At 66.2% G+C, this 57671-nt stretch carries 19 protein-coding genes, 1 tRNA gene and 1 pseudogene (2 of these 21 cut by a window edge); 3 read left to right on the plus strand and 18 right to left on the minus strand.

The window, feature by feature from the left end:
* Positions 1-17762: the 5' portion of a non-ribosomal peptide synthetase gene (locus CH281_RS11300; RefSeq protein WP_094694157.1), read on the minus strand. Its footprint begins 3994 nt before the window's first position; the window shows 17762 of its 21756 coding nt (coding positions 1-17762); its start codon is at positions 17760-17762; its stop codon lies beyond the left edge, outside the window.
* Positions 17763-17815: 53 nt separating this feature from the next.
* Positions 17816-28720 carry a non-ribosomal peptide synthetase gene (locus tag CH281_RS26800; protein WP_179274172.1) on the minus strand — a complete coding sequence of 3635 codons (10905 nt, stop codon included), beginning with the start codon at positions 28718-28720 and terminating at the stop codon, positions 17816-17818.
* Here CH281_RS26800 and CH281_RS26805 point away from each other — a divergent pair.
* Positions 28673-28779 (plus strand) — tRNA-OTHER (locus tag CH281_RS26805). The two genes, CH281_RS26800 and CH281_RS26805, sit on opposite strands and share 48 nt — an antisense overlap.
* A gap of 355 nt (positions 28780-29134) precedes the next feature.
* On the opposite strand, the pseudogene CH281_RS27515 reads toward CH281_RS26805, so the two are convergent.
* The 3 genes and pseudogenes from CH281_RS27515 to CH281_RS11315 all read right to left on the minus strand — a co-directional run.
* Positions 29135-38602, minus strand: a pseudogene (locus CH281_RS27515) (amino acid adenylation domain-containing protein); the annotation flags it as partial.
* Positions 38603-38979: 377 nt separating this feature from the next.
* The gene (locus tag CH281_RS11310; protein ID WP_027496298.1) at positions 38980-39405 is read right to left on the minus strand and encodes a PPOX class F420-dependent oxidoreductase; all 426 of its coding nucleotides are present in this window, start codon (positions 39403-39405) and stop codon (positions 38980-38982) included.
* A gap of 80 nt (positions 39406-39485) precedes the next feature.
* Positions 39486-40943 (minus strand): amidohydrolase, encoded by a 1458-nt coding sequence (locus CH281_RS11315; RefSeq protein WP_094694161.1) that lies wholly within the window; start codon positions 40941-40943, stop codon positions 39486-39488.
* 55 nt (positions 40944-40998) lie between these two features.
* Here CH281_RS11315 and CH281_RS11320 point away from each other — a divergent pair, with 55 nt between their 5' ends.
* On the plus strand, positions 40999-41454 hold the full coding sequence (locus tag CH281_RS11320) for an acyl-CoA thioesterase (RefSeq protein ID WP_256983468.1): 456 nt from the start codon (positions 40999-41001) through the stop codon (positions 41452-41454).
* On the opposite strand, the gene CH281_RS11325 is transcribed toward CH281_RS11320, so the two are convergent.
* From CH281_RS11325 to mftE, 13 genes are all read right to left on the minus strand, one after another.
* Complete coding sequence (locus CH281_RS11325; protein ID WP_094694163.1) at positions 41430-43394, minus strand: acetoacetate--CoA ligase; 1965 nt, start codon at positions 43392-43394, stop codon at positions 41430-41432. The two genes, CH281_RS11320 and CH281_RS11325, sit on opposite strands and share 25 nt — an antisense overlap.
* A gap of 31 nt (positions 43395-43425) precedes the next feature.
* Complete coding sequence (locus CH281_RS11330) at positions 43426-45042, minus strand: AMP-binding protein (RefSeq protein WP_179274178.1); 1617 nt, start codon at positions 45040-45042, stop codon at positions 43426-43428.
* 52 nt (positions 45043-45094) lie between these two features.
* Positions 45095-45901: an ethanolamine ammonia-lyase subunit EutC gene (eutC, locus tag CH281_RS11335; RefSeq protein ID WP_045841996.1), complete on the minus strand. Its 807-nt coding sequence runs from the start codon at positions 45899-45901 to the stop codon at positions 45095-45097.
* A complete protein-coding gene (locus CH281_RS11340; protein ID WP_032373902.1) occupies positions 45898-47310 on the minus strand; it encodes an ethanolamine ammonia-lyase subunit EutB in 1413 nt (470 codons plus the stop codon). Before CH281_RS11340 ends, eutC begins: the two co-directional genes overlap by 4 nt.
* The gene (gene eat / locus CH281_RS11345; protein ID WP_032373903.1) at positions 47307-48761 is read right to left on the minus strand and encodes an ethanolamine permease; all 1455 of its coding nucleotides are present in this window, start codon (positions 48759-48761) and stop codon (positions 47307-47309) included. The genes CH281_RS11340 and eat overlap by 4 nt, the downstream gene beginning before the upstream one ends.
* Before the next feature lie 121 nt (positions 48762-48882).
* On the minus strand, positions 48883-49866 hold the full coding sequence (locus CH281_RS11350) for a cation diffusion facilitator family transporter (protein ID WP_027496286.1): 984 nt from the start codon (positions 49864-49866) through the stop codon (positions 48883-48885).
* Between the two features lie 113 nt (positions 49867-49979).
* On the minus strand, positions 49980-50519 hold the full coding sequence (locus tag CH281_RS11355) for a DUF779 domain-containing protein (protein ID WP_027496285.1): 540 nt from the start codon (positions 50517-50519) through the stop codon (positions 49980-49982).
* Positions 50519-52042 (minus strand): acetaldehyde dehydrogenase ExaC, encoded by a 1524-nt coding sequence (gene exaC / locus CH281_RS11360; RefSeq protein WP_027496284.1) that lies wholly within the window; start codon positions 52040-52042, stop codon positions 50519-50521. Before exaC ends, CH281_RS11355 begins: the two co-directional genes overlap by 1 nt.
* Positions 52043-52163: 121 nt before the next feature.
* Positions 52164-53459 (minus strand): transcriptional regulator, encoded by a 1296-nt coding sequence (locus CH281_RS11365; RefSeq protein ID WP_027496283.1) that lies wholly within the window; start codon positions 53457-53459, stop codon positions 52164-52166.
* Between the two features lie 109 nt (positions 53460-53568).
* On the minus strand, positions 53569-53706 hold the full coding sequence (locus CH281_RS26870; RefSeq protein WP_167326762.1) for a hypothetical protein: 138 nt from the start codon (positions 53704-53706) through the stop codon (positions 53569-53571).
* 57 nt (positions 53707-53763) lie between these two features.
* Complete coding sequence (gene mftG / locus CH281_RS11375) at positions 53764-55311, minus strand: mycofactocin dehydrogenase MftG (RefSeq protein WP_230595237.1); 1548 nt, start codon at positions 55309-55311, stop codon at positions 53764-53766.
* 3 nt (positions 55312-55314) lie between these two features.
* Positions 55315-56712, minus strand: coding sequence for a mycofactocin biosynthesis glycosyltransferase MftF (mftF, locus tag CH281_RS11380; protein ID WP_032373905.1), 1398 nt, complete (start codon positions 56710-56712; stop codon positions 55315-55317).
* Positions 56713-56838: 126 nt separating this feature from the next.
* Complete coding sequence (mftE, locus tag CH281_RS11385; RefSeq protein WP_032371070.1) at positions 56839-57525, minus strand: mycofactocin biosynthesis peptidyl-dipeptidase MftE; 687 nt, start codon at positions 57523-57525, stop codon at positions 56839-56841.
* Between the two features lie 70 nt (positions 57526-57595).
* Here mftE and CH281_RS11390 point away from each other — a divergent pair, with 70 nt between their 5' ends.
* Positions 57596-57671: the beginning of a GntR family transcriptional regulator gene (locus CH281_RS11390; RefSeq protein ID WP_032371147.1), read on the plus strand. Its footprint extends 650 nt past the window's final position; the window shows 76 of its 726 coding nt (coding positions 1-76); the start codon lies at positions 57596-57598; the stop codon falls past the right edge of the window.

The following is a 57671-nucleotide window of genomic DNA, read 5'->3' on the forward strand; positions in this document are numbered from 1 at the left end:
GTGCCCTCGTACAGCACGGCCGTGGCGTCCGGGTTCGCCGCAACCCGAGCCCTGAACGGCGCGGTCAGCATGATGCCTGCGTCGACCTCGTGTGCGGTGTCGTTCCAGGTGTCGATCACGCGGGTTCGTTCTTCCGAGCCGAGCAGATCGATATCGCCGACCGCCGCCGTGGTGTCGGAGACGAAGGTCTCGAGAACACCGACCAGCCGGGACAGGATGGATTCCACGTACGCAGCGTCGAACAGATCGCTGATGTACTTGAGCGTGAACGAGATTCGATCCTCGGCCACGACCAACAACGTCAGTGGGTAGTGAGTGTTGTCGTTCGAGCTCACCGACTCGACGGTCATTCCGTCGATCGCTGCCGCCTGCTGCGTCAGCTCGGCTTCGTCCACCGGGTAGGACTCGAAGATGGTGAGGGTGTCGAACAGATTCCCCATTCCGATCGCCCGTTGGATGTCGACGAGTCCCATGTGATGGTGGTCGAGCAGGTCTGCTTGTTCTCCCTGAATCCGGACCAGGTAGTTCTCGACAGTGTCGGCCGGATCGAATCGAACGCGCACCGGGATGGTGTTGATGAACAGGCCGATCATCGACTCGACGCCTGGAAGAGCAGCGGGACGGCCGGAGACCGTGGCACCGAACACGACATCGGTGCGGCCGGTGATGTGTGCGATCAGCAGGCCGTAGGCCGCCTGCACCAGCGTGTTGACGGTGACGCCGAGCCTGCCACCGAGCGCCACGAGCGACGCGGTGGTCTCGGGATCGACGAATCGCTCCGTCTCTGCCGAGCGTGCGGAGATCTCTCGTCCGACACTCGGCGGTGCGACGAACGTCGGCTCCTCGACTCCGGCCAGCGCGGTGGTCCACGCACCGAGAGACACGGCCGGGTCCTGTCGGTTCAGCCATGCCAGGTAGGAGCGATACGAGCGAACCCTCGGCATCGACGAGGTGGAAGCACGAGCGGCGTACAGGTACAACAGTTCCTTCATCACCAACGGCAGAGACCACCCGTCGAGGAGCACGTGATGGTTGGTCATCGCGAGCTTGTAGGTGGTCGGGGTGATTCGCACGAGGACGAAACGCAGCAGTGGTGCAGTGGAGACGTCGAAATGCCGTCGTTGCTCGGCCGCCAGGGCATCGGCGACTGCTGTGCCACGTTCCGGCTCGTCGAGGTGCGACAGGTCCATCGTGGTCCAGGGCAACACGACGTCCTGATGGACGATCTGCACCGTCTCACCGTCGGCGGTCGCGGTGAACGAGGTACGCAGATTGTCGTACCGATCCAGCAGCGTCTGGGCAGCGTGATGCAACCGTTCGGCGTCCACCTCGCCGGCCAGGTCGAGTACGACCTGCATGGTGTAGACGTCGATCGACGCATCGGCGAACAACGCGTGGAACAGCAGTCCTTGCTGCAACGGTGACAGCGACCAGATGTCGGTCAGCTGTGAGTAACGCGCCTCGAACGACGCGATGTCGGCCTGCGACAGCGCCACCAGAGGCACGTCCGACGGGGTCAGGCCACCCGAGCCTGGTGCCTCGGCGTACGTGGCCAGCGCCGTCAACGCCTCGGACCACAGCCCGGCGAGACGCTCGACCGTGTCCGCGGACACGGCTCCGGTCGGGAACGCGAAGCCGGCGCTCAGGACCCCGCCCTCGTCGGTGTCGAGCACGATGGCGTTGATGTCGACGGTCTTGTTCGCGGCCATGTCGGCATCACCGGGCGCGGAGAGCTCACCGTCGGCGGCCGGCAACCAGCCGAGCGACTTCATCTCGTCCGGGACCTCGCCGGCGTCCACCCGGCCCAGGTAGTTGAAGCTGATCTGTCCGGTGCCGAGTTCGGCCAGTTCCGCAGCGGTCTCCGAGTTCAGGTAGCGGAGCAGTCCCCAGCCCATGCCTCGATCGGGCAGCGCCAGCATCTGCTCCTTGACTGCCTTGACTGCATCGCCGAGCTGCGACCCTCCCGCGAACGCAGCATCGACGTCGATTCCGGTCAGGTCGAGGCGCACGGGGAACAGGCTGGTCAGCCAGCCGACAGTACGTCCCAGATCAGCTCCGGGAACCACCGCTTCCTCGCGGCCGTGGCCTTCGAGCTGCACCAGTGTTGCCGGTGCAGTGATGCCGCGCTCGGACCGCAGTCTCGTGACGGCCAGAGCGAGCCCGGCCAGCAACCCGTCGCCCACTCCGCCGCGGAAGATCTCCGGAACGGTGGTCAGCAAGGTGCGCGTGACGTCGGGTGTCAGTTCGATGTTCACCCGTTCGAGCGTCGCCACGACATCGACCGCAGGATCGAAGGGGCGGTTGCCCAGCACGGGGTCCTCGGTGTCGGCGATCGAACGCCACAGCGGCAACTCGGCCAGCCGCGCCTCGCTCGCTGCCGCGTCGACCAGTGCATGGGTCCAACGCCGCATCGAGGTCCCGACCTCGGGGAGGCTCGGGGTCACTCCCCCGGACACCTGAGCCCAGGCCGAGACGAAGTCGGGGACCAGGATTCGCCACGACACTCCGTCGATCACGAGGTGGTGCGCCGCCACGGTCAGCGTGCCCGGCACCTCGGGTCCTCGGTCGATCCAGACGAGGGCGAGCATGCGGCCGGCCGTGGGGTCGAGCGTTCCCACCGCATCGTCGAATACTGTTGCAGCCGAATCGGTATCGGCGCGGGTGAGCAACGCCTCCACATCGACGGCTCCGGTGCCCGCAACCTCGAGGCCCCAGCCGCGGTCGTCGTGCACCAGGGTCGACCGCAGCACGTCGTGTCGATCGACCACTGCGGTCACCGTGGCGAGAATCCCGGCTCGGTCGATACCGAGCGGCAGCTCCAGTGTGACGGCCTGATGGAAGCGTGACCACCCGCCGCCGCGCTCGATCATCGCTACACCGAACGGGGGTAGCGGCAGCCAACCGACACCGCCGCCGTCGAGTTCCTCGAGCACGACCGCGTCATTGCCCTCACCGACGATCACGGCGACCTCGGCGAGACCGGCAACGGTCTTGCGCTCGAACACATCTCGCGGCCCGAACTGAATTCCCCTGGCCTTGGCGCGAGAAACGAGCTGAATCGAGACGATGCTGTCGCCGCCGAGCGCGAAGAACGAATCGTCGACCCCGACGGCGTCGAGGCCGAGGACGTCTGCGAAGACCTCGGCGATGATGCGTTCGGTGTCGGTTGTCGCGGTGCGGAATTCGGCATCGCTGCCGAATTCCGGTTCGGGTAGTGCTCTGCGGTCCAGCTTGCCGTTCGGCCCGAGTGGCAGGGCATCGAGCACGATGAGCCCGGCCGGAACCATGTATTCCGGAACCAGGGTCGCAACCGAGGCGGTGACCGCTGTGGTGTCGATCGTCTCCCCGGCGACAGGAACGACGTAGCCGACCAGGAGTTCACCTGCCGACGGCGTCCGGCGCACGAGAACGACGGCTTGGTCGACCGACGGATCTGCAGTCAACGCAGCTTCGATTTCGCCGAGCTCGATCCGCAGGCCTCGGAGTTTGACCTGGAAGTCGGTGCGGCCGAGGTACTCGAGTTCACCGTCGCGCCTCCAGCGCACCAGGTCTCCGGTGCGATACATCCGCGAGCCGGCACTGCCGTGCGGGTCGGCGACGAACCTGTCGGCAGTCAGGTCCGGGCGGCCGAGGTATCCGCGGGCCAGTTGACGCCCGGCGAGATACAGCTCCCCGGGCACCCCGACGGGAACGGGGTGCAGTCGCGCGTCGAGCACGGTCACCCTCGTGTTCCACACCGGTGCGCCGATGGGAACCGACACGGTGTCCGACGGCAGGACATGGTGATAGGTGACGTCGACAGCGGCCTCGGTCGGGCCGTACAGGTTGTGCAGCTCGGTTGCGGGCAGAGCAGTGCGCAGGGCCGAGGCAACCGATGCAGGCAATGCCTCACCGGAGGCGAACACCGCACGCAGGCCGGTGCAGTTCGACACGCCGTCCGCGGCGGCGAACACGGCCAGCAACGACGGCACGAAGTGCGCGACCGTGACGCCGCGTTCGGCAACGGTGCGCACCAGATATGCCGGATCTCGATGGCCGTCGGGCACCGCGATGACGAGTTCGGCACCGATCTGCAACGGCCAGAACAGCTCCCACACCGACACGTCGAACGTGACCGGCGTCTTCTGCAACACCTTGTCCTGCTCGGTCAGACGGTATTCGGCCTGCATCCACAGCAGACGGTTGACGATGGCCTCGTGGCTGACCGCAACGCCTTTGGGGCGACCGGTGGAGCCGGAGGTGAAGATGACGTACGCGGTGTCCGCCGGTCGCAACGGTGCGGTTCGCTCGGCATCGGTCACCGGTGCCGTGGACAGACCTGTCGTGTCGACGGTGTCGACCAGGATTCTGGCGGCGTCGGTCACGAGATCTGTACCGTCGCGCTCGGTCGTGAGCAGCACCACCGGTGCCGCCGTGTCCAGGATGTAGCCGATTCGTTCGGCCGGTAGATCCGGGTCGACCGGAACGTAGGCACCACCGGCGGCGAGCACGGCGTAGATACCCGTCAGCATGTCGATGGAGCGGCGCATGGCCGTCGCCACCACGGTTTCCGGGCCGACTCCCTCGGCGATGAGCAGACGCGCGAGCGCGTTGACCCGTTCGGAGAATTCGCGGTACGTCACCCGATCGTCGAGGAAGCTCGCGGCGGTGTTGTCCGGGGACTCGACAACTCGGGTCTCGAACAGCGACACCAGAGTTGCGCCGGGATCCACCTCCTGCGCGGTGGCGTTCCAATCCTCGAGGACGCGGGTACGTTCGCCCTCCTCGAGGATGTCGATGTCGCCGACGACCCCGTCCGGTGTGTCGGTCAGCGCGTGCAGTACCCGGACGAGCCGTCGCCCGAGGGAGGCCATGCTGGATTCTTCGAATAGATCTGTGGCGTAGTCGAACTGCACGTCGATTCCGGCGGGAGCATCGCGGTCGTCCGTGTTCTCCCAGAGCGTCACCTGCAGGTCGAATTTCGCGAACGCGCTACCCAGATCGATGCCCTCGACACTCAACCCCGGCAGGGCCAACGTCTGGCGGTTCAGGTTCTGGAACGTCAGCATGACCTGGAAGATCGGGTGGCGAGCCTGTGAGCGGTCCGGGGCCAGCTCGTCGACGAGCCGCTCGAACGGCACGTCGGCGTGCCCGAAGGCTCCCAGGTCGACCTCGCGAACTGCGGCGAGTTGCTCGCGCAACGTTGCCGCGGGGTGCACCGCGGTACGCAGGGCGAGCGTGTTGACGAACATGCCGACGAGCTCGTCCAGATCGGCGTCACCGCGGCCGGCGACCGGGGTCCCGATCGTCACGTCGTCGGTACCCGCCATCGCGCCGAGGAGCACCGCCAGCGCGGTGTGGACCACCATGAAGTTCGTGGCGTTGTTGGCGCGGGCAGCGCGAGCGATGTTCGACTGCAGAGCCTCGTCGATCGAGAAGTTGTATGCCGCACCGCGATACGACGCCACCGCCGGACGCGGCCGGTCGGTCGCGAGGTCGAGCTGTGCCGGGGCACCGGCCAGAGCCGTCGTCCAGTAGGCGAGCTGCTTCGCCAACGGCGAATCGGGGTCGTCCTCGGAACCGAGTACCTCGCGTTGCCACAACGCGTAGTCCGCGTACTGCACCGGAAGTGGTGCCCACTGCGGGTTCTCCCCCGCGGCACGGGCGGTGTAGGCCACCATGACGTCGCGCGTCAGGGGTCCCATCGAGAACCCGTCCGCGGCGATGTGGTGGGCGACGAAGGCCAGTACGTGCTCGGTCTCGCTGACCCGCAGGATCCGGATTCGGACCGGAACAGCTCGGGTCACGTCGAATCCCGCGGACACGAAGTCGCGCAGGGCCTGCTCGATCGAACTCTCGTCGACGTCGTCGACGACAACCGTCACGCCGGCCTCCGCGGTACCGAGCACCACCTGATGGCCTCGTCCGTCGACCTCCGGGTACACGGTGCGCAGAATCTCGTGCCGAGCCAGTACGTCATACACCGCGCTGGTGAGTGCATCGACATCGACACTGCCGGACAACCGAATTGCGACCGGGATGTTGTTCACGGCGGAGGTCGGATCGAATTGGCTCAGGAACCACATGCGCTGCTGGGCCATCGACAGCGGCACCGAGTCCGGTCGCGTCCGAGCCGTCAGTGCCCGGCGCGCACCGGTACCCACCTCGGACTCGATCGCACGTGCGAGCGACTGCACCGTCGGAGACTCGAAGATCGAGCGGACCGGCACCTGAGTATCGAGCGCCGCCCCCAGCCGGGAGACCACCTGGGTAGCGATGAGCGAGTTACCGCCGAGTGCGAAGAAGTCGTCGTCCAGACCCACGCGCTCGACAGCGAGCACCTCGGCGAAGATCGCCGCGACGGCCTCTTCCACCGGATTGGTCGGCGCGCGGAATTCGGCTGTCTCGAACTGCGGTTCGGGGAGCGCCTGTCGATCCAGCTTTCCGTTGACGCCTCGAGGAAGAGCCTCGAGCACGACGAAGGCCGCCGGGATCATGTACGACGGCAGACGTTCGGCGAGTGCAAGACGGATGCCGTCCTGATCCAGCGTCACCCCATCGGCGGGCACGAGATAGGCCACGAGCCGCGCGCCTGATCCCGTGTCCGCGAGAGCGATCACGGCGACGTCGCGAATCTCGTCGAGCGATCCGAGAGCGGCATCGATGTCGCCGAGCTCGATACGGAAACCGCGAATCTTCACCTGGAAGTCGGTGCGCCCGACGTACTCCAGTTCGCCGTCGGCGCGCCAGGATACGAGGTCACCGGTGCGGTACAGACGGCCGCCGGGGGTGAACGGGTCCGCGACGAATCGCTCGGCGCTCAGATCCGGCCGCGCGAAGTACCCGTCGGCCAGCTGCGCACCCGCGAGGTAGAGCTCACCTGCGACGCCGACCGGAACGGGAGCCAGACGCGAATCCAGCACGTAGACACGGGTGTTCCACTCCGGGCCACCGATCGGAACCGTGGTGCCGTCGACGGTCGTCACCCGATGCGAAGTCACCGAGACCGCGGCCTCGGTCGGTCCGTACAGGTTGTCCAGTCGCGCAGCCGAACTGCGCAGCGCGCGCTCGGCCGTGGCGACCGGCAGTGCTTCGCCGATCGCCAGGATCCGCGTCAGGGGTTCGGGCAGGGTGCCCGCCGACGCCGTGACCAGCGCGTCGAGCACGGACGGCACGGTGTGCAGTGTCGTCACCGATTCCCGGTTCATCAGATCGACGAGGTAGGCGGGATCGCGGTGGCCCTCGGCGTCGGCCACGACGATCGCACCACCGGAGACGGTGGCGACCCAGAACTCCCACACGGACAGATCGAAGGTGGCCGCGGTCTTGAGCAGTACTCGGTCGGTGCTGCCCAGTCCGTAATGGGCGCTCTGCCACAGCAGCTGATTGACGATGGCGGCATGACTCACCGCGACACCCTTGGGGCGGCCGGTGGATCCGGACGTGAAGATGACGTACGCGGTGTTCGCAGGCCGCAGCGGCGAGGTGCGCTCACTGTCGGTGACGGGCGCGTCCGAGACCTCTGCGTCGAGCACTCGCGGATCGGTGTCGACCAACAGCACCGGAACCGAGTCGACATCGACACCGTCCCGCGCAGTACTCAGGACCAGAGCGGGAGCAGCTACCTCCAGGATGTAGGCATTGCGGTCCGCCGGCTGATCCGGATCGATGGGCACGTACGCCCCGCCCGCCTTGGCGACGGCATACATCGCGACGAGCAGATCCACCGAGCGCCTGATCGCCAGGGCAACCGTCACCTGCGGGCCGACACCGGCACCGATCAGGACGCGGGCCAACCGGTTGATTCGACGATCGAACTCGCCGTACGACAGTGACTGCCCGGCATGGACCACCGCGACCGCGTCGGGCTGCGCCTGCACCTGTCGATCGAACAGCGATACCAGCGTCTGCGACGCATCGACATCGTGATCGGTGTCGTTCCACGTGTGGACGATCCGGGTGCGTTCCTCGGGCGAGAGCAGCTCGAGATCGCCGACGACGGCCGACGGGTCCGCGGCCACGGCGGCGAGGAGGCGAACGAACCGGTCGGCAAAACCTTCGATCGTGGCGCGATCGAAAAGATCGGTGGCATAACTGAATTCGGCCGACAGTTCCGCGGGCGAGCCGTCCGGGGCGTAGCGATCCGAGATCGACAGTTGCAGATCGGTTTTCGCAGTCACCGCATCCGCCTCGACGGCACTCACCGTCAGACCCGGCAGCTCGAACGTCGACTCGGCAAGGTTCTGGAAGGACAGGCCTACCTGGAACAACGGGTTGCGTGCCGTCGACCGCACCGGGTTCAGCACCTCCACGAGACGCTCGAACGGAACGTCGGAGTGCGCGAACGCGGCCAGGTCCCGCTCTCGGGCCTGAGCGAGCAACTGGCGGAAGGTCATCGACGATTCGACCGACGACCGGAAGACCAGGGTATTGACGAACATACCGATCATCGAGTCCAGAGCCCGCTCACCGCGGCCGGCGATGGGCGTTCCGACCGCGATGTCCTCGGAACCGGACAGGCGTGCGAGCAACACGGCGAATGCCGAGTGCACCACCATGAACAACGTTGCCTGCTCGGTACGTCCGAGTTCGGCGAGAGCAGCGTGCGTGCCGGCGTCGACGGTGAACCGCACGGCATCGCCACGGAAACTCTGCGCCGGCGGGCGCGGGCGATCGGTGGGCAGCACCAGCTGATCCGGCAGCTCGGCGAGCGTATCCTTCCAGAACGACACCTGCTGCGCTGCAACCGAATCATGATCCGACTCGGTACCGAGCACGGTTCGCTGCCACAGCGCGAAATCGACGTACTGCACCTCGAGTGGCTCCCAGTCCGGAGCCGTCCCTGCAGATCTCGCGGTGTATGCGGTCATGACGTCGACGGCCAGCGGGCCCATCGACGCACCGTCGGCCGACACGTGGTGAACGACGAAGGCCAGGACGTGCTCGTTCTCGTCGACGCGAAACACGCGCGCGTCGACCGGCACCTCGGCGGTGACGTCGAAGCCCCGCGCAAAGAACTCGGTCACGGCGGCAACGACGTTCGCACCGGCCACGTCTCGCACGGCGAGGTCCATCGGCACCTCGGACGCCGGCAACACCTGCTGGAACGGGCCCTGTGCAGAGTCCGGGTACCGGGTACGAAGAGACTCGTGGCGCTCGACGACATCGCGCACCGCCGACTGCAGCGCAGCGACGTCGAGCTCACCCGACAACCGCACGGCGAACGGAATGTTGTCCACCGACGACGTCGTGTCGAACTGGTTGAGGAACCAGTACCGCTGCTGCGCAGGCGAGAGCGGCGGGTGCTCGGGACGCGGACCCGCCACGAGTGCAGCTCGTCCCCCCGAACCGACAGCGCTCTCCACGTGCGCCACCAGTGCGGCCACGGTCGAGCTCTCGAACAGCGCCCGCACCGGGACCACCGTGTCCAGGGCCGCGCCGAGCCGCGAGACCACCTGGGTGGCGATCAACGAGTTACCGCCCAGGGCGAAGAAGTCGTCGTCCAGTCCCACTCGCTCGAGGTGCAGGACGTCGGCGAACACTCCGGCGACGATCTCTTCGACCGCGGTGGTGGGTGCGCGGAATTCCCGGGCCTCGAACACGGGCGCGGGAAGCGCGGCGCGATCCAACTTGCCCACCGGGGTCAGTGGAACGGTGTCGAGAACGATGATCGACGACGGGATCATGTAGGCGGGCAATGATTTTCCGACGAAGGCGGTCAGCTCCTCGACGTCGACGACGGAACCACGCGTCGGCAGCACGTAGGACACGAGGGTGGTGACACCCGAGGGCAGTTCGTGTCCGAGTGTGACGGCGAAGTCGACCTCGGGAACAGCGGTGAGCGCGGAGTCGATCTCGCCGAGCTCGATACGGAACCCGCGCACCTTCACCTGGAAGTCGGTGCGGCCGACGAACTGCAGCTGCAGGTCGTCCGTCCATCGCACGACGTCGCCGGTGCGGTACATCCGTGCGCCGTCGATGCCGTACGGGTTGGCCACGAAGCGCTCGGAGGACAGACTCGGCCTACCGAGATAGCCGCGAGCGAGCGCACCGCCCGACAGATACAGGTCACCCGCGACACCGGTCGGAACCGGTTCGAGCCTGGAATCGAGGATGAGCACGGACATGCCGTGAATCGGTCGACCGATGGTGATCGGCTCGCCGGGCGTCAACTCGGCGAAGCTGGAGATGATCGTGGTCTCGGTCGGTCCGTACCCGTTGAAGTACTTCCGGTCCCCTGCCCAGCGGGCGAGCAGTTCGGGAGTGGTCACGTCGCCGCCCACCGAGAGCACCTCGAGCGAATCGATCCCGTGGGGATCCATCGTGCCGAGCACCGCGGGCGTGATGATCGTGTGAGTGACCCTCTCCGCCTTCAACAATTCGGCCAGTTCGGTGCCGCCGAGAATCGATGCGGGTACCACTACCAACGTCGCGCCGACGGAGAACGCCGCCATCCACTCCAGAACCGACGGATCGAAGTTCGGCGAGCAGACGTGGAGGAACCGCGAGGCCGGTTTCAGGTGATAGAGATCGGTTGCTGCGTCGAGGACGCCCCCGAGTCCGGCGTGCGCGACGACGACGCCCTTCGGCTTGCCCGTCGAGCCCGAGGTGTAGATGACGTAGGCGGGGTTCTGGAACGTGACGGGTCGCAGGCGGTCGGCATCGGTGACCGGCTCGGCAGAGCGGGTGCGGACCTCGGCCACGAACTCGTCGTCGTCGACGCTCAGCCAGGTCAGGTCCTGCTGTCCGCCGGCGAGCCGATCCGAGTGTGCCCGGGTGGTCAGGCCCAGTAGGGCCTCGGAGTCCGAGACCATGTGGGCGACGCGATCGACCGGATACGTCGGGTCGACGGGTAGGTGCGCGGCCCCCGATTTCGCCACTGCCCAGACCGCGAGCACCATGAAGTAGGAGCGTTGGAACCCCAGAGCCACAACGGATTCGGGGCCGGCCCCGCGCTCGATGAGCACCCGGGCGAGCTGCGAGGACGTCGCATCGAGTTCGGCGTACGAGATCGAGCGGCCCTCGTAGCGAATCGCGGTCGCCGACGGGTCGAGTGCGGCTCCGGCAGCGAAGATCTCGGCCAGAGTGCCGCCGGCCAACACGTCGTCACCGTGGACGTGGGTGAGCCGGTCGTATTCGTCGTCGTAGAGGATGGACAGATCGCCCACCGGGGTGTTCGGTGTCGCCACGATCGCTTCGAGCAGCCAGCGGAAACGACGCGAGAACACCTCGATCGTGTTCTCGTCGAACAGGTCTCGCGCGTAGAGGAAACCGGCGGACAGACCGGTGCCGTCGGACTTCTCGTGCAGCGTCAGCGACAGGTCGAACTTGGCGGTGTCGACCTCGACGTCGACCGCCGAGACCGTCAGATCGGGTAGGTGGAATTCGCTCGGCGGCAGGTTCTCGAACGCGATCGCGACCTGGAACAGCGGGTGCCTGGCCGTCGTGCGCTCGGGTTCGAGCAGATCGACGAGCCGCTCGAAGGGGATGTCCGCGTGTGCGAATGCATCGAGGTCGACTTCCCGGACGTGGCCGAGGAGGTCGGTGAATCCCTTGCTTCGATCGACCGAGGTACGGAGCACCAGGGTGTTGACGAACATGCCGATCACGTCGTCCAGGACGGCCTCGCCGCGGCCTGCGACGGCGGTACCCACCGCAACGTCGTCCGAGGTGGACATGCGAGCCAGGAACAGCGCGAGAGCACCGTGGAGCACCATGAACAGGGTGGTTCCGGTCGACCGGGCCAGATCGTCGAGCGAGGCACGCAGATCCGCATCGATGTCGAACTGGAACCGCCCGCCCGAGTACGACTGCACCGCAGGACGCGGCCGGTCGTACGGCAGGGTCAGCTCACTGGGCAGGTCCGCCAGGGCCGAACGCCAGTAGTCCGCCTGTGCTGCCATCAGGCTGCTCGGATCCGCGTCGTCGCCGAGCACGGCGCGCTGCCACAGCGCGAAGTCGGCGTACTGCACCGCCAGCGGCGTCCACTGCGGAGCGTCGCCGGCCACACGAGCGAGGTAAGCCGTCATCACGTCGCGGGTCAGCGGTCCCATGGACCACCCGTCTGCGCTGATGTGATGAACCACGACGACCAGCACGTACTCGTCGTCGGTGACCTGGAACAGTTTCGCGCGCAGGGGAATCGACTGGGTGACGTCGAATCCTTCGGAGGCGAACGCGATCAGGTCGGCCACCGCACCGTCGGCGGACGGTGTGGTGGGTGTCAGGTCCGGTGCCACCGATTCGGCAGGCAGGATCACCTGATGCCCCGCTCCGTCCACACTCGGGTAGACGGTGCGGAGTGCTTCGTGCCGGTCGAGAACGTCGACGACCGCTGCGTTCAGGGCCGCAGTGTCGAGTGCTCCGGTGAGCCGGATCGCCACGGGGATGTTGTTGACCGCCGATTCGGGCTCGAATCGGTTGAGGAACCACATCCGCTGCTGGGCGAGAGAGAGAGGAATTCGTTCGGGGCGTTCCTGCGGCACCAGAGGCGCGGAGACTCCGTGGCCGACGTGGCTTTCCAACGCAGCAGCCAAGGCTGCCACCGTGCCTGCCTCGAACATCGTTCGGACGGGCACCGTCGTGCCCAGCTCGGCACCGAGCCGTGCGGCGACCTGAGTGGCGACGAGCGAATTGCCGCCGAGCGCGAAGAAGTCGTCGTCCACACCGACTCGGTCGAGTCCGAGGACCGCGCCGAACACGTTCGCGACGATCTCTTCGACCGGATCGGACGGTGCTCGGTAGGGCGTTGCCTCGAATTCCGGATCGGGCAGCGCTTTTCGATCGAGCTTGCCACTTCCGCCGAGAGGGAACTCGGCCAATTCCACGACGGTGGTCGGCACCATGTACTCGGCCAGACGTCCACGTAGCGCGGTGCGTACCCGGTCCAGATCGACCGGGCCTTCGGTGGGGACGACGTAGGCAACCAGTTGTTCTCGTCGCACGAGCACCACGGCCTGAGCGATCTCGGGAAGATCCAACAGAGCCGATTCGATTTCGCCGAGTTCGATACGGAGACCACGCAACTTCACCTGGAAGTCGGACCGGCCCACGTACTCCAACTCACCGACGGGCAGCCACCGCACCACGTCGCCGGTTCGGTACATCCGAGCACCGTCGACCGCGAACGGATCGGCAACGAAGCGATCCGCGGTCAGATCGGGTCGGCTCACGTATCCCCTGGCGAGCTGGACACCCGAGAGATAGAGCTCTCCCGACACCCCGACCGGAACCGGCCGCAACGACGAATCCAGAACGCGCACATCGGTGTTCCACACCGGTGAACCGATCGGCACCACGGCTGTGTCCGCGTCGGAGACCGCGTGATAGGTCACGTCGACAGCAGCTTCGGTCGGGCCGTACAGGTTGTGCACCGACACCTGTGGGAGTGCGCGGCGCAGCGACTGTGCAGTAGCAGGCGCAAGCGCCTCCCCCGAGGCGAACACCGTACGCAGCGACGCTCCCGCGTCGGGCCTACGCAGCGCCTCCGGTGTGAACACCGACATCATCGACGGCACGAAGTGCACTACCGAGACATGTTCGCGTGCAATGACATCGAGCAGGTACGACGGATCCCGATGACCCTCGGGAACCGCGACGACCACCGATGCGCCGACCTGGAAGGCCCAGAAGAACTCCCACACCGACACGTCGAACGTAGCCGGTGTCTTCTGCAACACCACGTCCTGCGGACCGAGGGGGTACTCGTGCTGCATCCACGACAACCGGTTGACGATCGCCGCGTGCGGTACGCCGACGCCCTTCGGCCGACCCGTCGACCCCGAGGTGAAGATGACGTATGCGAGGTTCTCTGCCCGCAGCGGTGCCGTCCGCTCCGCGTCGGTGACCGGCGCCGACGAGAATTCCGACACGTCCACGGTATCGATGTCGACCGTCTCCACGCCGGGGAACTCGACGTGATCTCGGGTGCTCGAGAGCACCCGTACCGGCGAGGCCGTGCTCACGATGTACTCGTTGCGCTCCGACGGCTGAGCCGGATCGATGGGTACGTACGCAGCACCGGCCTTGACGATCGCGTACATACCGACGAACAACTCGATACTGCGGCCGACTGCGAGACCGACCGTCGAATCGGTCCCGACACCCACCGACAACAGGTACCGCGCCAGGCGGTTCGCGCGCGCATCGAGCTCGGCGTACGTCAGCCGAACGTCCTCGAACACCAGGGCCTGCGCGTCGGGGGTCTGCTCGACGCGACCATCGAACTGCCCCACCAACGTTGTTCCGCTGGTGATCTCGTGCGCCGGTCCCGAACCGAACGTCAGCACCGACTCCCGCTCGACCGAGTCGAGCAGGTCGATTTCTCCGACGGCTGCAGCGGGCGCTGCGGTGATCGCACGAAGAACACGAACGAACCGCTCTCCGAATCGAGCCATCGTCGATTTGTCGAACAGGTCCGCGGCATAGGTCAGGGCGACGGTCAGGCCCGCGGGCTCGGAGCCGGCCGGTGCCGAATCCCACAGCGTCACCTGCAGATCGAACTTGGCCAGGTCTGCCTCGTAGTCGACCGCTGCGATGGTCAGGCCGGGGAGCTCGACCGAGGTTCGATCCAGGTTCTGGAACGTCAACATGACCTGGAACAGCGGGTGGCGTGCCTGCGAGCGCGCCGGGGCCAACACGTCCACCAGACGCTCGAAGGGCACGTCGGCGTGCGAGAACGCAGCGAGGTCCACCTCCCGGATCTCGCGCAGCAGATCGTCGAACGACGTCCGTGGATCGACTTCGGTGCGCAGCACCAGTGTGTTGACGAACATGCCGACGACGTCGTCGAGGGCCGCGTCTCCACGGCCGGCGACCGGCGTACCGATACTGATGTCGTCGGCGGCCGCGAGCTTGGCCAACAGCACGGCCAGCGCGGCGTGCACGACCATGAATGTCGTTGCGTTGTGGTCTCTTCCGAGCTTCTCCAGCGCGCGGACCAGTTCGGCGTCGATCTCGAACGTGTGCGTGCCGCCGTTGGTCGTGGCGACCGCCGGGCGGGGACGGTCGGTGGGTAGCTCCAACTGGTCGGGTGCGCCGCCGAGTCGGTGCCGCCAGTAGTTCTCCTGCGCCGAGATCAGAGATTCCGGATCGTCCTCGCTGCCGAGGACGGCCCTCTGCCACAGCGTGAAGTCGGCGTACTGCACCTCCAGCGGAGTCCACTGTGGTTGCTGCCCGTTGGTGCGCGCCACGTATGCGGCCACCACGTCTCGGGTCAGCGGGCCCATCGAGAATCCGTCGGCCGCGATGTGGTGCACCACGAACGCGAGCACGTGCTCGGTCTCGGCCGTCTCGAGAAGCACCGCCCGGAAGGGCAGCTGTACCGCCAGATCGAAGGGCCTGAGCGCGAACTCGAGCAGCACGGCGGGAACGTCGGCATCGGTTGCCGTCGCGCGCTCCAATTCCACTGCCACCGAATCGGATTCGAGTACTTGTTGGAAGCCGATGCCGTCGTGATCGGGGTAGACCGTCCGCAGCGACTCGTGCCGGTCCAACACGTCGATCAAGGCCGCCTGCAGGGCGGTGAAATCGAGTTCGCCGCTCAACGCGATGGCGACCGGGATGTTGTTGACAGCCGAGTCCGGCTCGAATCGGTTGAGGAACCACATCCGTTGCTGGGCCAGCGACAGTGGCACACGTTCGGGCCGCTGCTGCGCCACCAACGGAGGTCGCGCGTGCGTCGAGCCTGCGGCATCGACGGCCGCGGCGAGTTCGGCGACGGTCGGTGCGTCGAAGAACGACCGCACATCCACTGCTGTGCCCAGTTCCGCGTTGACTCGCGCGATCACGCGGGTCGCGTTGAGCGAGTTTCCGCCGAGGACGAAGAAGTCGTCGTCCACGCCGATACGGTCCATCCCGAGCACCGTCTCGAAAATTGCCACCATGGCCGTCTCGGTGTCGGTGCCCGGGGCTCGGTATTCGCGTACGAGCGAGGCGAAATCGGGCGCAGGCAAGGCTTTTCGGTCCAGCTTGCCGCTGGCGTTCAGCGGGAATTCGTCCAGCACGACGAACACCGACGGCACCATGTACTCGGGCATGCGCCGGCGCACCGCATCGGCCAGGCCGTCGTGATCGATATCGGGCTCGGTGCTCACGACATAGCCGACGAGCTGCTCGCCCAACTGCGCCTGCGAGTGGTCGGCGTGAACGAGTACTGCAGCCTGGGTCACCTGCGGCTCGGCGAGCAGCGCCTGCTCGATCTCGCCGAGTTCGATACGGAGGCCACGCAGTTTGACCTGGAAGTCGGTGCGGCCGATGTACTCGATCTGGCCGTCGGCGCGTCGGCGCACCAGGTCGCCGGTGCGGTACATCCGGTCCCCCGGCTCACCGAACGGGTCGGCGACGAATCGATCGGACGTCAGGTCCGTGCGTCCGAGGTATCCGCGAGCGAGCTGCACGCCCGCGAGATAGAGCTCTCCCTCGACTCCCCGGGGTGAGCGCCGCAGACCCTCGTCGAGCACGTAGAGGTCGGTGTCGTCGACGGCAGCGCCGATCGGTACCGAGCCGTCCTCCACCTGCTGGGTTCGGTAGTACGTGACGTCGACGGCTGCTTCGGTGGGACCGTACAGGTTGTGCAACTCGGCACCGGAGATCGCGTGGAACGCGTTGACGGTTCGCGCCGGCAGCGCCTCACCGGAGGCGAACACCATGCGAAGCGAATCGGCCTGTGCTGCGGTGGGTTCGGCAACGTAGACCGACAGCATCGACGGTACGAAGTGGGTCACCGTCACGCCGTGTTCAGCGATGACGCGGGCGAGATAGGCGGGGTCGCGGTGCCCGTCGGGCTCGGCGATCACCAGTGTCGCGCCGATCTGCAACGGCCAGAAGAACTCCCAGACCGACACGTCGAACGTGAACGGCGTCTTCTGCAAGACGACGTCGGCCGGGGTCATCGTGTATTCCCGCTGCCGCCAGGAAATATTGGCGACGATCGCGCGGTGGCCCACCGCCACGCCCTTCGGCCGCCCGGTCGAACCGGACGTGAAGATGACGTACGCGAGGTCGTCTTCGCCGAGGGTGCCGAGCCGGTCCGCATCGGTGATGCGCCCTGCAGTCACGCCGGAGACGTCGACGGCATCGACGAGCAGAGTCTGCGTGCCGTCCGGCAACTGCGGCAGGTCCTCCGATGTCGTGAGCACCAGAACCGGTCGCGCGGTATCGAGGACGTAGGCGAGTCGATCCACCGGGTGCTCGGGGTCCAACGGAACGTAGGCACCACCGGCTGCCGAGATGGCGTACATACCCACCAGCAGATCGAACGAGCGGCGGATCGACAGCCCCACCGTCGAATCCGGGCCGACTCCCCGCTGGATCAGAACCCGGGCGAGGCGTTCGACCGACTCTGCGAACTCGGAATAGGACCGACTCTCGCCGCCGAACACGAGCGCGGGTGCGTCCGGTGTGCGCTCGGCCTGATCGGCGAACAGGGTGTAGAGGGTGGTTGCCTCGGGTTCGGCCGGGCTCGACGCCGAGTCGTCGTCACCGAGAACCGTCGCGGCATCGGAGACCACCGACGAGACCACGGCGTCGAGACCACCGTCGGTGGCCTCGATAAGGCCGGGAACGGTGTTGGACAGCACGACCGGGACCAGCGCGTCCGGGCCGAGAACCCCACCCATGGCCGTGTCGAGGGTGGTGATCTCCTCGTCCAACCGGGCGTAGGTCAACTCCGTGCCGAGGTGCGCGAGCGCCACGCGGTCCGGTTCGACCGCAGCGACGCTCCGAACCAAGCGCGGAAGGTCCTCGACCGTCAATGCTGCCTCGCGTCGACGTCCAACCGCCATCTAACTTTTCCTCCTGATCGATCCACGTGCACAACCGGCGAGCTCGGCTTTCGTCACGACGACGCGATCACCGACTCCGCCCGTTGGATCAACGATGCCAGAGCGGTCGACAACCCCTCTGCACCGAGGGCGGGCAAGATGCCCGGAATCAGTGCGGACAGCGTGACCGTCACCAGAGCCTGCGGCTTCATCGCCGCGCCCATCGTCGCCGACATCTGCGTCAATTTGGCGTTCAGGGCCGCAAAATCGACACTCGTCGATTCGTGCTCGAGCGCCACCGCATCGGGCGCGGTCGCCGCTGCGTCGGCAATCAACTGCGGTAGGTCGTCGACCGTCTTCGGCTTGGCGCGCGGCGCGAACTCGGCCTTCTCCTCGTCCGTGAGGATGTCGATGGATCGCAGCACCACCTCGGGATCGGAGACGACCGTCCGCAGAATCTTCGACAGCCGCTCGGCGAACGTCGCTATCGTCGATTCGTCGAAGATCGACGTCGCGTAGGTGAACGTCGCCTCGATGTCCTGCAGCGCTCCGGTCTCGTCGAAGTTCTCGACGGCGGTCAGCTGAAGGTCGAACTTCGCCTGATCGTCGCCTGCCGGCAGCGCCTGCACCTGCAGGCCCGGCAACTCGAACGTGCCCGTCGCATGGTTCTGGAACGTCAACATCGCCTGGAACAGCGGTGTGTAGGCACTCGACCGAGCGCGGCCGAGCGCATCGACCAGCCGCTCGAACGGAACGTCCGCGTGGCCGAACGCCGCGAGGTCCTTGTCCTTCGCCTGACGTACCAGGTCCAGGAACGTGCCGTTCGGATCGATCTGCGTGCGCAGCACCAACGTGTTGACGAACATGCCCACCAGGTCGTCCAGTTGCTCCTCGCCGCGTCCTGCGGTCGGGGTGCCGATGCTGATGTCCGACGAGTTGCTCAACCGGCCCAGCAGAACCGCGAACGCGCTGTGCACCACCATGAACGTCGTCGCCGCATGCTCGCGGGCGATCTTCTCTATGGCCGACGCCACGTCGGAACCGAACGTGAAGCCGTACGACGCGCCTTCCATGGTCGGTCGAGGTGGCCGTGGGCGATCGAGCGGCAGTGCCAGTTGTTCCGGCGCTCCCGCCAGCTCGGCGGTCCAGTAGGCCAGCTGCTTCGCCAGCGGACTGTCCGGGTCGTCCTCGCGGCCGAGTACATCACGCTGCCACAGCGCGAAATCGGCGTACTGCACCGGCAGCGGTGCCCACGACGGCATCTCCCCCGCCACCCGAGCGGTGTAGGCGACCATGACATCGCGGATCAACGGCCCCATCGAGAACCCGTCGGCGGCGATGTGGTGAGCCACCACGGCGAGGACGTGTTCGTCGTCGCCGACCTGCAGCAGCGCAGCCCGGACCGGGACGGTCTTCGTCACGTCGAATCCCGCACCGAGGACGTCTGTCAGGCGGGACACCACGGCGTCCGGTGCCACCTGTTCGGGTTCGAGATCCACCCCGACGTCGGCGACGCCACCGATCTGCTGCACCGGGCCGTCGACCGAATCGGGGTAGGCCGTCCGCAGAATCTCGTGGCGACCGAGCACATCGTCGAACGCGCCGCGGAGCGAGGCAATGTCGAGGGCACCGGTCAACCGCACCGCAACGGGGATGTTGTACGCGGACGAGCCCGGGTCGATGCGGTTGATCGTCCACATCCGTTCCTGGGCGATCGACAGGGGTAGTCGATCGGGACGCTCGCGCACCGTCAGTTCCCGGCGGGCACCGCCGCCGACGAGCGGCGCGATGTGTGCAGCGAGGCCCGCCACCGTGGACGCCGCGAACACCGATCGCACGGGAATCTGCGCGTCGAGAGCCTGGCCGAGGCGCGAGACCAGTTGAGTTGCGATCAACGAGTTTCCGCCGAGGGCGAAGAAGTCGTCGTCCAGCCCCGCGCGGTCCAGCCCGAGCAGTTCGGCAACGGTCGTCGCGACGATCTCCTCGATCGGGGTGACCGGTGCGCGGAACTCGGTGGCCTCGAAGTGCGGCGCGGGCAGCGCCTTTCGGTCCAGCTTTCCGTTGGCATTGAGCGGTAGCGCTTCGAGCACCACGAATGCCGCAGGCACCATGTACGACGGAACGAGATGCGAGAGTTCGGATTCGACGTGCGCGACATCGACGACCTCCCCGGCCCGGCCGACGACGTAGGCCACCAACTGGTCACCCATGGACTCGCCGCTGTGCACCACGACGGCCGAATCTGCCACTGCCGGCTGCGACCGCAGGGCCGCTTCGATCTCACCGAGCTCGATGCGGAATCCGCGAATCTTCACCTGGAAGTCGGCCCGATCGATGTACTCGAGGTGCGCCGGGGCCGGCGTTCCGTCGACGACGGGCACACGCCAGCGCACCAGGTCGCCGGTGCGGTACATCCGAGAACCGTTCGCGTCGAACGGATTGGCGACGAATCGCTCCGACGTCAGGTCCGCGCGCCCGAAGTAGCCGCGCGCCAGCTGCGCGCCGGCCAGGTAGAGCTCGCCGCTGACACCCGCAGGCACCGGATGCAACCGCGAGTCCAACACGAACACCGTCGTGTTCGCCTCGGGAACACCGATCGGCACCGCGGTCGTATCGGCGTCCGTCACCGCGTGCGCGGTCACCGACACCGCTGCCTCGGTCGGCCCGTACAGGTTGTGCAGGTCGGTCGATCCGTTCCGCTTGCGGAACTCCTGTGCGACGGCAGCGGGCAGTGCCTCACCGATCGCCAGCACCCGCCGCAGGCTCGGCGATACCTCGCCCGCGGCGACGGTGCCGAGCATCGACAGCATCGACGGCACCAGGTGCAGTGTCGTCACCGACTGCGTGCGAATCAGTTCCAGCAGGTAGTCGGGGTCACGATGACCGTCGGCCTCGGCCACGACGAGCCGTCCGCCGGAGGTCAGCTGCGACCAGAACTCCCACACCGACAGGTCGAACGTCGCTGCGGTCTTGAGCAGCGCTGCGTCGGTCTCGTCGAGTGCGTACTCCGCACGCAGCCAGTTCAGCTGGTTGACGACGGCACCGTGCGAGACCGCAACGCCCTTCGGACGACCGGTCGATCCGGACGTGAAGATGACGTACGCGGTGTTGGCTGCGGTGAGCACCCCGGTGCGTTCGGACGCGCCAACCGGACCACCCGAGTAGGCATCGGCGTCGAACCGGGCCAGATCCACGATCGGGGCAGCATCGGTGATCTCGGCACCCACATCGCCGGAGATCAGAATGCACGCAGGAGCGGCTGTCTCGAGAACCAACGCGTTGCGCTCGGCCGGCTGGTCCGGATCGATCGGAACGTACGCCCCGCCTGCCGTCGAGATGGCGTACATGCCGACGAGGAGATCGACCGAGCGTCGAATGGCAAGGCCGACAGGCACTTCCGGCCCGACACCCATGCCGATCAGGTGCCGCGCGAGCTGCGAGACCCGCTCGGCGAACTCTCCGTACGTCACCACGCCGTCGTCGTGGACGAGTGCGACTGCAGCGCGGTCGCGTTCGGCGGCTGCACCGAACAGATCGGGCAGGGTCGTGTGTTCCACGACACCGAAATCGTGAACCGTGTCGTTCCAGTCCTCGACGATCGCAGATCGCTCGCCGTCCAGCAGCACGTCGAGATCGCCGATGGGTGTCGACGGCGACGCCACGACGGCGGCCAGCACGGCCTCGAAGCGGGCCACGAGTGAACGGGCGGTGCTCTCGTCGAACAGATCCGTCGCGTAGGTCAGCAGGGCATCGAAGCCACCTGCCGCGCCGTCGCCCTGCTGGGCATCGGACACGATCAGATGCAGATCGAACTGGGAGTTGCCGGTCTCGGTGTCGAGCGCCGAGATTTCCAACCCGTCGAGCTCGAACTCGCGGCGAGCGAAGTTCTGGAACGAGAAGCCGACCTGGAACAGCGGGTGCCGAGCCGTCGAGCGCGTGGGGTTGACCACGTCGACGAGCCGCTCGAACGGGATGTCCGAGTGGGCGAACGCCTGCAGATCGGTTTCACGCGCGGCGTCGAGGAGATCACCGAAGGTCGCCTCGCCCGGAACATCGAGTCGCAACACCAGGGTGTTGACGAACATGCCGACGAGGTTCTCGATCTCGGCCTCGCCGCGACCTGCGATGGGTGTACCCACGACGATGTCCGAGGACCCCGAGATCCGCGAAAGCAGCACTGCGAAGGCCGCATGCACGGCCATGAAGACGGTCGCGTTGTGCGCGCGGGCCAGTTCTGCGAGACGCGCGTGCGCGTCGACGTCGATTCGGAAATCGATGCGATTGCCGCGGAACGTCTGGCTCGCCGGACGCGGGCGATCGAGAGGTAGCTCGATCTGCTCGGGCAACTCCGACAGCGCGGCAGACCAGTATCGAATCTGTTGCGCTGCAATCGATTCGGCGTCGCCCTCGGAGCCGAGAACGTCGCGTTGCCAGAGCGCGTAGTCGGCGTACTGCACCGGCAGCGGAGCCCATGCGGGATCGGAATGCCGGGTACGGGCGGCATAGGCCGTCATGACGTCGGTCGACAACGGCATCATCGACAGACCGTCGGCGCTGATGTGATGGACCACCATCGCCAGCACGAACTCGGTGTCGGAGACTCGGAACAGCGAGGTCTTCAACGGAACCTCTGCGGTCACGTCGAACGTCGACGCCAGCAGCTCCAGCACCCGAGCGGTCACCGATTCCGCGTCGGTGTCGATCACGTCGAGAGTCGTCGGCACCTGGGACATCGGCACGACCACCTGATGCGGTCCCTCGGGCGAATCCGGGTACACCGATCGCAGTGTCTCGTGCCGCTCGATGACGTCCGAGACCGCGCTCTGCAACGCGCCGACGTTCAGATCGCCGCTCAGGCGCAGAGCGAACGGGATGTTGTACGCCGTCGAGTCCGAGTCGAACCGGTTGAGGAACCACATCCGCTGCTGCGCGAGCGACAGTGGAACTCGATCGGGACGAGGCCCTGGCACCAGCGCCGGCCGCGCGCCCGAGCCCTGCTCGACCCTCGCGGCGAGTGCCGCGACCGTCGGGGCCTCGAACAATGCCCGAACCGGGACCGTCGTGTCGGCGGAGGCACCGAGTCGGGACACCACCTGGGTGGCCACCAAAGAGTTGCCGCCGAGTTCGAAGAAGTCGTCGTCGAGACCGACCCGGTCGAGACCGAGGACGTCGGCGAAAACCTCGGCGACCATGGACTCGATCGGAGTCGTCGGTTGCCTGAACTCACGGGTTCGTGCGGCCGGTTCGGGCAAGGCTCGCCGGTCCAGCTTTCCGTTGGTGGTCAACGGAATTGCGTCGAGCACCACGAACGCCGACGGGACCATGTACTCGGGGAGCTGCTCGGCCACCGACGCACGGACGGCGTCGACGTCGATCGTGGAACCGGTTGCGGGCACCAGGTAAGCAACAAGGCGCGCGGCACCGGGAGCGTCCTCGCGCACGATCACCGCGGCTTGTCCGACGGCCGGAGCCGACAGAACCGACGATTCGACTTCGCCCAGTTCGATGCGGAAGCCGCGGATCTTGACCTGATCGTCTGCGCGACCGACGAATTCGAGCTCACCGGTGGGCGACCACCGGGCGACGTCGCCGGTGCGATAAAGCACGGAACCGTCGCCTGCGAAGGGATCTGCCACGAATCGTGTCGCCGTCAGGTCCGGCCGACCCAGGTATCCCCGCGCCACCTGACCGCCCGAGACGTACATCTCTCCCGGGACACCCGCCGGCACGAGGCCGAGTCGCGCATCCAACACGTACACGGACAACCCGGAGATCGCCCGACCCACCAGTGACCCCGATGCCTCCGCGGCAGCCTGCGCATCGAGAGCCCGATGCGAGACGTGGACGGTGGTTTCGGTGATGCCGTACATGTTGACCAACTGTGGGGAACGATCGCCGTGCCGATCGAACCAACCGCTCAATCGACGCAGCTCCAACGCTTCTCCGCCGAAGACGACGTAGCGCAGCGCGTACTCGGCAGCACCCGATGCCGTGCGGTCGGCCTGGTCGAACTGGTAGAAAGCAGACGGGGTCTGGTTGAGCACGGTCACGCGTTCGCGAATCAACAACTCGCGCAGCGCTTCCGGCGACCTCGACGTGAAGTAGTCGACCACGACGACGGTGCCACCCGTGGTGAGCGGGCCCCACAGTTCCCACACGGAGAAGTCGAACGCGAACGAGTGGAACAGAGTCCAGACGTCGGCGGGGCCGAAATCGAAGTGCCGCTGGGTGTTCGCCAGCAGGCGGACGACGTTGCGGTGCGGGACGACGACGCCCTTGGGGGTGCCGGTCGAACCCGAGGTGTAGATGACGTACGCAGCTTCTGCGGCCGTCACCGTCGGCAGAACGTCCGTCGCGAACCGGGACTCGTCCGCTGGGGTGTCCATGTCGACCCTGGGCAGTTCCGGCGGTAGCGCGACCTCGACGCCGGTCCAGGTCAGTACCGCGGCGGGACGCGAGTCGGCGAGCACGAACTCGATGCGATCGGCCGGGTACGACGGATCGATCGGTACGTATGCACCTCCGGCCTTGAGCACCGCGAGCAGCGCCACCACGAGATCGGCCGTGCGAGGCAGTACGACTGCGACCGCGGATTCGCGGCCGACACCCTGTGCGACAAGAACTCTCGCCAGTGCCGTCGACTCGGTGTCGATGTCTCCGTACGTGCGCGAGCGACCGTCGAAGACGACGGCGGCAGCGTCCGGGTTCTGCGCGACCCTGGCCGCGAACAGGGAGACGATGGAGTCGGCAGAATCCGCGACCGCCGGTGCGTCCTGGGCGAGGGCGAGAACGTGATCGCGCTCGGCCGTATCCATCACCGGGATGTCCCCGACGGGCTGCTCGGCATCGGTACCGACCGACTCCAGCACGCGGATCAGGCGCTCACCGAAGGCGCGCGCTGTGTCGTCGTCGTAGAGATCACGGGCGAACGTCACGTCGATGGCCGAGCTGCCGTCCGCCTGGTTCTCGGTGAACGTGAACTGGATGTCGAACTTCGCCGTCTCGACGTCGAGATCGACTCCGCGCACGGTCAGACCCGGGAGCTCGAGTTCGGTCTGCTCCATGTTCTGCACGGTCAGCATCACCTGGATCAGCGGATGCCGCGCGGCCGACCTCGGTGGGTCAAGTACCTCGACGAGTCGCTCGAACGGCACCTCCGCGTGCGCGAACGCCGACAGATCGGTGTTGCGCGTACGGGCGAGTAGATCGGTGAAGGCAGCACCGGGATCGATCTCGGTGCGCAGCACGAGGGTGTTGACGAACATACCGATGACGTCGTCGAGTGCCGCCTCACCGCGACCGGCGACCGGAGTACCGATGGCGATGTCGGTTTCGCCCGACAACCGGGAGAGCAACACCGCGAGAGCAGAGTGCAACACCATGAACAGTGAGCTCTGATTGGCGCGGGCTACCGCGCCGAGGCGCGCATGCGTCTGCGCATCGAGCGTCAGCCGAATGTTGCCGCCGCGGTAGGACGACCGATCGGGACGCACTCGGTCGCCGGGGAACGTGCTCTCGTCCGGCAGTCCCGACAGCGTTCGCGTCCAGTGTCGAATCTGGCCGGACACCGGTGAATCGGGATCGCTCTCGGAACCGAGCACGGTCTGCTGCCACAGGGTGTAGTCGGCGTAGCGAACCGCGAGCGGCGCCCAACCCGGTTCGCTGCCTGCACTCCGGGCCGCGTACGCAACCATGAGGTCGCGAGTCATCGGTCCGATCGAGAAACCGTCTGCGGCAATGTGATGTGTGGCCAAGGCCAGCACATGCCGGTTCGAGTCGAGCTCGAGCAGAATGGCGCGGAGTGGGGGTGCGGCCGTGACGTCGAAGCCCTGCACGAAGAACTCGGCCAGGGCGGCGGTGACGTCGTCGGCGGTGACCTTCGTCGGTGCCAGCTCCGGAGCTACCTGCGCTGCGGGGACGATGACCTGAGAGGCCACCCCGTCCACCTCGGGGTAGGCGGTGCGCAGCGATTCGTGCCGTTCGATCACGTCGGCCACGGCAGAGCGCAGCGCGACGACGTCGAGGTCACCGATCAGTTCGATGGCGACGGGCAGATTCTCCGTTGCCGAATCGACATCGAAACGGTTGAGGAACCACATCCGGCGCTGGGCGAGCGACAGCGGAACGAAGTCCGGCAACTCGGTGCGCACCAGAGGAGTCTTTCGTCCCGATCCCGAGAGTTCGTCCAGCTTCGCCGCCAGAGCCGCCACCGTCGACGCCTCGAAGATGGTCCGAACACTGACCGTGGTGTCCGTCGCGGCACCGATGCGCGACGCCACCCTGGTCGCCACGAGCGAGTTACCGCCGAGAGCGAAGAACTCGTCGTCGGCTCCGACGACATCGACGCCGAGCACGTCGCGGAACACCTGCGACACCACGATTTCCGACGTGGTCGTCGGAGCGCGGAAGGCACGCTGCTCGATATCCGGTGCCGGGAGCGCGCGCCGGTCGAGCTTGCCGTTGGCGGTCAGCGGAAGTGCGTCGAGCACGACGGTCGCAGCCGGAACCATGTACCCGGCGAGCGAGCGGGCGGCGAACGCCGTCAGGTCGGCCACGTCGACGGTCGCACCGGAGGCGGGGACCACATAGGCGACCAGTTGATCTCCGGCGACGGCCGTCTGCCGAACCAGCACCACGGCCGACTCCACCGACGGGTGCCGGCGCAGCACGGTCTCGATCTCCCCGAGTTCGATGCGCAAACCACGCAACTTGACCTGGAAGTCTGTGCGGCCCAAGTACTCCAGGCGCCCGGTGTGAGACGAGGACTCCCGCCAGCGCACCAGATCGCCGGTGCGGTACATGCGAGAACCCGGTTCGCCGAACGGATCCGGCAGGAATCGATCTGCCGTCAGATCCACTCGACCGAGGTAGCCGCGGGCCAGTTGGACTCCGGCGAGATAGAGCTCACCTGCGACTCCGGGAGCAACCGGGGACAGTCGGGAGTCGAGGACGTACGTTCTGGTGTTCCACACCGGAACACCGATGGGAACCAGGTCGACGTCCGCCTCGGACACCTCGTGATAGGTGACGTCGACAGCCGCTTCGGTGGGTCCGTAGAGGTTGTGCAGCGCCACGCCCGGCAGGACGCGTCGGACGCGTTCGCCGACCTCGGCGGGCAGCGCCTCACCGGAGGCGAAGAGAGTCCGCAGCGACGCGGCTGCGGACGACGACTCGGCGGCGACGACGGAGACGAAGACCTCGAGCAACGACGGCACGAAGTGTGCCGTCGTGACCGACTGCGCCTCGATGGTCTCGAGCAGGTACTGCGGGTCTCGGTGCCCGTCCGGCTTCGCGACGACCAGCGTCGCCCCGATCTGCAACGGCCAGAACAGTTCCCACACCGACACGTCGAACGTGACGGGGGTCTTCTGCAACACGACATCGTCGGCGACGAGCTCGTATTCCGACTGCATCCACAGCAGCCGGTTGACGATTGCCTCGTGTGTGACGGCCACGCCCTTCGGCTGCCCGGTCGACCCGGACGTGAAGATGACGTATGCGGTGTTCGTCGGTGCGAGTGCACCGATTCGGTCCGCGTCGGTGATCGGTGCATCGGAGACCCCGGACAGGTCGAGAACGTCGATGTCGATCACGTCGAGCCCGTCGGCATCCACCGAGTCTCGTGACGTGCTCAGTACGCACACCGGTGCCGCGGTGCGCAGAATGTGCGCGATTCGCTCGGCAGGCTGATCCGGGTCGATCGGTACGTAGGCACCGCCCGCCGCGACGATCGCGTGAATTCCGACGAGGAGCTCCACCGAACGACGGGCGGCGATCGCCACGGTGGTCTCGGGGCCGACACCACGATCGACGAGGTACCGGGCAAGACGAGCCACCCGTGCGTCGAACTCGCCGTAGGACACCGACTCGTCACCGAATACCAGCGCGGTTCCGTCGGATTCGACCGACCGCCCGAGGGAGGCCAGCGTCTGCGACCGGTCGACGTCGTGGTCGGTGTCGTTCCAGTCGTCGAGCACGCGCTTGTACTCGACGTCGTCGAGCAGTTCGATGTCGCCCACGACGGTCGAGAGGTTGTCGGCGACGGATTCGAGGACCTTGATCAGACGCTCACCCAGGGTGACCACAGTGGACTCGTCGAACAGGTCGGTGGCGTAGGTGACATCGAACGTCATACCCTGCGCCGCACCACTGGGTCCGAACGATTCGACGAACGTGAACTGCAGGTCGAACAGTGCAACCAGGGTCTCGAAGTCGACGCCCGAGACCGACAGTCCCGGTAGTTCGAGATCCTTCTGCCCCAGGTTCTGGAACGCGAGCACCACCTGCACGAGGGGATGACGTGCCGTGGAACGTACCGGGTTGAGGATCTCCACCAGACGCTCGAACGGAACGTCCACGTGTGCCAGCGCCGACAGGTCGGTCTCGCGAGCATCGGCGAGTACCTGGTCGAACCTGCGCGCGGTGTCGATCTCCGTTCGGAGCACGAGGGTGTTGACGAACATGCCGATCAGGTCGTCGAGCGCCGCCTCACCGCGGCCCGCGACCGGTGTGCCGATCGCGATGTCGGTCTCGCCGGACAGCCGCGACAGCAGTACCGCGAGGCTGGTGTGCACCAGCATGAACAGCGACGCGTTCTCACGTCGGGACGCCTCGATCAGAGCGCGATGCAGTTCTCCGTCGATCGAGAAACGCACCAGCGCACCGCTGTTCGATGCCACTGCCGGCCGGGGACGGTCGGAGGGCACATCGAGCTGATCGGGCAGACCGGCCAACGTCGTCGTCCAGTAGTCGATCTGCTGCGAGACCACGGATGTGGGGTCGTCCTCGGAGCCCAGCACCTCGCGCTGCCACAGGCTGTAGTCGGCGTAGTCGACCGGAAGCGGAGTCCAGTACGGCTCCTGGTTCATCGACCGCGCCGCATAGGCGTTCATGACGTCGCGAGTGAGCGGGCCGAGCGAGAAACCATCGGCGGCGATGTGGTGCACCACGAACACCAGCAGGTGCTCGGTGGGGCTCACCTCGAACAACCGGGTACGGAACGGGAGGTCCTTCGACAGGTCGAATCCTGTCGTCGCCAGCTCGCGCATGGCATCGGCCACCTGATGCGCGGAAATTTCGATCGGCGTCAATTCCGGTGTGGCCGACTGCGCGTCGACGATCACCTGATGAGCCGTGCCGTCGGTCTCCGGGAACACCGTCCGTAGAGACTCGTGCCTGGCGACGACGTCCGCGACCGCAATCTGCATGGCCCGGCGGTCGAGCAGACCGGACAACCGGACGGCGATCGGGATGTTGTTGGCCGCCGATTCGACGTCGAACTTGTTGAGGAACCACATCCGCTGTTGCGCCAGCGACAGCGGAATGTGCTGCGGACGCTGCTGCGGTACCAGCGGCGGCCTGCTGCCGGTGGCGACCAGGGTGCCCAGTCTGGCTGCGAGGTCGGCCACCGAGGACGCGTCGAACAGCTCGCGAACGGCGATCCGAGTGTCCAGCGCGACGCCGAGTCGGGACACGAGTTGCGTTGCGATGAGCGAGTTTCCGCCCAGCTCGAAGAAGTCGTCGTCGAGACCCACGCGCTCGACGCCCAGCACCTGGGCGTACACCTCGGCGACGGTGCGTTCGATGTCGTTGGTCGGTTCGCGGTACTTGGTGACCTCGAATGCGGGGTCGGGCAACGCCTTTCGGTCGAGCTTTCCGCTGGCGCCGAGCGGGAACTCGGGCAGCACTATCAGTGTCGACGGCACCATGTACTCCGCCAGACGACCGCGAAGCGCCGACAGAACGGCTCCGGTGTCGACCGATACCCCCGAAGGAACCACGTATCCGACGAGTTGGTCGCGGCGGACCACGACTACGGCTTGAGAGACCGACCGCTGGGCGAGCAGCGCCGTTTCGATCTCACCCAGTTCGATGCGCAGGCCGCGCAACTTGACCTGGAAGTCGGAACGTCCGACGTATTCGAGCTCGCCGTCGCGATTCCAGCGCACGACGTCGCCGGTGCGGTACAGCCGCGCGCCGCCATCGGCGAACGGGTGAGCGACGAACCTGTCCGCGGTCAGGTCGGGGCGTCCCACATAGCCGCGCGCGAGCTGGGTGCCGGCGAGATAGAGCTCACCTGCAACACCGACCGGGGTGGGATGCAGTCGCGAATCCAGCACGTAGACAGCAGTGTTCCAGACCGGAGCACCGATCGGCATGACGTCGGAGTCCGAATCCGTGACCGCGTGGTACGTCACGTCCACGGCCGCCTCGGTCGGTCCGTACAAGTTGTGCAGTTCCACCGAGGCGACCGCACGCCGCAGTGCGCGAGCGGTGGTGGGCGGTAGCGCCTCGCCGGAGGCGAACATCAGTCGGAGCGAGGCTCCCGCGCTGCGACGCCGCTCGACTTCGGGTACGAACACCGACATCATCGACGGCACGAAGTGCACCACCGAAACACGTTCGCGCGCAATGACATCGAGCAAGTAGATGGGATCCCGGTGACCGTCCGGAACGGCGATCACCACCGAGGCACCCACCTGAAGCGCCCAGAAGAACTCCCATACCGACACGTCGAACGTGGACGGCGTCTTCTGCAGCACCACGTCGCGTGGAGTCAGGGCGTATTCGCCCTGCATCCACAGCAGTCGGTTGACGATCGCGTCGTGCGACACCCCGACACCCTTGGGACGGCCCGTCGAACCCGACGTGAAGATGACGTACGCGAGGTTCCGCGAACGCAGTGGGGCGCGTCGGTCGTTGTCGCGCAACGGTTCCGACGACAGGCTCGAAGTATCGAGCGTGTCGATGTCGATCGTGTCGACGTCGGGGAATTCGACGTGATCGCGCACGGTGGACAACACCCGGATCGGTGCCGCGGTGGCCACGATGTAGTCGTTGCGATCCGCCGGTTGGGTCGGGTCGATCGGCACGTATCCGGCCCCGGCCTTGACGATCGCGTACATGCCGACGAACAGGTCGAGGCTGCGGGCGATAGCGAGGCCGACCAACGTGTCGGGCCCGACGCCCAGCGAGACCAGATGGCGCGCAAGACGGTTGACGCGTGCATCGAACTCGGCGTACGTCAGCCGCTCACCTTCGAAGACCAGCGCAGTTGCGTCCGGGGTCAGGGCGACCTGTCGGTCGAACAGGTCCACCAGAGTGATGTCGGCGGGGACCTCGTGTTCGGTGTCGTTCCATTCGTCCACCACGCGGTCGTGCTCGCCGTCGTCGAGCAGATCGATGTCTCCGACGGCCACCGACGAATCGGCCACCACGGCCGTGAGCATCCGTACGAACCGGTCGGCGAACCCGCGAACGGTGTCGGCATCGAAAAGGTCTGTCGCGTAGGTCAGTTCGGCGGCCATGCCCTGTCCGCGGCCGTCCAGTCCGATCGACTCGGTCACGGTGAGCTGCAGGTCGAACTTGGCGATTTCGGCATCGAGGGCGACGCTGTCCACCGACAGGCCCGGCAGGTCGACGTGTGTTCGGGTGAGGTTCTCGAACGAGAGCATGACCTGGAACAGCGGGTGTCGAGCTTGCGACCGCGACGGGTTGAGGACCTCGACCAGACGCTCGAACGGTAGATCGGCGTGGCCGAAGGCTCCGAGCGCGACTTCGCGCGCGCGGCCGATCTGTTCGGAGAACGTGCGTCCGGAGTCGATGTCGGTGCGCAGAACGAGCGTGTTGACGAACATGCCGACGACGTCGTCGAGCGCTGCGTCACCGCGGCCGGCGACCGGAGTACCGATGGCGATGTCCTCGGTGCCCGACAGTCGGGCCAGAAGCACGGCCAGTGCGGCGTGGACGACCATGAACAGCGATGCGTTGTGGGTATGTGCCAGAGCGGACAGGCCCTGGTGCACATCGGCAGGCACGTCGAATCCGATGGAGGAGCCCTGGTAGGACTGGCGACTGGGGCGCGGCCGGTCGGTCGGCAGATCGAGCTGGTCGGGTAGGCCGGCGAGGATGTCGGCCCAGTAGTTCACCTGACCGGAGATCAACGACTGCGGATCGTCCTCGGAGCCCAGCACCGAACGCTGCCACAGGCTGTAGTCGGCATACTGCACTTCCAACGGCATCCAGGCCGGGTTCTCCCACGCGGTGCGCGAGGCGTAGGCGATCATGATGTCTCGGGCCAGCGGTCCCATCGACCAGCCGTCGGCCGAGATGTGGTGCACCACCATGGCGATCACGTGCTCGCGTGGGCCGATCTCGAACAGTCGCGCCTGGATCGGAACGTTGACGGTCACGTCGAACGTCGTCGACGCGAGCGCGAAGACCTGTCGCTGAATGTCGGCGGCCGAGGTCGGAATCGGCATCAGGTTCGGCACCGTCTGAGCGGCGTCGAGAATGGACTGCTGCGGTCCGTGCGCGGTGTCGGGATAGACGGTGCGCAGCGACTCGTGCCGGTCGATCACATCCATGATGGCGACCTGCAGTGCCGCGACATCCAGGTCGCCGGTCAGCTTCAGCGCGAACGGAATGTTGTATGCGGCGGAGTCGACGTCGAACCGGTTGAGGAACCACATGCGTTGCTGCGCAAGCGACAACGGGATGCGCTCCGGCCGGACCGTCGCGACCAGTGCAGTCCGGCCGCCCTCCCCCGCCGCCTGTTCGACGCGCACCGCGAGCAGTGCAACCGTCGACGCCTCGAACAGCATGCGCACCGGCACGGTGGCGTCGAGTGCCACTCCGAGCCGCGAGACCACCTGGGTGGCGATCAGCGAGTTACCGCCGAGCTCGAAGAAGTCGTCGTCCAGTCCTACCCGCTCGACGCCGAGAACCTCGGCGAAGACGTCGGCGACGATCTCTTCGATCGGTGTCGTCGGTGCGCGGAAATCTCGCACCTCGAACACCGGCGCAGGCAGTGCGCGCCGGTCCAGCTTTCCGTTGACCGTCAACGGAATCGTCTCCAGCGCAACGAATGCCGACGGAACCATGTACTCCGGCAACAGTTCGGCGATACCGGTTCGCAAATCCTCGAGGTCGAGGGTCGGCCGACCGTTCGCCACCGCCGAGACCACGTAGGCGACCAACCGGGCCGCCCCGGGCGAATCCTCACGGACGACGACGGCGGCCTGGGTGACGGCGGGGTGCGCGGTGACCGCGGCCTCGACCTCGCCCAACTCGATTCGGAAGCCGCGCACCTTGACCTGATCGTCGGAGCGGCCCAGATATTCGAGCTCGCCCGACGCGTTCCACTGCGCCAAATCGCCGGTGCGGTACAGCAACGACCCGGCATCGGAGCCGGAGGCGAACGGATCGGCCACGAACCGCACCGCGGTGAGCGGCGCGCGTCCCAGGTATCCGCGCGCCAATTGTCCACCGGCAACGTACATCTCGCCGGGCACCCCGACCGGGACCGGATGCAGCCGGGTATCGAGAACGTAGACGCGCAGCCCTGCGATCGGCTTGCCGACCACCGATGCGGTCGTTGCGACGGACGCGGAGCCCAGCGCCTGATACGACACGTGCACCGTGGTCTCGGTGATGCCGTACATGTTGATCAGCTGCGGTGCACGATCGCCGTGCCGCTCGAACCAGCCGCTCAATCGACGCTGTTCGAGGGCCTCGCCGCCGAAGATCACGTAGCGCAGAGACAGCTCGCCGCCGGTCGAGGCCGCCGTGCGATCGGCCTCGGACAGTTGGTAGAACGCCGACGGAGTCTGGTTGAGCACCGTCACTCGTTCGTCCACGAGCAGCTGATGGAACGCTTCGGGTGAGCGCGAGGTGAAGTAGTCGACGACCACCAGAGTGCCGCCGTACAGCAACGGACCCCACAGTTCCCACACCGAGAAGTCGAACGCGTAGGAATGGAACATCGTCCACACGTCGTCGGCTCCGAAGCCGTAGACCGCATCGGTGTTCGCGAGCAGCCGAACCACGTTGCGGTGCGGCACCAGAACACCCTTGGGGCGACCGGTCGACCCCGAGGTGTAGATGACGTAGGCGACGTTGGTGGGGCGAAGCGGGCGAATGCGATCGGTGTCGGTCACCGGTGCGTCCGAGATCGACGACAGATCGACCGTGTCGATGTCGACGAACGTTGCGCCGATGCGAGATTCGACGTCCGCGGGCAGTTCGATCGGGTCCGTTCCCGAGAAGAGAATCGATGTCGGACGCGCATCGTCGAGCATGTACTCGACGCGGTCCAGCGGGTAGCTCGGATCGACGGGGAGGTAACCGCCACCGGCCTTCACCACCGCGACCAGCGCGACGACGAGTTCCGCCGACCTCGGTAGGGCGACCGCGACGAGGCTCTCGGGGCCGACGCCGTGCGAGATCAGTACGCGGGCAAGGCGATTGGTCCGAGCATCGAACTCGGCGTACGTCAGCGACGTGTCGCCGAAGCGCACGGCCACTCCGTCCGGCTGTGCCGAGGCCGCAGCGTCGAGCAGGTCGATCAACGTCACGTCGCGAGAGACGTCCGGCCCGGACACGTTCCAGGTGGACACGACGGACTCGTATTCGGCGGCGTCCACGATGTCGACGTCGCCGACCGGAACCGACGCGTCGGTGGTGACTGCGTCCAGAATTCCGAGGAAGCGCCGCGCGAAACTGTCGACCAGATCTGCGTCGAACAGATCGGTCGCGTACTCGAACACCGCATCGATACCCGCGGCAGTTCCGTCGACCTGGTGCTCGGTGAGCCAGAGCTGGAGGTCGAATTTCGCTATCGGGACGTCGAATTCGGCGGCCACGGCGCGGAGCCCGCCGACGGTGAGTTCACGAGACATGGCCGATTCCAGGGAGAGCGCCACCTGGAACAACGGGTGCCGTGATGTCGAGCGGACCGGATTGAGAACCTCGACCAGGCGCTCGAACGGAACGTCGGCATGCGCGAACGCCGACAGGTCCGTGTCGCGGACGCGAGCGAGCAGCTGCTCGAACGACAGTGCCGGATCGACATCGGTACGAAGTACCAACGTGTTGACGAACATTCCGACGAGGTCGTCGAGTGCAGGCTCACCGCGACCGGCCACCGGCGCGCCGATGGCGATGTCGGTGGTGCCGCTCAGTCGAGCCAGCAACAGCGCGTACGCCGACTGCATCACCATGAACAGCGACGAGTTGTTCGCGCGGGCGAGATCGGCCAGAGCACTGTGCAACCGGGCCGGAATCTCGATGCGCAGCTTGCTGCCTGCGTTGGACGACACGGCGGGGCGGGGCCTACTCGACGGCAGCGCCAGCTGATCGGGTAGATCCTCGAGTGTGGCACTCCAATAGGCGATTTCGCGTGCAGCGAGCGAATGCGGATCGGTTTCGGGACCGAGTACCGCACGCTGCCAGAGCGCGTAGTCGGCGTACTGGACCTCGAGCGGCGTCCACTCGGGAGCGCGGCCCTGTATCCGGCTCGAGTAGGCCAGCAGGACGTCGCGCGCCAACGGTCCGAAGGAGGCTCCGTCGGCAGCGATGTGGTGCAGGACCATCGCCAGTTCGTACTCGGTGGGCGACATCTCGAACAGCGCGATTCGGAACGGCGTGTCGATCGTGACGTCGAAGCCCTTGGCCACCAACTCGTGCAGTCGGCCACCGAGCTCGTGCCGTTCGATGCGGATCGGGGTGATCGTGGCCGGTGTCCTGGCCGCGTTGAGCACGACCTGCTCGGGCGATCCGTCCACTTCCGGGTACACCGTGCGCAGCGTCTCGTGTCGTTCCACGACGTCCGCGAATGCGGCCGACAGGGCACTCACGTCGAGTGGACCGCTCAGATGGACCGAGAACGGCAGGTTGTACACCGCAGTGGCCGGATCGAACCGGTTGAGGAACCACATGCGTTGCTGTGCGGGCGAGAGTGGGATGCGCTCGGGGCGTTCCCGGGATTCGAGGATCGGGGTGTCGGATCCGCGGCCGGCAGCCGACTCGGCCCGGGCAGCCAGTGCGCCGACGGTGGGGGCCTCGAACAGCTCGCGCACTCCCAGGCGTACTCCGAGTGCGCCGCCGACTCGTGTCACCAATTGTGTGGCGATCAGCGAGTTGCCGCCGAGCTCGAAGAAGTCCTCGTCCAGACCGACCTTGGACGCGCCGAGCAGGTCCTCGTAGATTCCGGCGACGACGTATTCTGCGCGACTCTGCGGTGCTCGGTACTTCTTGGCGCTGGTGAACACCGGCTCCGGCAACGCTTTTCGATCGAGCTTTCCGCTGGTGTTGAGCGGCAGCGCATCGAGCACGACCACTGCTGCGGGAACCATGTAGGACGGCAGCGCATGCCCGGCGAATTCGATGGCCTCGGCGGAGTCGATGGACTTCCCCGGCCCGGCGACGACGTAGGCGACGAGTTGGTCGCCGGTGACCGTCTGCACGACCAATGTCACTGCCTGCGAGATGGATTCGTGTGCGAGCAGGACGGTTTCGATCTCGCCCAGCTCGATGCGCTGGCCACGGAACTTCACCTGGAAGTCGGTGCGTCCGATGTAGTCCAGCACTCCGTCGCTGCGCCACCGAACGAGGTCGCCGGTGCGATACATCCGCTCTCCGGCGTCGCCGAAGGGGTTGGCCACGAACCGATCCGAGCTCAGGTCGGGGCGACCCACGTAGCCCCGCGCCAGCTGAACGCCCGCGAGGTAGAGCTCGCCCGCTTCTCCCACCGGAGTGGGTCGCAGCCGGCTGTCCAGTACGAAGGCGCGGGTGTTCCACTCGGGCACACCGATCGGGACGGTTCGCGTGTCCTGTGGGCTGCTCTCGTGGTACGTCACCGAGACCGCAGCCTCGGTGGGACCGTAGAGGTTGTGCAGTCCCGCGGCGCAGACGGATCGGAATGCTGCCGCCGTCTCGACCGGAAGCGCCTCGCCGATCACGAAGACATGACGCAGCGAAGCACAGGTGTTGGCCGGCGCGTTGGCGACGAACACGGTCAGCATCGAGGGCACGAAGTCGGTGACCGTGACGCGATGCTCGGCGATCCTGTTCGCCACATAGACCGAGTCGCGGTGCCCGTCGGGGGTGGCGAGCACCATCGTCGCGCCCACTCGCAGCGGCAGGAAGAAACCCCACAGCGAGACGTCGAACGTCGTCGCCGTCTTCTGCAGATAGACATCGGTGGTATCCATCGGATACTCCGCCAGCATCCACTCCATCTGATTGTGGATGGCGGCATGCTCCACGGCGACGCCCTTCGGGCGGCCGGTGGAGCCGGAGGTGTAGATGACGTACGCGGTGTTCGAAACACGAAGCGGCGCAATCCGTTCCGCGTCGTCGACCGGAGCGGACGAACGGGCGGACAGGTCGACCAGATCGACGGCGACCGTGTCGGTGCCCTCGGGCAGCGACACGTCGTCACGCGACGAGATCAGTACGCACCGAGGCTGCGCGGAGTCGAGGATGTAGGCCGTGCGTTCGGCAGGATGATCCGGGTCGATCGGTACCCACGCTCCGCCTGCCGCCACGATGGCGTACATGCCGACCACGAGATCGAACGAGCGTCGAATGGACAATCCGACGAGGGTCTCCGGGCCGACGCCCATGTCGATCAGATGGCGAGCGAGGCCGTTCACCCGCGCCGACAGTTCTCCGTAAGTCAGGACGTCGCCCTCGTACACCAGAGCCGTGGCGTCGGGACGAGCGGCCGCGGCAGCCTCGAAGGCGGTGAGCAGAGTGCTGGGCGTCGTCTCGTGTTCGGTGTGGTTCCACTCGGAGACGACCAGTGCGCGCTCGGATCCGTCGGTCAGAGCCAGGTCCCAGACAAGGTCCGTCGGGGCTGCTGCCACGAAACGGCCGAGGAAGTCGACGAACCGCTCGTGATTGCGGCCGGACTGATCGGGGCCGTACAGGTTGGGGTTGGACTCGAAGTCGATGTGGGTCGTGGCCCCGGCGACGCTCGTGTAGAGGTTCAGTCCGAAGTCCTCGATGAGGCCGGTGGAGAGGATGTTGATCCCGCCGACCATCGATCCCAGGCGCACCTCGCCGAAGAACAGCATGATGTTGACCCAGGGACCGAAGAACGCAGCTTGACCGCTTGCGCCGCCTGCGTCGCGGCGAATGTCCTCGTGCCGGTACCGCTGGTGGCGCAGTGCACCGGAGACCTCGGCGTTGACGCGCGCCAGCATCGTTTCGACGGTGGTGTCGCCCGAGACGTCGAACCGCAGCGGCACCACGTTGGACACCATGCCGCCGGAGCGGCGCAGTACCGCGGTGGTTCGCGCGGTCACCGGCAGTGACAGCACGACGTCCTCGCGGCCGGTCATCTGGGCCAGATACGCCGCGAACGCGGCGATGACGATGGTCGCCATCGTCGTGTCGGTCTCGACGCGCAGGGCATCGAGACTGCTCATCGTGTCGGCAGACAGAGCGGTGCTGTCGATCTGACTCTTCGGGGCCGGCGGAGCGGTGTGCCCGGCGAGGGTGGTGACTCCGTCGATTCCGTCGATCCGCGACGCCCAGTACTCGCGATCGGCCTGAAAGCGGCTCGAATCGCGGTAGGACATCTCGATGTCGTAGACCTTGGTCAGATCCGAGGCCAGGTTCTTCGTCGGTTCGGTGCCCTCGACCTCGGACGTGTACAACTCCGCAGCGCGGTTCATGAAGGTCACGGCACCGAAGCCGTCGAGAACGACGTGGTGCACGCGCTCGTACCAGAACCAGACGTCGTCCTCGATACGCAGGACGGTGGCGGCGATCAGTCGATCGCGAAGAATGTCGATCGGAGCGCTGTAATCGGCGTGCATCCACTCGAGGGCGGCCGCGCGGGGGTCGTTCTCGCCGCGCAGATCCACCAGTCCGAGCGAGTCGTCCAGGGTGGGGTCGACGATCTGTCGTGGCTCCGCGTCGATCTCGGTGATACGGACGAAACCGGACTGCAGTTCGAGGGCTGCGCGCGACGATGCGCGCCGCAACAGTTCGACGTCGAGATCACCGCGCAGTTCGACGTACTGCGCGATGTTGGCGGGTACCGAGGGGTCCACGTGCTGCGCGAACCACATCCCCAATTGGGCCGGTGACAGTGGGAACGAGGGATGCTGCCGACTGTCGACTCCCGTGTCGTCGTCTCCAGCACCTTCCACACCTAGCGGGTCCAATCGATTCCTCTCTTTCCCACAATCACACGCGCCCCCACCGGCCGCCGAAGCGGCGGACAACGATGGGCACCGAACACATCGAGCAAGCTGACTACGTCGATCTCTATTTTCTCACCATGAACAACTCGGAAGTTACCTTTCAGTACTTATCCGTCGAGATGGGCCGGACCGTTACATGCCCAGCACGCGTCGAGAGCACCCGCCCCCGTACGTGCAGAACCGGTGGCTGGATTCGGCACCCGGCCAATCTACAGGCCCGCACGCGCCGAGTTCGTCGGTTGTCACGCCGTCATGTCGAAAGCGGCAATCACCTTGGTAGGTACCAAACGAACGATCAATTCGCCCGGAACTCCATTGCGTCTGCCGAACTCCTCCCCTCTGTCGCGGCCCATGTACCGCGCTCCGATCTCGGTGGCCGTGCGCACCAGTTCTCGGGGATCCTCGTCGATCGAGGCAACGCCCTGCACCTGCACGAACCCGTACGGCGGCTCTTCGAGATCGACGGTCAACACGATCCGAGGGTCCCTGCGGATCGCTCGCCCCTTGGCGGTATCGGCTCCGGTGTTGAACACGATGGAATCGTCCTCGACGACGAACCAGATCGGGGCGACCAGGGGCCGTCCGTCGGAAGCGAGGTAGCCGACCTTTCCGGTGCGGGTACCTGCCGACAGAAACTCTCGCACGCGTGGATCGGTGAAAGACGTCATCGACGTCACGCTACTCGGCCGGACCGACAGGTTCACGTCACCGACGAACTCGGCCAGGACGTGCCGCCCGATCGACGATGCTATGCCGGGCCGACGTGGGTGAGCAGACCGGCACAGATCGTGGCCCGCACCTCCGTGTCGGCCAGATCGTGCGCCGAGCGATGCACCGGGTGCTCCTCGAGAACGACGATGTCCGCGACGTCCCCTGCGCGGAGCGCAGCGCGGTCGCCGCTCGCCGCCTGCAGTGCCGCGCCGAGAGGAACCGATTCCTCGGCATGCCACGGCGGCCGGTCGTCGTCGGTTCGGAATACCGCCGCCGCGACGCCTGCCAATGGCTCCGGTGGACTCACCGGAGCGTCGGAGCCGAAGAGAAGCGTGGCACCGCTTCGATGGAGCGACCCGTAGCCGTAGGCGACCGAGCGTCGACCTGCCCACAGATCCTCGGCGATGTCGCGGTCGGCCATGGCGTGCTGCGGCTGCACCGACGCCGCAACGCCCAGCGCCGCGAAGCGTGCGATGTCTTCGGGGACGAGCTGCTGCGCGTGTTCGATACGACCTCCGCAACCGGCCCGCTCGAACGCATCGAGCGCAACACCGTTCGCCCGGTCACCGATCGCATGGACAGCAGAGGTGATTCCGCCGCGAGCTGCGCGAGAGACGAGCTCGTACAGTCCGTCGTGGGTCTCGAGCAACAGTCCGTAGGCGTTGTCACCGTCGACGCCCGGGTAGCGATCGTGACAGCAGGCCGTTCTGGTGTTCAGCGAGCCGTCGAGCATGACCTTCAGCGGTCCGCGCCGAATCATGTCCGAGACGGCCGAGACGTCGCCGGTGCGCTCCCCACGATCGAGCGCTTCGTCGAGCCACTGCGGCCACACCGTGGTGTCGACGCGCACTGCGGGAGATCCGGCCGACAGGCGTCGATCCCAGACCGTCCGGTTGTCGGCGAACTCGAAATCGACGACGCCGGTCACTCCGCGGACCGCCAGTGCCGCGGTGGCGTCGAGCACCGCTCGGTCCAACTCGGCCGGGTCCTCCAATGCCTCCAGCGCCATGACGGCCTCGAGACCGTCGACGTCACGAAGCACTCCGGTGGGATGATCGATACCGAGATCGCGCAGCAGCGCCGGACTCAGCCACAGCGTGTGCAGGTCCATGCTCGTCAACGCCACACGGACGCCGGGCAATGCATTCTCGAGTAGATCCTTGTGTGGTTCGTCGGGCCACTGCGCGTCCCGAAAGCCGTTGGCGCGCACTACGGAATCGCCTGCTGTGCGCGCATAGGGGAACACCAGTGCCGCGGCATCGGCCGCCGACGAGGCCGGCCCGACGTCGATACGCCGCCGCGCCGCTGCCCATTGCGTCAGATGAACATGACTGTCCACGAAACCCGGCAGGGCCACTCCCCCCGCCCCGTCGACGACCTCGACGCCGCGGGTGCGATCGCGACCGGCCGGGGTGATGGACCCGATGGTCGAGCCGACGAGTTCGATGTCGAAGAGCACGCCGGAATCATCCAGTGCGACATTGGCGATAATCACTCCTGGGACTCTAGAGCGTCGCCCCCAACGCAGGCGCGCATGCCATCCTCTAGCAATGAAGACAGAGCCTGTGGCGATGCAGACAGATCGGATCGACCCCGTCGGATATCACGCGACCGTCACGGTGCGGTGGTCGGACATGGACGCATTCGCGCACATCAATCACGCCCGGATGGTCACTCTGCTCGAAGAGGCGCGCATCGAATGGCTGCTCAGCGAGGGCGAGGCCAACGAAAGCCTGATCAAGAGTGCGTTGATCGCGAACGTCACCATCGCGTACAAGAAGCCGCTTCGGCACTCGGACGGTCCGCTCGACGTCACACTCTGGTTCGAGAAGGTACGTGCGGTCGATTTCACCATCGGCTACGAGGTTCGGGCAGCGGGCGCGGCCCCGGTTTCGCCGCCTGCGGTGGTGGCGACCACTCGCATGGCGATGGTCGACGTCGGGGCGGAGACTCTGCGCCGGATAGCGCCCGAGGAGAAGGCCTACCTCGCGCGCTGGACTCGCTGATACTCCGCCGCGCGATCTGCGAACCACCGCACCGCCTCCGGATCGTCGACGGCACTGGTGTCGAGAGCAGTTGTCTCGGCAGCACCTTGGAACATTTTCTTGAGCGGCACTTCGAGCTTTTTACCGGTCCGCGTGTGCGGGATCGCGGGCGCTGCGACGATGTCGTCGGGAACGTGCCGCGGGGACGCCTGAGTCCTGATGACGGCAACGATGCGCTCGCGTAGCTCCGCGGTGAGCCCATCCGGGACCACCACGAACAGCGGCATCCAGTATCCCCCGTCGGGCTGTTCCATGCCGAGCACCAGGGCCTCGGTGACCTCGTCGAGAGATTCGACGGCCTGATAGATGTCTGCGCTTCCCATTCGAATCCCGTTGCGGTTCAGCGTCGCATCGGAACGACCGTGCACGACGACGCTGCCGCGTTCGGTCACGGTGATCCAGTCGCCGTGCCGCCAGATGCCCGGATAGGTATCGAAATACGCGTCCCGATAACGGGTTCCGTCGGGATCGTTCCAGAACCGCACCGGCATGGACGGCATCGGTTCGGTGACGACCAGTTCGCCCACTGCGCCGTGCACCGAGTTGCCTGCCTCGTCGTAGGCGTCGAGCGCAACGCCCAGGAACGGAACCGACAACTCGCCCGCCCAGACCGGCACGGTCCGCACTCCCCCGGCGAACGCCGACACCACATCGGTACCACCGGAGATCGAGAACACCGGTACGTGGGCTCCGACGTTCTCCGACAACCAGATCGACGACGTCGCGGGCATCGCAGACCCGGTGATCCCGATGGCGCGCAGGCTCGAGAGATCGTGATCGGCACCGGGGTGTGCGTCCGCCTTGATGCACGCGAGGACGTACCCGGGGCTGGTACCGAGGTACGTCACACCCTGCGCGGCCGCAATGCCCCACAGCGCATCCGTTCTCGGGAACGCTGGATTTCCGTCGGTGGACACGATCGTGGCACCGACGAGCAGACCGGCCACCTGGAAATTCCACATCATCCAGCTCGGGCTCGTGTACCAGAAGAACACATCGTCGGGTCCTAGATCCGAGTGCAGTGCAACGGATTTGAGATGCTCGAGCAGCACGCCACCATGGCCGTGCACGATCCCCTTGGGTCGTCCCGTCGTCCCCGACGAGAACACGACCCACAACGGGTGATCGAACGGCACTGCGACCGGAGCGAGCTCGCGTGGTGTCGCGGTCGCGTCCGCCCAGCTCAGCGACGTCGCCGCGGTTCCCACAGTCCCGGCAGCGTCGCCGATGGTCACCACAGTGCGAACCGTCGGCAGTCCTTGAGCGAGGGTGTCGACGTCCGCACCTTTGTCGCGGAAGGCCCCTCCGTAGACGTACCCCGACGCGGTGATCAACGCCGCGGGATCGAGCTGCCCCAGTCTGTCGAGCGCTGCCGCCGCCGAGTAGTCCTGCCCACACGCAGCCCATACCGCGCCGAGACTTGCTGTCGCCAGGAAGGCGATGATCGCCTCGGGCACGTTCGGCAGGTACCCGACGACGCGGTCGCCTCGCCGGACGCCCGCGTCGGACAGGGTGCCCGCCAACGCACCGGCCTGGGCGATCATCTCGGACCACGTGACGGTCCGCGTCGAACCGTCCTCGGAGGCATGAACGATGGCGGCTCGATCTCCTCGAGCGTGCCGGACGACCTGATCGACGTAATTCAGCTCGGCACCCGGGAACCACTGCGCCCCCGGCATACCGTGGCCCTCGAGCACCGACTCCGGCTCGATGGTGGAGCGAATGTCGAAGTAGTCCCACACCGCTGTCCAGAACGATTCGATGTCGTCGATCGACCACCGCCACAACGCTGCGTAGTCGGGCAGCGTCACCTCGTGGCGCTCCTCGACGAACCGGGTGAACTCGGTGACCCGAGCGTGCTCGACATCGGTATCGGTGGGCGTCCACAGCGCACTGGTCATGGACGTCAGTATGTCAGCCCAACGGCTGGGTTCAGATCAATCCGAGCGAGCGTTCACGCATCTCGACCTTGCGCACCTTGCCGGTGACGGTCATCGGGAACTCGTCGACGACGTGCACGTAGCGCGGAATCTTGTAATGCGCGAGGCGACCGTTGCAGAACTGCCGCACCGCGTCCGAATCCAGTGGTGCGGCACCGTCTCTGAGCTGTATCCACGCCATCAACTCCTCGCCGTACTTCTCGTCGGGAACACCGATGACCTGAGCGTCGAGGATGTCGGGGTGGGTGTAGAGAAATTCCTCGACCTCGCGGGGATAGATGTTCTCGCCGCCGCGAATCACCATGTCCTTGATGCGCCCGGTGATCGCGACGTAGCCGTCACCGTCCATGACTCCGATGTCGCCGGTGTGCATCCACCCGTCGCTATCGATGGCCTCCGCGGTCTTGTCGGGCTGCTCCCAGTAACCGATCATCACCGAGTAGCCACGGGTGCACAGTTCACCCGCCTCGCCTCGCGGCAGTGTCTCACCGAGAACGGGGTCGACGATCTTCACTTCGAGATGCGGACCCACACGACCGACAGTGGACACTCGCTGCTCGATCGAGTCGTCGCTGCGAGTCTGCAGCGATACCGGCGACGTCTCGGTCATGCCGTAGCAGATGGACACCTCTGCCATTCCCATGCGTTCGATGACCTGCTTCATCACCTCGGTGGGACAGGGTGATCCGGCCATGATTCCGGTACGGAGGCTGCTCAGATCGAATTCGCCGATGTTCTCCAGTGCCAACTCGGCGATGAACATGGTCGGTACGCCGTAGAGCGAGGTGCACTTCTCATCGGCCACGGCCGTCAAGGTCGCCACCGGGTCGAACGCCGGACCGGGGATGACCATCGTTGCTCCGTGCGACGTGCACGCGAGATTGCCCATCACCATGCCGAAGCAATGGTAGAACGGCACCGGAATGCAGACCCTGTCGTTCTCGGTGTAATGGCAGAGCTCGCCGACGAAGAAGCCGTTGTTCAGTATGTTGCGGTGACTGAGCGTCGCACCTTTCGGGAAACCCGTTGTACCCGATGTGTATTGGATGTTGATCGCGTCGTCCGGGCGGAGTGTGCTCGACACGTCGGCGACCATCCGCGGAGTCTTCGCCAACGCTCGGTGCCCTCGATCGGTCATCGCTTCCCACTGAATGCTTCCGATGAAGAGGACCTCGCGCAGAGTTGTCACTTCCGGTCGCACGTCGTCGATCATGGCCGTGTAGTCGGACCCTTTGAACTCGGTGGCCGACAACAGCACCGAGACACCCGCCTGTCTCAGCACGAACTGCAGCTCGTGCGAGCGGTACGCCGGATTGATGTTGACCAGAATTGCCCCGATCTCCGCCGTCGCATATTGCGCCAGCGTCCATTCGGGGCAGTTCGGTGCCCAGATCCCTACTCGATCGCCTACTTGTACTCCGGCCACGAGAAGCCCCGCCGCCAACAACTCGACGTCCGCCGCGAACTCCGAGTAGGTCCACCGCCTGCCCGACGCGACATCGACGAGGGCATCGCGTTCGGCGTGCCGCTCGACGGTGCGATGCAGGTTTCGGCCGATCGTGTCGTCGAGTATCGCTGTGTCCGAATCGCCGCGGGCGTAACTGTCCATGAGCCTCACGGTAGTGACGCCGGTCACGGCCGGCCACCCCCGAATGGGGGTCCTACTCCAGCGTGATGACGTCCGCAGCCTCGAGCACCTCGGCGCGCGACGTGTCCTTGAGCGCGACGCCGGACCGTCCGAGCTTCCTGGCTCCGGCCAGCAGACCTGCCACGATGCGGGCCGACTGCGCGTACCCCTGCCCCTCGGGCGGGTGGATGTTGGAGATGCAGTTGCGATCGGCGTCGGTACGGCCGGGCTTGGGAAGGTGCGTCAAGTAGATACCGAGACTGTCCGCGACGGACAGGCCCGGCCGCTCCCCGATGAGAACCAGTACCGTCCGCACGCCCATCGCCGCCGCGATGTGATCACCGAGCGCCACTCGGGCCTCGGTCGCAACGACCGGTGCAGCAATCGAATACCGCTCGGCAAGTTCGGTTTTCAACGCTTCCACCATGGCGACACCGTGATCCGCCAGGGCACGGGGAGACAATCCGTCGCTCAGCACGATGCCTATCTCGTCCTCCGAATGTGCAATCGCCGACAAATCCTTCGGCTGACGACCCAGGTCCGGACGACGCAGATACTCGGCCCGGCTCGTCGCCAACGACGTCACCACCGAGGGTGTACCGAGCCCCACCTGCTCCACCCGACGCACGAACTCGTCGACCTCGAGTGGCATGTGCACCGCATCCCGGGCCGCGGCGTGCGCCGAGCGAAACTCGAGCACCCGCGTCGTCGGCAACGAATCGCCGATACGCCCCAGACCGATCCGAGCTTGGGTACTCGCCCGCAACTCACCCCAGAACTCTGCTTCCGGTCGTTCCGCAGGCTCCACTCCCAAATCCGGTCGTTCCGCGGGCGTGCTCATCGCGCACTCATCAAGGCCCGCAGCGGCGATCCCGCGGCATCGACGTCGAGGACTCGGCCGTCGGCGTCCGCCATCCCCAGCCGCGAGAGCCAGGACTCGAATTCCGGTGCGGGCCGCAGACCGAGGACCTGTCGCACATAGAGCACATCGTGGAAGCTCAGGGACTGGTAGCCGAGCATGACGTCATCGGCTCCCGGCACTGCAATGACGAATGCGACGCCGGCCGCACCCAACAGCGTGAGCAGCGTGTCCATGTCGTCCTGATCGGCCTCGGCGTGATTGGTGTAGCAGACGTCCACTCCCATCGGTAGTCCGAGGAGCTTGCCGCAGAAGTGGTCTTCGAGGCCTGCCCTGATGATCTGCTTGCCGTCGTACAGGTACTCGGGCCCGATGAATCCGACCACGGTGTTGATCAGCAGCGGCTCGAGATCACGGGCCACCGCGTACGCACGCGTCTCGAGGGTCTGCTGATCGACGGGCCGGTCGCCTGTACCGATGTGCGCGCCTGCCGACAGCGCCGAACCCTGGCCCGTCTCGAGATACATGACGTTGTTCCCGACGGTTCCGCGGTGCAGCGATCTACCCGCCTCGTTGGCCTCACGGAGCAACGAAATGTTCACGCCGAAGCTGGAATTGGCGCCCTCGGTACCCGCGATGGACTGGAACACCAGATCGACCGGAACTCCTTTGTCGATCAATTCCATCGTCGTCGTCACGTGCGAGAGCACACAGGACTGCGTCGGGATCTCGAATCGCTGCCGAATCTCGTCGAGCAGATGCAGCAGGTCGGCGGTGGCCTGAGGTGAGTCGGTCGCGGGATTGATCCCGATGACCGCGTCACCCGACCCGAGGAGCAGCCCGTCGAGTGTGGCCGCGGCGATGCCACGCGGGTCGTCAGTCGGGTGGTTGGGTTGCAGACGCGTGGTGAGAGTTCCGGGTAGGCCGATCGTCGTCCGGAACGCCGACGTCACTTGCGCGGCCCGAGAGACCGCGATCAAATCCTGGTTCCGCATGATCTTGCTGACCGCCGCGACCATCTCGGGTGTCAATCCGGCCGCGACCGATCGCAGTGTCGCGGCCGCATCGGGCCCCGCGGTCACCTGCAGCAACCAATCCCGAAGACCTCCCACGGTGAGGTGTGAGACGGCCCCGAACGCGATGCGGTCGTGAGAATCGATGATGAGCCTGGTGACCTCGTCGGTTTCGTACGGAACGAGCAGATCGTGCAGGAAGACATCGAGAGAGACCTCGGACAACGCCCACTGCGCGGCAGCCCGTTCGGCATCGGATTCGGCCGCGCAGCCGGCCAATTCGTCACCCGATCGCAGCGGTGTCGCTTTGGCCATCAGGTCGACCAGACCGTCGAACGTGTAAGTGGTCCCGGATACCTGCTGGGTGTAGATCGTCATTCCAGTTCGGCCTCGGCCTCGGCCAGTGCGGCGAACTCCTCGTCGGGCGAGTTGGCGACCAGATGATGTCTGCTGTAGATGCCGAAGTAGGCCATGAACGCGACGAACACTGCCAGACACCACAGTGCCGCAGTGGAATCGACGACGAAGGTGGCGACGACGGCGAGTGCCGCGATGATCAACGCGAATCCGGTGGTCACAACGCCCCCGGGGGTTCGGTACGGCCGTTCCATGTTCGGCTCGTTGCGGCGAAGCACGATGTGGCTGACCATCATCAGAACGTAGCTCAGTGCCGCACCGAACACGGCCATGTTCAGCAACATTCCGCCCTGACCGGTCAGCGAGAGCAGGAATCCGATGACGCCGGGCACGATCAGCGCGAGCGTAGGGGCTTTGCGAGAGTTGGTGATGGACAGCGTCTTCGGCAGGTAGCCGGCACGGGACAGCGCGAAGAGCTGACGCGAGTACGCGTACATGATCGAGAAGAAGGACGCGACCAGTCCGGCCAGGCCGATGTAGTTGACGATCTTGCTCGCAATTCCGTCACCGAGCGCCTCCACCAACGGGTTTCCCGATTCCTTGACGGCGTCGGCCCCGCCGGCTCCGGTCACCAGGAACAGCACGACGGCACCGGTGACGAGCAGTACGCCCATGGCGGCGATGATGCCGCGCGGGACGTTCTTGGTCGGATCCTTGGCCTCCTCGGCGGCCAGCGGCACGCCCTCGATGGCGAGGAAGAACCAGATGGCGAACGGCACAGCCGCCCAGATGCCGAGGTAGCCGAACGGCAGGAATCCCGAGGCTCCGGCTGCGTCGGTCGGCGCGATGTCGGTCAGGTTGCTCGCATCGAATTGTCCGAGGGCAGCGATGGCGAACACGATGAGTCCGACCAAGGCGATCGCGGTGATGACGAACATGATCTTGAGGGCTTCGCCTGCGCCGGAGAGGTGAATTCCGATGAACACGGCATAGACCACCAGGTACACCCACCACCCGTCGGTGATCCCGAACAGTCCGAGCGATTCCACGTACGCGCCGATGAACGTGGCGATGGCGGCGGGAGCGATGGCGTACTCGATGAGAATGGCTGTGCCGGTGGCGAACCCGCCCCACGGTCCGAGAGCACGGCGGGCGAAGGTGTAGCCGCCGCCCGCAGCGGGCAGTGCCGAGGACATCTCGGCCATTCCGAGGACCATGGCCAGGTACATGCCCGCGATGATGATCGCCGCGATGAGCAGACCACCGAAGCCGCCTTCGGCGAGACCGAGGTTCCAGCCCGAGTAGTCACCGGAGATGACGTAGCTGACACCGAGGCCCGCGAGAAGTACCCACCCGGCGGTCCCCTTCTTCAAGGTTCTCTTGGCCAGGTAGTCACCGCCCTCGACGTGCGACTGTGTGCCCTCGTAGGAGCCGGATTTCGGGTGAGGCGACTGTGGATCTTTCACGGACATTGCAAGCCTCTCGTACCAGGTCCCTCGCGAGGGGACGCCCATTCGGGTGTGTGGGGCGCGCGAACCGGTTCACGATAGGTCCGTGATGTAAGCGGGGTGTCATCGGTGAATGACGGGCGAATTACGGCTGCTGTGCAACCGCATTCACGTCACCGATATCTCCCTCGTCCGGTTCTGCGACTGTCAGTACTGCGTCCACCACAGCTCTGTTGGTTTCCAGCTCACGCTCCAGCCGCCGGAGCGTGTGCGCGATGCGTGACTCTGCGAAGTCACCGACGAGATCGACACTCGCCACCACGTAGATCTGTTTGGGACCGACGAACTCGATGCGAACGAACCGGACCGACGCCACCTCGGGGAGTAGCTCGATGCGCTGCACTACCGCGTTCCATAATGCTCGCGATCCTGGTTCGCCGGTGAGGAATCGGCGGTTTCGATCGATCAGCACGAACGCCACGATCCCGAGTAGAACGCCCACCAGAATCGAGCCGATGGCGTCGAACGCCGCCGAACCGGTGAGCTGGTGCAAACCGATTCCCGCACCGGCGATCACGATGCCGATCAGAGCCGCGCTGTCCTCCGCGAACACTGCCCGCAGCGTCGGATCCGACGTCTCCAACGCGTAATCGAGAAAGTCCTTGTCGTATTGCGCTGCCTCGCCGCGTATTTGCCGTACCGACTGGAGGAAGGACACGCCCTCGAGCAGAAACGCGATGGCGAGCACGACGTAGGCGACGAGGTAGTTCTCACTGCTCGACTCACCGGCAAGCAACGAGGTGATGCCGTGCCACACCGAGACCGCCGCACCGGCGACGAACAAGCCGATGGCCGCGAGCGTCGACCAGAAGTACGTCTCCCGGCCGTACCCGAGCGGGCGCCGATCGTCGGGGCCGCGCGCCCCGCGGCGATTGGCGACGAGCAGGAAGATCTCGTTACCGGTATCGGCCCAGGAGTGGGCGGCCTCGGCGACCATCGACGCGGACCCGGTGAACACCGCCGCGAACGTCTTGGCGATGGCCACACCGAGGTTGGCGACGAACGCGATCACCACGGTGCGCAGGCTGTCGCCGCCGTCGGCCGCGTCGGTTTTCGATGAGCTCTTCATCGTTCGCACTGTATGCGCTGCGCGCAGTGGTGCGGCTATGTGCCGCCTGGGGCACACGGGAGTATAGCCCGCGGAACGACCCGGAAGCGGAGCCGCACCACTGCCGTAGGCACTCAGCCCTGGAGCATTCCCGGCACAGGACAGGCGTCGACGGCCTCGGCGACCACGAGTGGGTCGTCGGGTACCGGCGGTCGTCGGCCCTCTTCCCAGTCGACTCCGACGAGAGGTGGATGCGCGGCGAGAAGTTCGTTCTCCTCCGGGGTGTACGCGCGCCCACGGCTCAGGAACCGCACGCCTTCGGGCGATTCGAGCGAGAATCCGCCGCCGCGGCCCGGCACCACGTCGAGTACGAGTTGGGTGTGTTTCCACGCTTGGAACTGCGAACCCGAGATCCACACCGGTACGCCGTCGACACCCTCGGGGAGGTCCTGGGCGATCTCGCCCACTCCGAGCCTGAGGTCGATGTACCCGAGCAGAACGTCGCGATCGCCGACGATGAATTCGCCTGCGGGATAACACATCGGCGACGAGCCGTCACAGCATCCGCCGGACTGATGCATCATCAGTTCGCCGTGGATACCGCCGAGGCGACGGAGAAGATCCATCGCCTCGGCGGTTGTCTTCAGCCGCGCGGGCGGCCGAGCGTTCTCCATCAGAAGAAGCCCTGCGCCTTCTGGGCGTAGCTCACGAGCAGGTTCTTGGTCTGCTGGTAGTGATCGAGCATCATCTTGTGGTTTTCGCGACCGATACCCGACTGCTTGTAGCCGCCGAACGCGGCGTGCGCGGGGTACTGGTGGTAGGTGTTGGTCCACACTCGGCCGGCCTTGATGTCGCGGCCCGCCCGGTAGGCAACGCCGCCGTCGCGGGACCAGACGCCTGCGCCCAGTCCGTAGAGGGTGTCGTTGGCGATGTCGATGGCGTCGTCGTAGTCCTTGAACGACGTCACCGACACGACCGGTCCGAAGATCTCTTCCTGGAAGATGCGCATGTCGTTCTTGCCCGTGAAGATCGTCGGCTGCACGTAGTAACCACCGTTGAGGTCGCCGCCGAGCTGTGCGCGTTCGCCGCCGGTGACGACCTGTGCGCCCTCGCCCTTGCCGATCTCGATGTACGAGAGGATCTTCTCGAGCTGATCGTTGGACGCCTGGGCACCGATCATGGTCTCGGTGTCGAGCGGATCACCCTGCCGCACAGCCTTCGTGCGGATCGCGGCCAGTGCGAGGAACTCGTCGAAGATGTCAGCCTGGATCAACGAACGCGACGGGCAGGTGCACACCTCGCCCTGGTTCAGGGCGAACATCGTGAAGCCTTCGAGGGCCTTGTCCTGGTAGTCGTCGTTGGCCTGGAGCACGTCGGAGAAAAAGACGTTGGGGCTCTTGCCACCGAGTTCGAGCGTGACCGGGATCAGGTTCTGCGACGCGTACTGCATGATCAGGCGGCCGGTGGTGGTCTCGCCGGTGAAGGCGATCTTGGCGATGCGCGGGCTCGACGCCAGCGGCTTTCCTGCCTCCACACCGAATCCGTTGACGATGTTGATCACGCCCGGGGGCAGGAGGTCGCCGATGATCGAGATCAGGTGCAGGATCGAGGCGGGAGTCTGCTCGGCGGGCTTGAGCACCACGGCGTTACCGGCAGCGAGCGCGGGCGCGAGCTTCCAGACGGCCATGAGAATGGGGAAGTTCCACGGAATGATCTGTCCGACGACGCCCAGCGGCTCGTGGAAGTGGTAAGCGACGGTGTCGCTGTCGATCTCGGACAGTGAGCCTTCCTGCGCACGGATGCAGCCGGCGAAGTACCGGAAGTGATCCACCGCGAGGGGGATGTCGGCGTTGAGGGTCTCGCGGATCGGCTTGCCGTTGTCCCAGGACTCGGCCAGAGCGATCGACTCGAGGTTCTCGGCGATGCGGTCGGCGATCTTGTTGAGGATCACGGCGCGTTCGGCCGCGGACGTCTTGCCCCAGGCGGGAGCGGCGGCGTGCGCGGCATCGAGGGCGAGTTCGATGTCCTCGGACGTGGAACGGGCGACCTCGCAGAAGTTCTCACCGGTGACCGGAGTCGGGTTCTCGAAGTACTGGCCCTTGACCGGTGGCACCCATTCGCCGCCGATCCAGTTGTCGTAGCGCGACTGGAACGACATGACGGAATCGGCGGTACCTGGACGGGCATAGACGGACATTGAAAATCCTCCTGATCGACACGTGCTGCACTGCTGATGCGGTGTGTGATTCAGGACACTAGGGGGTGCAACGTTGCAACTACGTTGCCGTCACTCCGACGGCACCGCCGCGACGGGTGCGTCAGACTCCGAGATCGCGGTCGAGCAGGTCGATACGTGCGCTGACCTGGCCGTAGAGTGCGGAATCGCGGCTCAGCGTGGCGCGATAGGCCTCCCATGCGATCACGTCGGATCGACCGTGAATAGAGGAGGTCCACTGGGCGAGCAACACCGGATCCCCCAGCCGCAACAGTGCAGCCTGCATACGAGACCGCAATTCTTCGCGAATCTCCTCGATGCCGGGTGCGGACGAGCCGGGCAACACCGGTCCGGTGTAGATCCGCAGAGCCGCCTCGACGTCGCCGCGGTCCAGGGCACGTCGGATGTCGCCGACATCGGAGGACAACTCGCCGACCAATCGGTACGGCCGGGATGCGAGGCCTGCGGTACCGAAAGACTTACGCAGCCGCGACATCTCTGCGCGGATGGTCACCGAATCGAGTTCCTGCTCGTCGAGCAGGACGGCGAGATGGTCCGAACTGAGCCCCTCCGGATGATCGCCGAGCAACAGGAGAATCTCGGCGTGCCGCTGTGAGAGAGGCGTTCGACCCGAGCCGCGTACCACTCCGGGCCGGCCGGATCCGAGGACCTCGAGACGAGGAGCGGTATCGCCCAACGATTTCGGTGAGTTCAACAGGTGCAGGCGTAATTCGGACTCGGCGGCTGCGACGGTGGCCCGCACCAGCGAGAGCACCTCGGGTACGGCCACCCGCGGCCCGCCGGTGATGTCGATGGCTCCGAGGATGTGGCCGCTGGTGGGGTGATGCACCGGTGCTGCCGAGCAACTCCATTCGTGGACCGATCGCGAGAAGTGCTCGGACGCGAAGATCTGCACGCTGTGATCGACGGCGAGTGCCGTTCCCGGCGCGTTGGTCCCCTTGCTCTCCTCGCTCCAGTCGACACCTTCGGCGAAATCCATCGTCAGCGCGCGGTCCTTGGCCGAGGAATCGCCCTCGACCCACAACAGGCGGCCCTCCGCGTCCGAGATTGCGACGAGCAGACCGGTGTCGGAGGCGTCCTCGACGAGCAGTTTGCGAATCACCGGGCGGATGAGTGCCATCGGATGCCCGTTGCGGTAGCGGTCGAGGTCCGGCCCACTCAGGGCCGGTGCCTGACTACCGCCGTCCGGGTCGACACCCTTGGTTCTACTTCGCATCCACGAGTCGAGTACGACGGACCGCACCGCCGAGCCGTGTGTACGGATGTCGTCGACGAAAGATTGATGGGCACTGGACATTTGGCGCGCCAGCACAGTGACATCCTCACCGGGGCGCACTGCGACCCAGGGGTTGCCGCCACTGTCCGATCGGCTTGCCATTCGACGCTTCCTCCGTGACCTGTCCACATCGTTGTAACCCAGCTCACAGGCAAGGATACAGCCGCTGTCGACGGGTGCGACCGGGGCCGGTCCCGTCGACGACGACCGGCTACTTCTTCTTGACGGCGGAGGTGATGATGTCGTTGCTGGTGTCTCCACTCGACTTCGCTCGCTTGTCGGCGCGCTTGTCCTTGAGTGATTTGCCGGATTTCTTGGTCATCGTGTTGCGGGGCGATTTGTCCGACATGGCAGAAACCCATCTGTTGGGGAACCTGAACGGTCCCCAGACCACGAACGCTACGCCTTACGCGCCGCGATCGTGCCGATCGATCAGCGCCGCGGCCCGCTCGGCGAACATGACGGCCGTTGCGTGGGGCCCTCTGCTGGGCACTACCGGGAACGCCGAGGTGTCGATGACGTACACGCCGTCGACCCCACGCACCCGACAATGGTCGTCCAGAACCGACCCCGGATCCGATTCGGGCCCCATTCGGGCGCTCCCGGACAGGTGCAACGACGTACCGAGTGGCGCGAGCGGATCGGCGATGGCGGGAACGTCCACGGCCGACGCCATGGCCGGGGATCGGAGCAGATCCACGGCGAGTTCGACCCCGTCTCGCATCGCCCGACGGTCCCGTTCCGATTCGAGGTAGTGGTAGTTCACCGTGGGAGGAGTGAACGCGTCCGCCGTGCGCAACGCGATGCGTCCTCGCGCGGTCGACCGCATCAGACCCACGCCGAACGAGTGCGGCCCCACGTCCAGACCGGGTATCAATTCGTCGAACCGCCTCGTGTACGGCCGGATTTCCACGTCGCCCGCGTGCAGCACCGCCTCGAGCGGAGACGACAACCGATCGTCCGGGGAATGTTCGGGGGAATGTTTCGGAACGAGGGGAACGGCGACCTCGGGGTGGTCGGAGAATCCGCGACCCACGCCCGGACTGTCGACCACCATCGAGATACCCAGCGGGACAAGATTTTCGGGATCACCGATGCCCGATCGCATCAGCAGCGCGGGCGTGTGCACGGACCCCGCCGACACGATCACGGTATCGGCTCGGACGATTCTGCGAACTCCGCCGACGGTGATCTCCACTCCGATCACCTTGCTGCCTTTGAACTTCAACGACACCACTGTCGTATCACCCTGGATACGAAGGTTGGTCCGGTCGGCATTCGGCAGGAGGTATGCCCTGGCCGCGCTCACCCGTGTCCCGCCCAGAACGTTCGAGGGAACAGCACCGACACCGCCCGCCCCCGCATCGGGAGCATTCAGGTCCTCGCGGTAGCCGATCCCGGCGCTCGTCGCCGAGTCCACGAACGCGGCGGTCAGCCGATGCCAGGCCCGCGCGGGCGGTCGGGTGATCGGCATCGGCCCGTCCGTTCCGTGCCAGCGACGCGCGATGCCAGTACGGCCGGCGGCATCGAGGTCGTGATCGCTCTCGGAACGGCGAAAGAACGGCAGCACCTGATCGAACGACCAGGTCGATTGTGGCCACGCATCGAAGTCGGCGGGGATCGCCCGGACGAAGTAGCCACCGTTGACGGCACCCGATCCGCCGAGCACTCGGCCCCGGGTCACCGTGCGCGTGACGTCGCGGGTGAGTTCGGCGGTGTAGCGGCTCACCCACCGGCTGTCCGGACCGATGGGGAGCGTCGTCGAGTCGCCCAGGCTGCGCGGAATGTCGTCGACCCCCGCAGATGCCGGCCCGGCTTCGAGCAGCAAAACTGAGCGGTCGGGATTCTCGCTCAGTCGCGCCGCGACGACACAGCCGCACGACCCGCCTCCGACGACGATGACGTCGGCGTCGAGTGGACTTCCCTCGTCGTCGGCCCGGCCTTCCAGGCGCACGGGTCAGCCGTCCAGGCGGGGCTTCAACGCCTCGATGGAACGAGCCGACAGCGCGCCGCTCCACAGCCCGGTTCCGTACGCGATGTCGTCGGCGCGTTTGAAGAAGATGTATCGAACCGGATCGAGCCCGCCCAGTTCACGATGCTTGTACCAATCCGAACACGCTTCTGCCACAGCCATACCGAGCGCGATCTTCCGGATACGGCTCGACAACAACACCGCGAGCAACGTGATCGGCCAATAATGTCGACACAGCGCCGAGGCAAGTTGCCACAACCCCGCCACGAAACCCTCGGCAGCGAGAACGGCCGCGATGCGGGTGGGCTGATCGAGACCGACGAACATCTTGCGCAGCCGAACGACCGTGACCCCGAAACTGGCCAGAGCGCCGAGCAATCCGATACGCGTCAGACTGGCGGCGAGCAGACACGTCACCAACGTCCACGGCGACATCGCGACCGGCGGCACCATGCCCGGATGACGCGCGGACAACGGCGTGGCACCGGTGCCGTAGAACAGTTTGCGGGCGAACCATTCGACGAAGGCGACGCGGTGCTCGTGCGCCACGTGGGCCACGGGCTCGTAGCGCAGTCGCCAGCCCGCCTCCTGCAGACGCCAGCACAGATCGACGTCCTCGGCCACGTGCATCGACTCGTCGAACCCGTGGCATTCCACCGCAGCAGACCGGCGAAGCAACATGGCGGCACTGGGTACGTACGACACCGCGCTCCCTGCGCGCACCGCCGCTTCCTTGCGTCCGAGGTCGAGCGAGGAGCGGGCGTGCTCGTAGCGGGCCAGTGCGCTGCCCTCGGGCTCCAGCGCGACGATTCGGGGTGCCACCAGGCCCACCGCCGGATCCGAGAAGTGCCCGAGCATCACCTCGAGCCAGCCCTTGCGAGGTACCACGTCCGAGTCCAGAAAAGCAACGAAATCTGTTGTAGCGCAACGTAGTCCAGTATTACGTGCGGCCGCCGGCCCGCGTGAGGTCTCGTGCCGCAGCACCGTCACGCTACCCACGCTCCACGACACGGCAGGAACCGCCACCGGGACGTCGGATCCGTCGTCGACGATGATCACGTGCATGCCGTGCATCGCCGTGATCAGCCGCGCGAGCCCGGCCTCGTTGTTCTTGAGCGGCACCACGACGGTGACATCACTGGGCGACGGGATGGACATGGGCCGCGGGTTGCCCACCCCCGAGTCGAGCAGTTTGCGCGCCACGAGGGCGGACTGCGAGTCGGTCACCTCGATGAAACCGTCACCGATCATTGCCGCGGCCGTCGGTGCCAACGTGAGCATCCGCATCGGTGAACCACCGATCAGAACGCGTCCCTCGGAGAATGTGCGTACGCGTGGATCCACTCGCACCCCGAAGCCGTCAGGCAACCGACCTTCACCCATCAGGGCATCGTAAGCGGACAAACGGTCGGTGTGTCGGCCACCCGGTAAATCGGTCGGAACATACCTGCTCCCCGTTTCTGTTCGAGGCCTCGAACAGGCTTTCCGCCGGTTCTGTACCGCGATCGCTCACACGATGACGCCGTGCGGGGACGGACTCCATCTCTGCACCGCACCCAGCACGCGGTCCCGCAGTTGCTCGAAAATGAGCCGTCCCTCCTCGGCGGTGGCCCCGAGGGGATTGCCGAGCACACCGTTGGCCGTGACGGGGGCCAGGCCACCGGCGCGCAGCTCGGGCAGTAGAGCCGCGATCTCGGTGGTGTTTCCCGGTGCCGCTTTCGTCATGTCGACCACATCGGCCGAAAGATGCAGCAGCAGCGATGTTTCGGTGCGTCCGGCATGCGCGTCCGCTCCCGGCACCGAGCACGGGAACCATACGACGTCGCGCCCCTCGTAGCGCAACAGCGTCACCGCCGAGCGCAGGGTGGGACCGTTGCCGCCGTGGCCGTTGACGAAGACGACCCTCTCTGCCCACCGACACGCGGAGCGCCCGTACTCCACCAACAGCGCCTCGAGCGCGGCGGACCCGATGGACACGGTGCCGCCGAAACCCTCGTGCTCGCCGCTGGAGCCGTACGCCACCGCGGGTGCCACGAGAGCGTTCGGAACCGTTCGCGCGACGGCGTCGGCGATGCGGGTATCGGTATCGAGAGGTAGGTGCGGCCCATGTTGCTCGAGCGAACCGACCGGAACCACGAGGAGCTTCGGTCCGACGATGTCCGGCCAGTACTGGGTACCGAGCGTGTCAGTGGCCATGGGTGCAGATGCTATCGGACGGAACCGAGCCGTCACGCGGACGAAACACACGGCCGATAATCTTCGATTCGTGCCACCCCGCCGTCGGTCGATATTGCTCTCGCAATTGTCCATATCGGCACCGGGTGGCCCGCAGCCGACAATTC

Origin of the sequence: Rhodococcus sp. 06-221-2, assembly GCF_002258365.1 — a bacterium.
In the GTDB taxonomy this organism is placed as follows: domain Bacteria; phylum Actinomycetota; class Actinomycetes; order Mycobacteriales; family Mycobacteriaceae; genus Rhodococcoides; species Rhodococcoides fascians.

Bases quoted from the DNA above. Each gene is read 5' to 3' on its own strand.
- CH281_RS11310 (WP_027496298.1), bottom strand. From the start codon at position 39,405: ATGACGTCTTTCACCGATCCACGCGTGCGAGAGTTTCTGTCGGCAGGT.
- CH281_RS11320 (WP_256983468.1), top strand. From the start codon at position 40,999: ATGAAGACAGAGCCTGTGGCGATGCAGACAGATCGGATCGACCCCGTC.
- CH281_RS11325 (WP_094694163.1), bottom strand. From the start codon at position 43,394: ATGACCAGTGCGCTGTGGACGCCCACCGATACCGATGTCGAGCACGCT.
- CH281_RS11330 (WP_179274178.1), bottom strand. From the start codon at position 45,042: ATGGACAGTTACGCCCGCGGCGATTCGGACACAGCGATACTCGACGAC.
- eutC (WP_045841996.1), bottom strand. From the start codon at position 45,901: ATGAGCACGCCCGCGGAACGACCGGATTTGGGAGTGGAGCCTGCGGAA.
- CH281_RS11340 (WP_032373902.1), bottom strand. From the start codon at position 47,310: ATGACGATCTACACCCAGCAGGTATCCGGGACCACTTACACGTTCGAC.
- eat (WP_032373903.1), bottom strand. From the start codon at position 48,761: ATGTCCGTGAAAGATCCACAGTCGCCTCACCCGAAATCCGGCTCCTAC.
- CH281_RS11350 (WP_027496286.1), bottom strand. From the start codon at position 49,866: ATGAAGAGCTCATCGAAAACCGACGCGGCCGACGGCGGCGACAGCCTG.
- CH281_RS11355 (WP_027496285.1), bottom strand. From the start codon at position 50,519: ATGGAGAACGCTCGGCCGCCCGCGCGGCTGAAGACAACCGCCGAGGCG.
- exaC (WP_027496284.1), bottom strand. From the start codon at position 52,042: ATGTCCGTCTATGCCCGTCCAGGTACCGCCGATTCCGTCATGTCGTTC.
- CH281_RS11365 (WP_027496283.1), bottom strand. From the start codon at position 53,459: ATGGCAAGCCGATCGGACAGTGGCGGCAACCCCTGGGTCGCAGTGCGC.
- CH281_RS26870 (WP_167326762.1), bottom strand. From the start codon at position 53,706: ATGTCGGACAAATCGCCCCGCAACACGATGACCAAGAAATCCGGCAAA.
- mftF (WP_032373905.1), bottom strand. From the start codon at position 56,712: ATGGGTGAAGGTCGGTTGCCTGACGGCTTCGGGGTGCGAGTGGATCCA.
- mftE (WP_032371070.1), bottom strand. From the start codon at position 57,525: ATGGCCACTGACACGCTCGGTACCCAGTACTGGCCGGACATCGTCGGA.